The sequence below is a fragment of the Rhodococcus sp. NPDC003383 genome (assembly GCF_053589115.1).
This window is the reverse complement of sequence record NZ_JBSFRG010000019.1, coordinates 1-57,417: the sequence shown is the minus strand read 5'-3', so window position 1 is coordinate 57,417 and position 57,417 is coordinate 1. Positions and strand designations below refer to the sequence as shown.

General features: G+C 69.4%; 55 protein-coding genes (1 of these 55 only partly in view). 17 read left to right on the top strand and 38 right to left on the bottom strand.

What is annotated here, in order from left to right; all coding sequences use genetic code 11:
• Positions 1-339, top strand: the 3' portion of a protein-coding gene (locus ACWDTS_RS17475) for a (2Fe-2S)-binding protein (protein WP_248674681.1). Its footprint begins 303 nt before the window's first position; only the last 339 of its 642 coding nucleotides appear in the window; its start codon lies off the left edge, out of view; its stop codon occupies positions 337-339.
• A gap of 27 nt (positions 340-366) precedes the next feature.
• On the opposite strand, the gene ACWDTS_RS17470 is transcribed toward ACWDTS_RS17475, so the two are convergent.
• The 11 genes from ACWDTS_RS17470 to ACWDTS_RS17420 all read right to left on the bottom strand — a co-directional run bounded on the left by ACWDTS_RS17470 (position 367) and on the right by ACWDTS_RS17420 (position 12,603).
• Positions 367-1,047, bottom strand: coding sequence for a response regulator (locus tag ACWDTS_RS17470; protein ID WP_248674682.1), 681 nt, complete (start codon positions 1,045-1,047; stop codon positions 367-369).
• Positions 1,044-3,569 (bottom strand): sensor histidine kinase, encoded by a 2,526-nt coding sequence (locus ACWDTS_RS17465; RefSeq protein ID WP_248674684.1) that lies wholly within the window; start codon positions 3,567-3,569, stop codon positions 1,044-1,046. The genes ACWDTS_RS17470 and ACWDTS_RS17465 overlap by 4 nt, the downstream gene beginning before the upstream one ends.
• Positions 3,570-3,577: 8 nt before the next feature.
• Positions 3,578-4,234 carry a potassium-transporting ATPase subunit C gene (locus ACWDTS_RS17460; protein WP_248674686.1) on the bottom strand — a complete coding sequence of 219 codons (657 nt, stop codon included), beginning with the start codon at positions 4,232-4,234 and terminating at the stop codon, positions 3,578-3,580.
• A gap of 6 nt (positions 4,235-4,240) precedes the next feature.
• Complete coding sequence (gene kdpB / locus ACWDTS_RS17455) at positions 4,241-6,286, bottom strand: potassium-transporting ATPase subunit KdpB (protein WP_248674726.1); 2,046 nt, start codon at positions 6,284-6,286, stop codon at positions 4,241-4,243.
• Between the two features lie 50 nt (positions 6,287-6,336).
• On the bottom strand, positions 6,337-8,037 hold the full coding sequence (gene kdpA, locus ACWDTS_RS17450; protein WP_248674687.1) for a potassium-transporting ATPase subunit KdpA: 1,701 nt from the start codon (positions 8,035-8,037) through the stop codon (positions 6,337-6,339).
• 7 nt (positions 8,038-8,044) lie between these two features.
• Entirely contained in the window at positions 8,045-8,143 is a 99-nt protein-coding gene (gene kdpF / locus ACWDTS_RS17445) for a K(+)-transporting ATPase subunit F (RefSeq protein ID WP_248674688.1), read from the bottom strand.
• Between the two features lie 244 nt (positions 8,144-8,387).
• Positions 8,388-8,675, bottom strand: a complete 288-nt coding sequence (locus ACWDTS_RS17440; RefSeq protein ID WP_248674689.1) for a hypothetical protein — start codon at positions 8,673-8,675, stop codon at positions 8,388-8,390.
• Positions 8,676-8,759: 84 nt separating this feature from the next.
• The gene (locus ACWDTS_RS17435) at positions 8,760-10,355 is read right to left on the bottom strand and encodes a phytoene desaturase family protein (RefSeq protein ID WP_248674691.1); all 1,596 of its coding nucleotides are present in this window, start codon (positions 10,353-10,355) and stop codon (positions 8,760-8,762) included.
• Complete coding sequence (locus ACWDTS_RS17430) at positions 10,352-10,819, bottom strand: SRPBCC family protein (protein WP_248674693.1); 468 nt, start codon at positions 10,817-10,819, stop codon at positions 10,352-10,354. Before ACWDTS_RS17430 ends, ACWDTS_RS17435 begins: the two co-directional genes overlap by 4 nt.
• Before the next feature lie 34 nt (positions 10,820-10,853).
• Positions 10,854-11,933: an NAD-dependent epimerase/dehydratase family protein gene (locus ACWDTS_RS17425; RefSeq protein ID WP_248674694.1), complete on the bottom strand. Its 1,080-nt coding sequence runs from the start codon at positions 11,931-11,933 to the stop codon at positions 10,854-10,856.
• A gap of 103 nt (positions 11,934-12,036) precedes the next feature.
• The gene (locus ACWDTS_RS17420) at positions 12,037-12,603 is read right to left on the bottom strand and encodes a helix-turn-helix domain-containing protein (protein WP_197252700.1); all 567 of its coding nucleotides are present in this window, start codon (positions 12,601-12,603) and stop codon (positions 12,037-12,039) included.
• Positions 12,604-12,669: 66 nt separating this feature from the next.
• On the opposite strand from ACWDTS_RS17420, the gene ACWDTS_RS17415 reads away from it, so the two are divergent.
• The gene (locus ACWDTS_RS17415) at positions 12,670-13,023 is read left to right on the top strand and encodes a hypothetical protein (protein ID WP_197252701.1); all 354 of its coding nucleotides are present in this window, start codon (positions 12,670-12,672) and stop codon (positions 13,021-13,023) included.
• 101 nt (positions 13,024-13,124) lie between these two features.
• On the top strand, positions 13,125-14,147 hold the full coding sequence (locus tag ACWDTS_RS17410) for an alpha/beta hydrolase (RefSeq protein ID WP_450118724.1): 1,023 nt from the start codon (positions 13,125-13,127) through the stop codon (positions 14,145-14,147).
• Positions 14,148-14,225: 78 nt separating this feature from the next.
• On the opposite strand, the gene dmpG is transcribed toward ACWDTS_RS17410, so the two are convergent.
• The 3 genes from dmpG to ACWDTS_RS17395 are packed head-to-tail and all read right to left on the bottom strand — an operon-like array spanning position 14,226 to position 17,040.
• Positions 14,226-15,260 carry a 4-hydroxy-2-oxovalerate aldolase gene (gene dmpG, locus ACWDTS_RS17405; RefSeq protein WP_197252702.1) on the bottom strand — a complete coding sequence of 345 codons (1,035 nt, stop codon included), beginning with the start codon at positions 15,258-15,260 and terminating at the stop codon, positions 14,226-14,228.
• The gene (locus tag ACWDTS_RS17400) at positions 15,257-16,231 is read right to left on the bottom strand and encodes an acetaldehyde dehydrogenase (acetylating) (RefSeq protein WP_450118693.1); all 975 of its coding nucleotides are present in this window, start codon (positions 16,229-16,231) and stop codon (positions 15,257-15,259) included. The genes dmpG and ACWDTS_RS17400 overlap by 4 nt, the downstream gene beginning before the upstream one ends.
• The gene (locus ACWDTS_RS17395; protein ID WP_197252704.1) at positions 16,228-17,040 is read right to left on the bottom strand and encodes a 2-keto-4-pentenoate hydratase; all 813 of its coding nucleotides are present in this window, start codon (positions 17,038-17,040) and stop codon (positions 16,228-16,230) included. The genes ACWDTS_RS17400 and ACWDTS_RS17395 overlap by 4 nt, the downstream gene beginning before the upstream one ends.
• 175 nt (positions 17,041-17,215) lie before the next feature.
• Between ACWDTS_RS17395 and ACWDTS_RS17390 the strand changes: the two genes are divergently transcribed.
• Positions 17,216-17,665: a DoxX family protein gene (locus ACWDTS_RS17390; RefSeq protein ID WP_450108923.1), complete on the top strand. Its 450-nt coding sequence runs from the start codon at positions 17,216-17,218 to the stop codon at positions 17,663-17,665.
• 79 nt (positions 17,666-17,744) lie between these two features.
• Entirely contained in the window at positions 17,745-18,155 is a 411-nt protein-coding gene (locus ACWDTS_RS17385) for a hypothetical protein (protein WP_450108924.1), read from the top strand.
• 7 nt (positions 18,156-18,162) lie between these two features.
• Here the strand turns inward: ACWDTS_RS17385 and ACWDTS_RS17380 are convergent, their stop codons facing one another.
• From ACWDTS_RS17380 to ACWDTS_RS17340, 9 genes are all read right to left on the bottom strand, one after another.
• Complete coding sequence (locus ACWDTS_RS17380; protein ID WP_450118723.1) at positions 18,163-19,320, bottom strand: FAD-binding oxidoreductase; 1,158 nt, start codon at positions 19,318-19,320, stop codon at positions 18,163-18,165.
• 262 nt (positions 19,321-19,582) lie between these two features.
• Positions 19,583-19,954, bottom strand: a complete 372-nt coding sequence (locus ACWDTS_RS17375; protein WP_248674701.1) for a hypothetical protein — start codon at positions 19,952-19,954, stop codon at positions 19,583-19,585.
• A gap of 159 nt (positions 19,955-20,113) precedes the next feature.
• The gene (locus ACWDTS_RS17370; protein ID WP_248674702.1) at positions 20,114-20,776 is read right to left on the bottom strand and encodes an ABC transporter permease; all 663 of its coding nucleotides are present in this window, start codon (positions 20,774-20,776) and stop codon (positions 20,114-20,116) included.
• 65 nt (positions 20,777-20,841) lie between these two features.
• Positions 20,842-21,522 carry an ABC transporter permease gene (locus ACWDTS_RS17365; protein ID WP_248674703.1) on the bottom strand — a complete coding sequence of 227 codons (681 nt, stop codon included), beginning with the start codon at positions 21,520-21,522 and terminating at the stop codon, positions 20,842-20,844.
• On the bottom strand, positions 21,519-22,610 hold the full coding sequence (locus tag ACWDTS_RS17360) for an ABC transporter ATP-binding protein (protein ID WP_450118692.1): 1,092 nt from the start codon (positions 22,608-22,610) through the stop codon (positions 21,519-21,521). Before ACWDTS_RS17360 ends, ACWDTS_RS17365 begins: the two co-directional genes overlap by 4 nt.
• Positions 22,611-22,619: 9 nt before the next feature.
• Entirely contained in the window at positions 22,620-23,528 is a 909-nt protein-coding gene (locus tag ACWDTS_RS17355; protein WP_248674705.1) for an ABC transporter substrate-binding protein, read from the bottom strand.
• Between the two features lie 68 nt (positions 23,529-23,596).
• Positions 23,597-24,094 (bottom strand): cysteine dioxygenase, encoded by a 498-nt coding sequence (locus ACWDTS_RS17350; RefSeq protein WP_450118691.1) that lies wholly within the window; start codon positions 24,092-24,094, stop codon positions 23,597-23,599.
• Positions 24,095-24,288: 194 nt separating this feature from the next.
• Positions 24,289-25,185, bottom strand: coding sequence for an amidohydrolase family protein (locus ACWDTS_RS17345; RefSeq protein ID WP_450118690.1), 897 nt, complete (start codon positions 25,183-25,185; stop codon positions 24,289-24,291).
• 72 nt (positions 25,186-25,257) lie between these two features.
• Positions 25,258-27,363: an ATP-binding protein gene (locus ACWDTS_RS17340; RefSeq protein WP_450118689.1), complete on the bottom strand. Its 2,106-nt coding sequence runs from the start codon at positions 27,361-27,363 to the stop codon at positions 25,258-25,260.
• Positions 27,364-27,614: 251 nt separating this feature from the next.
• Here ACWDTS_RS17340 and ACWDTS_RS17335 point away from each other — a divergent pair, with 251 nt between their 5' ends.
• From ACWDTS_RS17335 to pucL, 4 genes are all read left to right on the top strand, one after another.
• Positions 27,615-28,541, top strand: coding sequence for a LysR family transcriptional regulator (locus ACWDTS_RS17335; RefSeq protein WP_420749691.1), 927 nt, complete (start codon positions 27,615-27,617; stop codon positions 28,539-28,541).
• Positions 28,542-28,683: 142 nt separating this feature from the next.
• Positions 28,684-29,193 (top strand): 2-oxo-4-hydroxy-4-carboxy-5-ureidoimidazoline decarboxylase, encoded by a 510-nt coding sequence (gene uraD / locus ACWDTS_RS17330; protein ID WP_450118688.1) that lies wholly within the window; start codon positions 28,684-28,686, stop codon positions 29,191-29,193.
• On the top strand, positions 29,190-29,513 hold the full coding sequence (gene uraH / locus ACWDTS_RS17325) for a hydroxyisourate hydrolase (protein ID WP_420749693.1): 324 nt from the start codon (positions 29,190-29,192) through the stop codon (positions 29,511-29,513). Before uraD ends, uraH begins: the two co-directional genes overlap by 4 nt.
• Positions 29,514-29,516: 3 nt before the next feature.
• Positions 29,517-30,425 (top strand): factor-independent urate hydroxylase, encoded by a 909-nt coding sequence (pucL, locus tag ACWDTS_RS17320; protein ID WP_420749694.1) that lies wholly within the window; start codon positions 29,517-29,519, stop codon positions 30,423-30,425.
• Between the two features lie 21 nt (positions 30,426-30,446).
• Here pucL and ACWDTS_RS17315 read toward each other — a convergent pair whose 3' ends face one another.
• Positions 30,447-31,940: a PucR family transcriptional regulator gene (locus ACWDTS_RS17315; RefSeq protein ID WP_450118687.1), complete on the bottom strand. Its 1,494-nt coding sequence runs from the start codon at positions 31,938-31,940 to the stop codon at positions 30,447-30,449.
• A 164-nt stretch (positions 31,941-32,104) separates the two neighbouring features.
• Here ACWDTS_RS17315 and ACWDTS_RS17310 point away from each other — a divergent pair, with 164 nt between their 5' ends.
• Genes ACWDTS_RS17310 through ACWDTS_RS17300 form a run of 3 tightly spaced genes read left to right on the top strand, consistent with a single transcriptional unit; the run spans position 32,105 to position 36,992 of the window.
• Positions 32,105-33,478: an 8-oxoguanine deaminase gene (locus tag ACWDTS_RS17310; RefSeq protein WP_450118686.1), complete on the top strand. Its 1,374-nt coding sequence runs from the start codon at positions 32,105-32,107 to the stop codon at positions 33,476-33,478.
• A gap of 5 nt (positions 33,479-33,483) precedes the next feature.
• Positions 33,484-34,293 carry an FAD binding domain-containing protein gene (locus ACWDTS_RS17305; protein ID WP_450118722.1) on the top strand — a complete coding sequence of 270 codons (810 nt, stop codon included), beginning with the start codon at positions 33,484-33,486 and terminating at the stop codon, positions 34,291-34,293.
• Positions 34,290-36,992 (top strand): molybdopterin-dependent oxidoreductase, encoded by a 2,703-nt coding sequence (locus tag ACWDTS_RS17300; RefSeq protein WP_450118685.1) that lies wholly within the window; start codon positions 34,290-34,292, stop codon positions 36,990-36,992. The genes ACWDTS_RS17305 and ACWDTS_RS17300 overlap by 4 nt, the downstream gene beginning before the upstream one ends.
• A gap of 63 nt (positions 36,993-37,055) precedes the next feature.
• On the opposite strand, the gene ACWDTS_RS17295 is transcribed toward ACWDTS_RS17300, so the two are convergent.
• The 7 genes from ACWDTS_RS17295 to ACWDTS_RS17265 form a co-directional block, all read right to left on the bottom strand.
• Complete coding sequence (locus ACWDTS_RS17295; RefSeq protein ID WP_450118684.1) at positions 37,056-37,829, bottom strand: SRPBCC family protein; 774 nt, start codon at positions 37,827-37,829, stop codon at positions 37,056-37,058.
• 18 nt (positions 37,830-37,847) lie between these two features.
• Positions 37,848-38,702: an FAD binding domain-containing protein gene (locus ACWDTS_RS17290; protein WP_450118683.1), complete on the bottom strand. Its 855-nt coding sequence runs from the start codon at positions 38,700-38,702 to the stop codon at positions 37,848-37,850.
• The gene (locus tag ACWDTS_RS17285) at positions 38,699-41,095 is read right to left on the bottom strand and encodes a xanthine dehydrogenase family protein molybdopterin-binding subunit (protein ID WP_450118682.1); all 2,397 of its coding nucleotides are present in this window, start codon (positions 41,093-41,095) and stop codon (positions 38,699-38,701) included. Before ACWDTS_RS17285 ends, ACWDTS_RS17290 begins: the two co-directional genes overlap by 4 nt.
• Positions 41,092-41,583, bottom strand: coding sequence for a (2Fe-2S)-binding protein (locus ACWDTS_RS17280; RefSeq protein ID WP_197252726.1), 492 nt, complete (start codon positions 41,581-41,583; stop codon positions 41,092-41,094). Before ACWDTS_RS17280 ends, ACWDTS_RS17285 begins: the two co-directional genes overlap by 4 nt.
• 154 nt (positions 41,584-41,737) lie before the next feature.
• Positions 41,738-42,880, bottom strand: a complete 1,143-nt coding sequence (locus ACWDTS_RS17275; protein ID WP_197252727.1) for an XdhC family protein — start codon at positions 42,878-42,880, stop codon at positions 41,738-41,740.
• A complete protein-coding gene (locus ACWDTS_RS17270) occupies positions 42,873-43,991 on the bottom strand; it encodes a vWA domain-containing protein (RefSeq protein ID WP_248674720.1) in 1,119 nt (372 codons plus the stop codon). Before ACWDTS_RS17270 ends, ACWDTS_RS17275 begins: the two co-directional genes overlap by 8 nt.
• 7 nt (positions 43,992-43,998) lie before the next feature.
• Complete coding sequence (locus ACWDTS_RS17265) at positions 43,999-44,892, bottom strand: AAA family ATPase (RefSeq protein ID WP_197252729.1); 894 nt, start codon at positions 44,890-44,892, stop codon at positions 43,999-44,001.
• A 256-nt stretch (positions 44,893-45,148) separates the two neighbouring features.
• On the opposite strand from ACWDTS_RS17265, the gene ahpC reads away from it, so the two are divergent.
• Together ahpC and ahpF are read left to right on the top strand one after the other, a co-directional pair.
• Entirely contained in the window at positions 45,149-45,712 is a 564-nt protein-coding gene (ahpC, locus tag ACWDTS_RS17260; RefSeq protein WP_197252747.1) for an alkyl hydroperoxide reductase subunit C, read from the top strand.
• 144 nt (positions 45,713-45,856) lie between these two features.
• Positions 45,857-47,452, top strand: coding sequence for an alkyl hydroperoxide reductase subunit F (gene ahpF, locus ACWDTS_RS17255; protein ID WP_450118681.1), 1,596 nt, complete (start codon positions 45,857-45,859; stop codon positions 47,450-47,452).
• Positions 47,453-47,529: 77 nt separating this feature from the next.
• On the opposite strand, the gene ACWDTS_RS17250 is transcribed toward ahpF, so the two are convergent.
• The 7 genes from ACWDTS_RS17250 to ACWDTS_RS17220 form a co-directional block, all read right to left on the bottom strand.
• Positions 47,530-48,282, bottom strand: a complete 753-nt coding sequence (locus ACWDTS_RS17250; protein ID WP_450118680.1) for an alpha/beta fold hydrolase — start codon at positions 48,280-48,282, stop codon at positions 47,530-47,532.
• The gene (locus ACWDTS_RS17245) at positions 48,279-49,337 is read right to left on the bottom strand and encodes an isopenicillin N synthase family dioxygenase (protein WP_450118679.1); all 1,059 of its coding nucleotides are present in this window, start codon (positions 49,335-49,337) and stop codon (positions 48,279-48,281) included. The genes ACWDTS_RS17250 and ACWDTS_RS17245 overlap by 4 nt, the downstream gene beginning before the upstream one ends.
• Complete coding sequence (locus ACWDTS_RS17240; RefSeq protein ID WP_450118678.1) at positions 49,324-50,733, bottom strand: uracil-xanthine permease family protein; 1,410 nt, start codon at positions 50,731-50,733, stop codon at positions 49,324-49,326. Before ACWDTS_RS17240 ends, ACWDTS_RS17245 begins: the two co-directional genes overlap by 14 nt.
• Positions 50,734-50,844: 111 nt before the next feature.
• Entirely contained in the window at positions 50,845-51,813 is a 969-nt protein-coding gene (gene alc, locus ACWDTS_RS17235; protein WP_450108944.1) for an allantoicase, read from the bottom strand.
• Positions 51,800-53,176, bottom strand: coding sequence for an allantoinase AllB (gene allB, locus ACWDTS_RS17230; protein WP_450118677.1), 1,377 nt, complete (start codon positions 53,174-53,176; stop codon positions 51,800-51,802). The genes alc and allB overlap by 14 nt, the downstream gene beginning before the upstream one ends.
• Positions 53,173-54,453: a DUF6986 family protein gene (locus ACWDTS_RS17225; RefSeq protein ID WP_450118676.1), complete on the bottom strand. Its 1,281-nt coding sequence runs from the start codon at positions 54,451-54,453 to the stop codon at positions 53,173-53,175. Before ACWDTS_RS17225 ends, allB begins: the two co-directional genes overlap by 4 nt.
• 119 nt (positions 54,454-54,572) lie before the next feature.
• Positions 54,573-55,346, bottom strand: a complete 774-nt coding sequence (locus ACWDTS_RS17220; protein ID WP_450108946.1) for an IclR family transcriptional regulator — start codon at positions 55,344-55,346, stop codon at positions 54,573-54,575.
• A 205-nt stretch (positions 55,347-55,551) separates the two neighbouring features.
• On the opposite strand from ACWDTS_RS17220, the gene ACWDTS_RS17215 reads away from it, so the two are divergent.
• The 3 genes from ACWDTS_RS17215 to ACWDTS_RS17205 all read left to right on the top strand — a co-directional run.
• Positions 55,552-56,319, top strand: coding sequence for a CoA transferase subunit A (locus ACWDTS_RS17215; RefSeq protein ID WP_197252737.1), 768 nt, complete (start codon positions 55,552-55,554; stop codon positions 56,317-56,319).
• Positions 56,316-57,008, top strand: coding sequence for a 3-oxoacid CoA-transferase subunit B (locus tag ACWDTS_RS17210; protein ID WP_450118675.1), 693 nt, complete (start codon positions 56,316-56,318; stop codon positions 57,006-57,008). The genes ACWDTS_RS17215 and ACWDTS_RS17210 overlap by 4 nt, the downstream gene beginning before the upstream one ends.
• A 47-nt stretch (positions 57,009-57,055) precedes the next feature.
• Positions 57,056-57,417 (top strand): thiolase family protein (locus tag ACWDTS_RS17205; protein WP_450118674.1); only part of this gene is annotated, 362 nt, incomplete at its 3' end.

Sequence of the window (57,417 nt, the reverse complement as noted above, 5' to 3'; positions counted from 1 at the left end):
GAATCCGGATCCTTCCGCCTGCATATCCGGCAACCGCGTTTCGGCGGACCGGCAGAGTTGGAGGTCCTCGACGGTCAGCTCGCGCCGTTGATCGACGCGTGGAGAGACATCGTCGCCCCGGGACTGTTGTGGGGCAATGCCGCATCCGCTCTGCGCGGCACCGGTGAGGTTCTCGATGCGGAAGCCGATGCGATCACCGCCCCGCTGTTCTGCGATCCGCGGCTCGGGGCCGCGCTGGATCCGGAATCGGGTCGCCGCCGCAGTTGCTGCCTGTTCTACCGCACCCCGTCCGGTGGGGTATGCGGCGATTGTCCTTTTCCCGCATCCCCTCTCGCGTAGGAATGCGCCCCGGTCCGAACTTCGACGCTAGGCCTCGAACCGGTACCCGCGTCCCGATTCGGTGATCAAGTGTCGAGGGTGCGCGGGATCGGGTTCGAGTTTGTGGCGTAGCTGAGCGAGATACACACGGAGGTAATGTGTTTGATCAAGATAGGTCGGACCCCACAACTCGGTGAGCAACTCGCGCTGACCGACCAGCTTGCCGCGATTGCGCACGAGCATCTCGAGCATGCCCCACTCCGTAGGCGTCAGATGCACCTGTACACCGTCGCGTGTCACCTTCTTGGCTGCAAGATCGACGGTGAAATCCCCTGTCTCGACGGTCGGTTCGTTCGCGTCCGGAGCCGCGGCCCCGCGGCGTGCCGCGGCGCGGATACGGGCGAGGAACTCCTCCATCCCGAACGGCTTCGTCACGTAGTCGTCGGCGCCGGTGTCGAGAGCGGCGACCTTGTCGGCCGAGTCGGTGCGAGCGGACAGCACGATCACCGGCGCGGTGCACCATCCCCTCAACCCGGCGAGTACCTCGATACCGTCGAGGTCCGGCAGTCCCAGATCGAGCACAATGACATCGGGATGCCGTTGCGCGGCCGCGCGTAGTGCCCCGGCGCCGTCGGCGGCGGTGACGACCTCGTAACCGCGGGCGGTGAGGTTGATACGCAACGCCCGCAGGATCTGGGGTTCATCGTCGACGACGAGAATGCGGGTCACGGGTGTTCCTTCGCGGGCGCGGCGAGTTCGACGATCACGGTGGTCCCGCCGCCGGGAGTATCGGTGGTGGTGATGCTACCGCCCATCGCCTCGACGAATCCGCGGGCGACGGTCAACCCGAGACCCGCCCCGCCCCTGCTGTGCTGGTCGCCTGCCCGCGGAAACCGGGTGAAGACGTCGCCGGATCCGTCGCGGAGGGTGAGTCCCGGTCCATGGTCGGCGACAGTGATCGTGATCCGGTCACCGGATGGGCCGGCGCCGACGCGGACCGGTCCGGAGGGGGCGTAGCGCAAGGCATTGTCGAGCAGATTCGCGAGGACTCGTTCGAGCAGCGCAGCGTCGGCCTCGACGACGGTGTCGTCGATGTCGATGTCGATTCGCTCCCGGACGCCGGTGTCCGGCCCGCCGCCGGTCAGCGTCGTCACCGCACCGTGCACCACCTCGTCGAGGTAGACCGGCGCGAGGATCGGGGAGACGACGCCGGCGGCGAGCCGGGAGGAGTCGAGCAGGTTCGTCACCAGGCGGGTGAGCTGATCGGTGGATTCCTCGATCGTGGCGAGCAGCTCGGCGGTGTCCTCCGGGGAGAACTCGACGTCGGTGCTCCGCAGGCTCGACACGGCGGCCTTGACCGCGGCGAGCGGGGTACGCAGGTCGTGGCTGACGGCGGAGAGCAGCAGCCGCCGCATGCGGTCGGTCTCCGCCAGCGCCGACGCCCGTGCGGCTTCGGCGGCGAGTTCCTGCTGCCGGATCAGGGCAGCGGCCTGCCCGGCCACCGCCGTGAGGATCCGGCGGTCCCGCGCGCGCAGCCGAGGTCCGCCGAGGAGAAGCGCGTAGGGACTGTCCTCCACCACGCAGACGGTGTCCGCGGTCTCGACCGTCGCCGGGGGTGTCGATCCGGCCGATCCGAGTACCGGTGGCGGATCGCTGTCCGTGCGGATCAGGCTCACCCCGTGCTGCGCGTACGTCTCCCGGACCTTCTCGAGCAGACGGGGCACATCGGCGCCGCGGAGGACCGCGCCGGCGAACACCGCGAGCAGTTCGGCTTCCTGGGAGGCCAGCCGCGCTTCGCGGGTGCGCGCGGCGGCGGCATCGACGAGCGCGGCAACCGCCACGGCGACGACGAGCAGCACGACGGTGGTGACGAAGTTGTCGGGTTCGGCGATGGTGAAGCTGTAGAGGGGCTCGGTGAAGAAGAAGTTGAGCAGCAGTCCGGACAACAGCGCCGCGACGATCGCCGGGCCGATGCCGCCGAACAGCGCGACGGCCAGGACGACGATGAAGTACAGGGCGTTCTGCCCGGCGATGCCGGTGAACCGGTCGACACCGGCCAGCAGTCCGGTGACGCCCAGGGGGATGGCGAATGCAGCGATCCAGGATTGCAACCGCCGGCCGCGGCGGCCGGTGAACGCCACCCGCGCGATGGGGGCGGTGTGCTCGTGGGTGACCATGTGCACGTCGATCTTCCCGGATCGGCGCACCACCGCCGCACCGATTCCCTCGTCGACGATGCGCGCCCATCGCGAGTGCCGGGACGTGCCGATCACCAGTTGTGTCGCGTTGACCTCGCGTGCGAAGTCGAGCAGCGCGCCCGGCACGTCGTCGCCGACCACGCTGTGCACGCTCGCCCCCAGGCTCGTTGCCAGCCTTCGCACCGCTCCCATTCGCGGCGCGGCCACTCCGGCGAGCCCGTCACCGCGCACCACGTGCACCACCATCAGTTCCGCGCTGGCCTTGGACGCGATCCGGCTCGCCCGCCGCACCAGGGTTTCCGATTCCGGACCGCCGGTCACCGCGACCACCACCCGTTCGCGGGCCTCCCACGTCGCGGTGATCGCATGCTCGCCGCGATACTTGGCCAGCGCCACGTCGACCTGGTCGGCGAGCCACAGCAGAGCGATCTCCCGCAGCGCGGTCAGGTTCCCTTCCCGGAAGTAGTTGCGCAGCGCGGCGTCGACCTTGTCGAGGGCGTAGACGTTGCCGTGCGCGAGGCGACGCTGCAGGGCCTGTGGAGTGATGTCGACGAGTTCGACCTGTTCGGCGCGGCGCACCACCTCGTCCGGGATGGTTTCGCGTTGCACGATCCCGGTGATCTGTTCGACGACGTCGTTGAGCGACTCCAGGTGCTGGATGTTGACGGTGGTGAGCACATCGATACCGGCGTCGAGCAGGTCCTCGACGTCCTGCCACCGCTTCTCGTGCCGGCTGCCCGGAACATTGGTGTGAGCGAGTTCGTCGACCAGTGCCACCGCCGGCCGACGCTCCAGCACCGCCTCGGGATCCAGTTCCTCGAACACCGTACCGTGGTATTCGATCCGTTGCGGCGGAACGATTTCCAGTCCTTCCAGTTGCTGAGCAGTTCGTGCGCGCCCGTGTGTGTCGACGATCGCGACCACGACGTCGGCGCCGCGTGCGATGCGCCGGTGGGCTTCTCCGAGCATCGCGTAGGTCTTTCCGGCGCCGGGGGCGGCACCGAGGTAGATCCGCAGCGTTCCGCGCCGGGACGGCGAGCCGGTGGCGCCCATCTGTCTCCTCACGAGCCGGTCGGCCCGGCTGCGTCGCCCGAGCAACCGGGTGCTGTCAAGCCTAGTGCCACATTCAGTTCCGGCACGTCCACTCGCGCAGCGCCGAGGAAACCGAGCTGCCGTCCCTCGGTGTGCTCGGCAACCAGTTCCCGAACCCGGTACTCGCTCAGCCCGGTTTCGCGTGCGACCCGCGGCACCTGCAACTCCGCGTAGGCGGGGGAGATCTGCGGATCGATCCCCGAGCCGGAGCCGGTGACGGCATCGGCGGGTACCCGGTCCGGTGGGACCTGCTCGCGGGATGCGATCGCCGCCCGGCGCGCATCGACGAATCCGGCGAGCACGTCGCTGCTCGGCCCCAGGTTGGACGGCACAGCCGCCGCCGGATCACCCGGTGTGAACGGGTCGCCGTCGGCGACGGACCCCACCACGCGCGGATGGAAGTAGGGATCGGGCTGCCCCGGCGCGACCTGGGGGTCCACCCCGATCCAGCGGCTGCCGACGACGCAACCGTGTGCGTCCGAGAGCACCGAACCCTCGGCGCTCGGGGTGACGACCCGGCTCACCGCCCACACCGCCGCCGGATACACACCGCCGACGGCGATGGTGAGCGCGATCAGCACCAGGGCTCCCGCACGGAACTGGCGGAGGAAGTGCATCGAATACATTGTGTGTCACCCCATTCCAGGAACGATCCGGACGACGAGGTCGATCAGCCAGATGCCGACGAATGGCGTGACGACACCGCCGAGTCCGTACACGAGCAGGTTGCGTCCCAGCAGCGCCGACGCACCGGACGGGCGGTAGCGGACACCCTTCAGCGACAACGGGATCAGCGCCACGATCACCAGGGCGTTGAAGATCACCGCCGACAGGATCGCGGACTGCGGGGTCGCCAGCCCCATGATGTTCAGCCTCGCGAGTTGCGGATAGATGCCGCTGAAGAGGGCAGGCAGGATCGCGAAGTACTTGGCCAGGTCGTTCGCGAGCGAGAACGTGGTCAGTGCACCGCGAGTGATCAGCAGTTGTTTGCCGATCTCGACGATCTCGATCAGCTTCGTCGGGTCGGAATCGAGGTCGACCATGTTGCCGGCCTCCTTCGCCGCGGAGGTGCCGGTGTTCATCGCCACGCCGACGTCGGCCTGCGCGAGCGCGGGCGCGTCGTTGGTGCCGTCGCCGGTCATCGCGACCAGTCGCCCGCCCTGCTGTTCGGAGCGGATCAGCGCCAGCTTGTCCTCCGGGGTGGCCTCGGCGAGGAAGTCGTCCACCCCGGCCTCGCCTGCGATCGCCTTCGCTGTCAGCGGGTTGTCACCGGTGATCATCACCGTACGGATGCCCATCGCCCGCAGCTGCGCGAACCGTTCTGCCATGCCGGGTTTGACGACATCGGAGAGTTCCACGACACCGAGAACGGTCATGGCACCGCCCGCACTGCGAGCGACCACGAGGGGAGTCCCGCCGCGCTGGGCGATATCGGTGACGAGATCGGTTACGGCGAAGGGAATCTCGGCGTCGTGCTCGTGCATCCAGCGGGCCACCGCATCGCCGGCACCCTTGCGGATCCGGATCGGTGTGCCGTCGGCGGGATTGGTGGTGTCGAGGCCGCTCATCCTGGTGTGTGCCGTGAACGCGACGAACTCGGCGCCACGCTCGTCGTCGGACGGCACCGGATCGAGGTGATGGTGCTCGGCGCACAGGTCGACGATGCTGCGACCCTCAGGGGTGTGGTCGGCGAGACTCGACAGGCGTGCGGACGCCGCGAGTTCGTCGTCGGCGATGCCCGGGGCCGGATGCAGGGCGGTGGCACGACGATTCCCGAACGTGATGGTGCCGGTCTTGTCGAGCAGCAGGGTGTCGATGTCACCTGCGGCTTCGACGGCCCGCCCGGACTTCGCCAGCACATTGCGTTGAACCAGGCGGTCCATGCCGGCGATGCCGATCGCCGACAGCAGAGCGCCGATCGTCGTGGGGATCAGGCACACCAGCAGCGCGATCAGTTCCACCGGACGCTGTTCGGCACCGGCGTACGCGCTCATGGGCGCGATCGCGACCACCGCGAGCACGAAGACGATCGTGAGCGCGGCGAGCAGGATGTTCAAGGCTATCTCGTTGGGGGTCTTGCGGCGGGCCGCGCCTTCGACGAGTGCGATCATCCTGTCCACGAACGTCTTTCCGGGTGGCGCGGTGATGCGCACGATGATCCGGTCGGAGAGCACTGTGGTGCCGCCGGTCACCGCGCAACGATCGCCGCCCGATTCGCGGATCACGGGCGCGGATTCGCCGGTGATGGCGGATTCGTCGATCGTCGCGACTCCGTCGACCACGTCGCCGTCGCCGGGAACGATCTGCCCGGCCTCGACGACCACGAGATCACCGACCCGCAGTTCCGTTGCCGGAACCAGATTTTCGAACCCGGACTCGGTCGTTCGGCGGGCGACAGCGTCTTGCTTGGCCTGCCGCAGGCTCGCCGCCTGCGCCTTGCCTCGACCTTCGGCGACGGATTCGGCGAGATTGGCGAACAACACCGTGAACCACAGCCACACCGCGATCGACCAGGCGAAGAGGGTGGGTTCGACGATCGCCGCGACGGTGGCGATCACCGACCCGACGAGCACGACGAACATCACCGGGTTCCGCGCCACGTGCCGCGGGTCGAGTTTGCGGAGCGCGTCGGGCAGCGCGCCCACGAGCTGGCGAGTGCCGAACGCTCCTCCCTGGATCCGCTCGAGACGGGTGGGCGTGACCTCGCGGTCGCGTCGAAGTTCGAGGGTCACTGCAGTGCCTCCGCGATCGGTCCCAGCGCCAGTGCCGGGAAGAAGGTCAGTGCCGCCACGAGAACGGTGGTGCCGATCAGCAGACCGGCGAACGCGAATCCCGTGGTGGGCAGTGTTCCCGCACCGGTCGGGGTGCGGCGTTGGGTGGCGAGCGACCCGGCGAGCGCCAGGACGAACACGATGGGCAGGAAGCGGCCCAGGAGCATGCAGATGCCGAGCGACGCCTGGAACCAGTTGCCGGTGGCGGTCAGCCCGCCGAATGCGCTGCCGTTGTTGTTGGATGCCGACGCGAACGCATACAGCATCTCGGTGAAGCCGTGGATCGCTTCCGGCGTTCCCGGATCGCCGGAACTACCCAGATATGTGGTGATCGACGGCAGGATCACCGTGATCGCGGTACCGATCAACACGAGCGCAGGCATCACCAACACGGTGAGGGCCGCGAGGGTGATCTCCCGTCTGCGGAGCTTCTTGCCCAGGAACTCGGGGGTACGTCCGACGAGGAGACCGCCGACGAACACCGCGATCATCGCGAGCACGAGCATCCCGTACAGGCCGGTACCCACCCCGCCCGGCGCGATCTCGCCGAGCAGCATGTTCAGCAGGACGGCGCCGCCGCCCAGCGGGGACATGCTGTCGTGTGCGGCGTTCACAGCGCCGGTGCTCGTGCCCGTGGTCGCGACGGCGAACAGGGCCGAACCCGGGATCCCGAACCGGACCTCCTTGCCTTCCATCATCGCGCCGGCGGCGGTCGCCGCGACGCCCCGGGTTCTCGACTCGGCGGCCAGCGTCACCGCCAGCACGGTGCCGAAGAGGAAGGTCATCACGGCAAGAACAGTCAGGCCCTGCCTGCGGTTCCCGATCATGGTGCCGAACGTGCGGGTGAGCGCGACCGGGATGAGCAGGATCGCGATGACCTCGACGATGTTGCTGATCGGGGTGGGGTTCTCGAACGGGTGCGCGGAGTTCGCGGCGAGGATGCCGCCACCGTTGGTACCGAGTTCCTTGATCGCCTCCTGCGACGCGACCGGAGCCAGCGCCGTCGTGAAGACGTGCCCGTCGAGCCCGGTGGCGGTGAAGCCGCTGTGGTACGACTGGATCACGCCCTGGCTGAGCAGGATCAGCGCGATGAGGAAGGCCAGGGGAAGCAGGATGCGCAGTGTGCCGCGGATGAGATCGACCCAGAAGTTGCCGAGTTCTCCACCCCGGCCGATCCGCACCAGGCCGCGGATCAGGGCCACCGCCACCGCCATGCCGACCGCGGCGGACGCGAAGTTCTGCACCGCAAGCCCCGCCGACTGGGTGAGGTGGCCCATCGTCGTCTCCGGGATGTAGGACTGCCAGTCGGTGTTGGAGACGAACGAGATCGCGGTGTTGAACGCGACCGCCGGGCTGACCGCTCCGAGGCCGTTGCCGAGGGGGAGCACACCCTGGATGCGTTGCAGCCCGTACAGGAACAGCGCGCCGGCCAGCGAGAAGCCGAGCACACTCGCGGCGTACCCGAACCAGGTCTGCTCGGCCAGGGGATCGATCCGGCACACCCGGTAGATCAGCGACTCGAGCCGCAGATCCTTCCACCGCGTGTCCGAGTCGTTGGTGTACACCCGCGCCATGTAGTCGCCGAGTGGTACGTATGTCAACGCGAGGACCGCAACGACCAGAACGATCTGCAGACCTGCGGCAACAGCAGGATTCATTCGACCCTCAGAACCTCTCCGGATCGAGCAGGGCGACCAGCAGGTACGCCACCAGCCCGACTGCGATCACCACGAGCGCGACGCTCGTACCCCCGGCCCACGTCATCGCTGTTCACCTCCGGAGTGCAGCGCGCGCAAGGTCAGCATGCACAGTCCGAACCCCGCGAGGATCAGCAACACGAATGCGGTGTCCGCCATCTCGTATTCCCTTGCCGTAGAAACGAAACGGCGCCGGTCGACACCGTCACCACACGGTGGCACCGTTCAGGGCACGGACCCTCGATCCATGCGAAATCTTGACGCCCGGGACCGAGGTCTTTACGGATTCCTTGCGCGTGCGGATCCGCCGGTCACCCGCCGGGACTGTGCGTCGCGACGAAGACGAGGAAGACGACGAACAGCGCCGCGGTGCCCAGGGCGATACCGGTCAGCGCCTCGCGGTGGTTCGACGCCAGCCCCTTCTCGACGCGGGTGAACCCGAACCAACCGCATATCACCGCCACGATCCCCGTGGGAATCGTCACGAGATCCCCGACGATCGGCACGAACGCGAACACGAGCGCGACGATGCCCGTGACCAGGGCGACGCTGCCGACGCCGTTGCGGTACGACGACTGCGGGGGATGCTTCGGTGGCATCGGGGCTCCCGGGTGCGGACGGATACGCGTATCCGTCCATGGTGCCCTGCTGCGGTGGTGATGTCGCCCGAGCGCTCGAACCCGCTAGTCGGCGAGCGCGTGCGCGATCATGCCCCGAACCCGTCCGCGCAGACGTCCCGTGATGCCGTGGTCGGCCAGCGCTGCCGCGGCGGCATGCGCGCCGCACATGCCGTGCACACCGCCACCGGGGTGCGCGGCCGCGCCGGCGAGATAGACCCGGTCGACCGTCGTGCGGGGCCCGGCCAGACCGGGGATCGGCCGGAACACCAGCTGCTGGTGCAGCTGTGCCGTGCCCCCGTTGACCGCGCCACCGACGAGATTGGCGTCGGCGAGTTCGAGGTCGCAGGGTAGCTGCACACTGCGATGGACGACGTTGGCGAGCGCGCCGGGGGCGTACTCCTCGAGTGTCTCGTCCATGCGCTGCGCGAGTAGGGTGCCGGCCTCGTCGTCCGACATTCCACGCGGGAGATGACTGTACGCCCAAGCGCTTTCGGTGCCCACGGGTGATCTGGTGGGATCTGCGGTGGTCATCTGACCGATGATCACGAACGGTGAGCGCGGCACCGTGCCCGTGCTGAGATCCGCACCCCAGCGGACCAGCCCGTTGCTGTCGGCGCCGATGTGCACGGTGCCGGCGCTGCGCAGACTCGGCGACCGCCACGGAATAGGTTGGGACATTGCGTAGTTCACCTTCACCACGGGGGTGTCCCATTCGAACCGCAGCACGTCGTGCCGTACGCGGTCCGGAAGAGATTCCTGCGGCAGCAGCTTCCCGTACAGCGAGGTCGCCGAGACGTCGGCCAGCACGGCCCGCCGCGCGGTGATGCGCTCGCCGCCGGTGGTGTGCACGATCGTCGCATCGCCCGTCGGTTCGATACGCTCCACCTCACGGGCGCAACGTAATTGGGCTCCGGCGCTCGTCGCGCGTCGTACGAGTGCGGTTGTCAGTTCGCCCGCGCCGCCTCGCGGAACGGGATACCCGACGTCCTGGCCGATCATGGTGAGCAGATAGCCCATCAGGCCGCTGCCGGCGGCGTCGACGGGAATGTCCGCGTGCGCGGCATTGCCGTGGAAGAGCAGCCCCGCACTCTCGCCCTCGAATAGCTCCTGTGCCATCCGGCGCACCGGCAACGCCAGCATTCGGGCGAAGCGGAGCGTCTCGCCGGCGCCGAGGCGGCGCAGGGCCGTGAGTGGGCTCCGGATCGGCGGGAACGGACCGAGCAGGGTGCGCAGGAAGGGCTCGCGGACCATCGTCCACTGCTCGTACAGGCGCATCCACGCGTCCCCGTCACCGGCGCACCGCCGCTCGAGGTCCTCCGCCGTTTCCTGCGCCGTGGGCCGTAGCGTCACCGCGTCCTCGTCTTCCGGCGCACGCGGATGTCCGAACGCCGCGGGCGCCCTGGACCACGCCAGTCCGTGGGCGGGCAGGTCGAGTTCGGTGAAGACGGGGGAGACGGCAGCCAGCGGGTAGAACGCGCTGAAGAGGTCGGCGCGGTAGCCCGGGTGCAGTTCGGCGGTACGGACCGCTCCGCCGGGCTCGGGCTGGGCTTCGAGGATCAGCACGTCCCATCCCGCGTCGGCGAGCAGCGCGGCGGCGGTCAGTCCGTTCGGGCCTGCTCCGACGACGACCGCGTCGACCTGTTCGGCGATCGCACTCACACCTCACCTGCCGTACCCGCCGTCGGATCGGTCGCGTGCTCGGCGATCAACGACAGTCGGCGCAGGCATTCCCGGTTACGCGGGTATACGGACCAATCCTGGACGAGGTCGGGAAGCCACTTCCACGGCGGGGTGATCGCGTGCTCGCGCATCTCGATCTCGCATCCACCGTCGCGTTCGGTGAGGCGCAGCAGGATCTCGGCGACACCGAACGGCCAGGCACGCGCGTGCAGGACCAGTTCGGACCGCGGGACGGATCGGACGACTTCGGTCGAGTCGTGCAGGAGCCCCGGCCACAACCCCACCGAATGGTGGATGCGTGTACCCGGGTCCGGCCAGTCGGCGTCGACCGCCCGCACCCGCGCGGCGCCCACCACCCAACCGGGGAAGGTCCACCCGTCGGAGAGCACCTCCCACACCCGGTCACAGTCCGCCCGGGTCTTCCACACCGCTGCTCGTGCCACCGTCCCACCTCTTCCGACGATTGCTCTGCCCTGGTCACGGCACCCGTCGTATGCCGACCGTACCGCCGGCGACCAGGTCGGCGACCATCTCTCGTGGGCTTCGGGCCCCGAGGACCGGTCCCGTTCCGCTCGCACCCGAGCGCATACCCGCGATCGTCTCCCGCCACACCTCCCGGCCGGAGACGGCCGGGGACCAGCCGAGCACGCGTTGCGCGCGGCTGCAGTCGAGCAGGGGAGTGTCGTATGCGAGATCGATCCAGCCGCCGTGCACCGGTTGCAGATGTGCCCGCCAGGTGACCTGTGCGAGGGTGCGCAGGGTCCGACGCGAGACTCGCCACGGCCGGACCCCGAGAGATTCGACGACGTCCTCCGTGCGGACCGGGTCGGCGGCGGACAGGTTCACCACTCCGGCGCCGGGCGCGGCGAGGGCGAGTTCGACGGCCGCGGCCACGTCCGCCGCGTGCACGGCGGGGAGTGCGACGGACGGGTCGAGCGGCAGGACCGGGAGTGCGCGCATGGCCACTGCCGGCATCCAAGCGGGCATCGCGTACCGGCGCAGCGCCGCTCCGGCAGCGGCCTGACCGATCAGCCCCGGCCTCAGCACCGTGACCTCGGGTGCCCCCGTCTTTCGTGCGGCTTCGGCGACGATCTTTTCCGCTTCGACCTTGTCGGTGCTGTACTGCGATGTGGGAATGCCTGTCGCCGGCCATGATTCGTCGACCGTCCGGCCGTATGCGCCGGGGGCATAGGCGGCAGCGGACGACATGTGCACCACCTGGGCGACACTTGCCCTGGCCGCGGCTGCCATGACCGCGCGGGTGCCGTCGACCGCAGTGCGCCGCAAGAGGTCCGGACGATGCGAGGGCTGGAATGACCACGCGAGGTGGACGACGGCGTCGGCGCCGTCGAAGGCTCGGCACAACATTTCCTCCGCATCCGGGTCGCCGACGTCGATCGCGTGCCAGCACGCGTGTCGATACGGCCCGATCGCGGGCGGGACCCGACGCGCAACGGCGACGACCTCGTACGCGTCCGACTGCGCCGACAGGCGTGCGAGGAGGGCGGTCCCGACGTTGCCGGTGGCGCCGGTGACGACGATTCGGAGCGGTGGCATTGCACAGAGGTACCCGTGACGGCGTCGGCCCACACCCGATTTCGTATCCGGACCGGTGGGAACTCGTCCGCAATCATCAAGAGCGGGAAGGTCGTCAGGAAATCTATTCTCCCGCTGCCGAATCGGCGTCTCCGCCTTCGAGCCCACCGACCGGCATGATGATCCGGCTGAACAGTCGACGGCGACGCCCTTCCCCGGGACCGAGTTCCTGATAGCGCGTCAGCAGTTGCGCCATCTCCGTGACAAGGGACAACGCCTCGTCGTCGGTCAGGTCGAGAGCCACCTGCCGGTAGCCGACGACGTCCTCGGCCAGTCCTCGGCGGTGAGGGTCGTCGAGGTAGGCATCGAAGTCCGCGAGCAGTTGCGCGACGAAGACGAGGAATGCGCGCCGGTGGTCGTCGCTGCTCATCGCCTCGGCTTCGTCCCGGGTCACCTGCGCGCGTTCGACGACGAGACGGAAAGTGCGTTCGACCGTTCCCCGGACGCGACGCTCGGACACGACCTCGAGCACTCCCGCGTCGGCGAGTGTCGAGATCTGCCGGTACAGGGTTGCGGGGGAGACGTCGTCGAGAAGGGTGCGCAGCTGGGCGGTGGTCGCGGTGCGGCCGTCGAGCAGCGCCTGGACGATCCGCAGCCGTATCGGATGCAACAGCAGTTCTGCGGTGCTCATGTATTCCCTCCGGCGACGATCTTCTCACGGTTGACATTGTTCTCAACAATGAGAATAATACCGGGTATGACAACAATGACGATCGCAAACGGAACCCTGCAGGTGCGCTTCACGACCCTCGAGAAGATCGCCGGTCTCATCGGCGACGTCGACGTGCCACTGAGCGCGATCCGCAACGTCGAGGTCCACGCCGACGGTCTCGCCGCGGCCCGGGGAGTTCGCGCCCCCGGACTCGGACTGCCGGGAATGCGCAAGATCGGTACCTGGCGGGCTCCCGGGCGCAACACGCTCGTCTCCGTCCGGCGGGATCAGCCCGCCGTGCGCATCGAACTCGCAGGTCACAAGCGCGATGCCCTCGTCCTCGGCGTGGACGACGCCGAGCAATGGGCGCAGCGACTGGGTACCGTGGAGCGTTCCTGACCGACCGGGCACTGTTTCTGTCCGGACACGAGTGACACGAACGGAGTCTTCCCTTGGCTCGGCTCATGAGAAACGCGCGACGGTGGATCGGCGCCGCAGCTGTGCCCGTGATGGTGCTCGGCGGAGGAGTACTCCTCGCCGGAACGGCGACGGCACTGCCGGTCACAGGGTCGGTTGTCGAAGCTGCCGGCATCGACAGCCCGCTGACCTTCGAGGCCGACGGGACCGTCTTCCACGGCAGTCTCCGCACTCCTGACGGCGCGACCGCCGGGGCCGCGCTGCTACTGCCCGGAAGCGGCCCCACCGATCGCAACGGCAACCAGCCCGGCGCCGCGTCCGGCACGCTGACCCGCACCGCGGATGTCCTTGCCGCCCATGGCATCACCAGCTACCGATTCGACAAGATCGGTAGTGGGGAGACAGGTCTCGGGGCCTACACTCTCGAAACCGTCGGCGAGTACGGCTTCACCGAACAGGTCGATCACGCCGAGGCGGCGGCCCGCGCGCTCGCGGATCGCACCGGGATCCCCACCGACGAGATCCTCGTGGTCGGGCACAGCGAAGGTGCGCTGACGGCCCTCGCCCTCGCCGACCGCGGCATCGGCAACGGTTTCGCTCTGCTGCAGCCCCTGCCGATGCGCTACCTGGACCTGCTGACCGCGCAGATCACCGCCGTCGCCGACTCCGGACAGCTCGGTGCCGACGGTGACGCGGTCCGCGCCGGCCTCCCCCGCACCGTCGAATCGCTGCGGACCACAGGGACCGTCCCCGCCGACCAGCACCCGCTCCTGGCTCAGCTCGGCCTCAACCCGGCCAACGCCAAGTTCCTCGCCGAGGCGGACGCATTCGATCCGCCCGTACTCGCAGCGCAACTCGCCACCGGCACCCCGGTGCTGCTCACCTGCTCGGACAAGGACACGAACGTCAGCTGCGCGCAGGTCGAGCCGCTCCGGTCGGCTCTCGCGCACACCGACCTGCAGTTCGAGCACTTCGCCACCGCGAACCACGGTCTCGAGGAACTCGGCCCGCTGCCGCCCGGTCCGGCGGATCTGGTGGCGCTCCTGCCCGTCTCCGGGGAGTTCGTCGCCGCGATGGACGGATGGGCCGCCGCGCGCGGTCGCTGACCGACCCCCGACAGAAACGGGTGATCCCCGGCCGGACATCCGGCCGGGGATCACCCGTGTTTCGACGCGATCGAGCGCTCAGCTCGCGGCGCCGACCGTCTCTGCCTTGCCGGCGGCGACGATGTCGAGCGCGATGTCGACGATCATGTCCTCCTGACCGCCGACGAGCTGGCGGCGGCCGACCTCGAGCAGAATCGTGCGGACGTCCACGCCGTACTGCTTGGACGCGGCCTCGGCGTGACGCAGGAAGCTCGAGTACACACCGGCGTAGCCGAGCGTGAGCGTCTCGCGGTCCACGCGGACCGGGCGGTCCTGCAGCGGACGGACGATGTCGTCGGCGGCGTCCTGCAGCGCGAACAGGTCGGCGCCGTGCTCCCAGCCGTTGATGTTCGCGACCGCGATGAACGGTTCGATCGGGCAGTTGCCTGCTCCCGCACCGTGTCCCGCGAGGGACGCGTCCACGCGGTAGACGCCCTCCTCGACGGCGACGACCGAGTTGGCCACCGACAGCGACAGGTTCTCGTGGGCGTGGATGCCGATCTCGGTGCCCTCGTCGAGAACGTCCTTGTAGGCGCGGATGCGGTCGCGGACACCGTTCATGGTGAGCCGGCCGCCCGAGTCGGTGACGTAGACACAGTGTGCGCCATAGGATTCCATGAGCTTGGCCTGCTCCGCGAGCTTCGCCGGCTCGGCGAGGTGGCTCATCATGAGGAAGCCGGAGACGTCCATGCCCAGTTCACGCGCGGTCGCGATGTGCTGGGCGGAGACGTCGGCCTCGGTGCAGTGCGTCGCGATACGGACGGACCGGACACCCAGGTCGTAGGCCTTCCGCAGTTCGGCGATCGTGCCGACGCCCGGCAGCAGCAGGGTCGTCAGGCGCGCGTTCTCGATGTGCGCTGCCGCGGCCTCGATCCACTCCCAGTCGGTGTTGCTGCCCGGGCCGTAGTTCACCGAACCGCCGGCGAGACCGTCGCCGTGGGCGACCTCGATGGCGTCGACACCGGCCGCATCGAGGGCGGCGACGATCCGTCCGACATCCTCGGGGGAGATGCGGTGACGGATGGCGTGCATACCGTCACGGAGGGTGACGTCCTGGACGAAGATCTTGGTCATGCGGACACCTCCGAGGTGGTACGGATTGCCATGCGCTCGGCGGCGCGCAGTGCCGCCGACGTCATGATGTCGAGATTGCCTGCGTACGCGGGCAGGTAGTGGGCCGCGCCCTCGACCTCCAGGAACACCGAAACCTGGTGCGTCACAGCGGCATCGCCGACGAGGGTGTGCACCGGCCGGTCCTCGGGAACCGGGGTGATCTGCACTTCCTGCTTGAGGCGGTAGCCCGGGACGTAGGTCGCGACCTCGGCGACCATGTCCTTCACGGAGGCGCGGATGCGCTCGTGCGTCTCCTCGGACGGATCGCCGATGAGGCAGAACACGGTGTCGCGCATGATCAGCGGCGGCTCGGCCGGGTTGAGGATGATGATCGCCTTGCCGCGTCCGGCGCCGCCGACCTTCTCGATCGCGTGGGACGTGGTCTCGGTGAACTCGTCGATGTTCGCGCGCGTGCCCGGGCCGGCCGACTTCGACGAGATCGACGCGACGATCTCGGCGTACGGGACCGGGGTGACACTCGAAACCGCGGAGACGATCGGGATGGTGGCCTGGCCGCCGCACGTGACCATGTTGATGTTGTGCGCCGACAGGTGCTCGTCGAGGTTCACCGCGGGCACCACGAACGGGCCGATGGCGGCGGGGGTCAGGTCGACGAGGAGCTTGCCGAGCGGAGCGAGCTTCTCGGCGTTCGCGATGTGTGCCTTGGCGCTCGTGGCGTCGAAGACGATGTCGATCTCGTCGAAGTTGTCCATGGCGATGAGGCCGTCGACGCCCTCGTGGGTGGTGGGCACGCCGAGGCGCTTCGCGCGGGCGAGGCCGTCGGATTCGGGGTCGATGCCGACCATCGCGCCCATCTCCAGGACGTTGCTCAGGCGGATCACCTTGATCATCAGGTCGGTGCCGATGTTGCCCGAGCCGATGATGGCGACCTTGGTCTTCTTGCCGGCGGGTGCCGGAGTCGTGTCTGTCACTGTTCCTCCTTCGAGAACGTCGCGGTCACCGAGCCGAGGCCGGTGATGTCGGCGCGGACGACGTCGCCTCCGGTGAGCGGCGCCATCGGGCCGAGAGCACCGGAGAGGACGACCTGTCCGGCGCGCAGGGGTTCGCCGAACTCGCGTGCGGTGCGCGCGAGCCAGGACAGGGCGTTGAGGGGGTCGCCGAGGCATGCCGCGCCGTTGCCGGTGGACACGGTCTCGCCGTTGATCGACATGGTCATCTCGGCGGCGATGGGTTCGAACTCGTCGAGCGTGACCTGCCGGCCGCCGAGAACGTACACGCCGCTCGACGCGTTGTCGGCGACGGTGTCGGCGAACTTGATGTCCCAGTCGGCGACGCGGCTGTCGACGATCTCGAGGGCGGCGACCGCGTAGGCGACCGCGCCGCGGACCTGCTCGACGTCGAGGGGACCGTCGGCCAGATCCTCGGCGAGCACGAACGCGACCTCGGCCTCGGCCTTCGGCTGCAGCAGCCGCGAGATCGGAATGACGGTGTCCTCGTCGTAGACCATGTCGTCGAACAGCACACCGAAGTCGGGGCGGTCGACACCCAGCTGTGCCTGTACTGCGGGCGACGTCAGGCCGATCTTGCGGCCGACGATCGTCGCGCCCGCGGCGAGCTTCGCCTCGGTGAGGTGTTTCTGCACTTCGTAGGCGACCGCGATGTCGGTCGCTCCGATGAGGTCACGGATGGGTGCGCACGGCACTCCGCTGGCCGCGGCGGTGAGCAGGCGCTCCGCGGCCTCGCCGATCGCGGCGGTGTCGGTATCGATTTTCTGCGACATGTCTCTCAGCCTGAGGGGTGTACGGGCTGGGGAACAGCGCGGCGTACCGCTGAGTGGAACGGTCCGGTGAACTTGGTTGACACGTCAACTTCAGCTCCGTACCTTCTAGTTGAAGCATCAACCATCAAGGGTGTCTGCGCGAGCGCCGGCGTCCGTCCGTCTCGAAGGGTTCGCAATGAACAATCCCGCTGTCCGCAACACCGGAATCCTCCTCGCCCGCATCGCGCTGGGCGTCATCTTCCTCGCGCACGGCCTGCAGAAGGTCAACTCCTGGGGCTTCGAAGGCACCAAGGCCGGATTCGAAGCCATGGGCGCCCCGGTGCCCGCGGTGTCCGCCTTCCTCGCGACCTGGATCGAGGTCCTTGGCGGCCTCGCGCTGATCGTCGGCGTGCTCACCCCGATCGTCGGCGGCCTCCTGTTCCTCAACATGATCGGCGCGCTGTTCATCACCCACATCGGCAACGGCCTGTGGGTGTCCGACGGCGGATACGAACTGGTCCTCGCGCTCGGCGCGGGTGCGCTGCTGCTCGCGGTCGTCGGTGCCGGCAAGTTCAGCGTCGACGCACTGCTCGCCGGCAAGCTGCCCTGGCTCGCCACCGAATCGGAGCCCGCACTCACCCGATAGATCGCACGAGTTCGCTCGTCACCGTTAAGGTGATGCGACAGTTCGCAATCCGAGGTCGGGGAGAAAAGTGGGCACGAACATGCGCAGAGTTGCTCGACGTGCTGCCCGTCTCGTCGCGATCGTGGTGGGCGCCGGCCTCGTCGGCGTCGGTGGTGCGGGCATCGCTGCCGCCGACGAATGGCCGCCGGTGCCCGACGAACCCAGCGCCATCGGTCCGTACGAGACGAGCGGATTCCTCACCCCGGACAACCCCGACTTCTGGAACCCGCTCGTCGCCCGGGATCGGCTGACCTCCCCGTTCGGCACCAGCACCCGCATCGTGTGCACCGCCTTCCACGGCGTGCTGATGGACTGCTGGCAGGCCGATCGGGACGGCAACCCGCACAAGCTCGTGAGGTTGCCGTTCAACTTCCCGGCCGTCACCGGGTCGACGCTGCCGGGTGGCGGTCCCGGACACTACGTCTACCCGGGATTCATCCCCGGCATCTGAGCGGGCGTCAGGGCTGCGGGTCGTGGTGGATGCGCGCGACCGGCACGCCCGCGGCGCGCAGGCGGAACGTGGTGGCCCGCACCATCGACGGTGATCCGCAGATCTGCACGTCGTGGTCGGTCCACGTGGCGTGCTCCGCGACGACCTGTCCCACGACGCCCTCGCGCACAGCAGCGCCGGGGCCGGACGAACCGGTGTGCCAGAGCGGGGTCTCCGTGTTCTCGACGACCGGGACCACCGTGAGCCACGGGGAGATCCGGGCCAGGGACTCGAGCGTCGGCAGGTCGTAGAGGTCGTAGGGGAAACGCCCGGAGTAGAAAACGTGCGTGGGCAGGTTGTCGGTCCGTTGCGCCATCGCCATGAGTTGCGCGCGGATCGGTGCGATACCGGTGCCGGACGCGATCATCAGGCGGGGGCGGCCCGCGCGGTCGCCGTCGTCGCGAGCGCCGAGGGAGCCCAGGGGTGAACCGAGCACCCACGTTTCCCCGACCTGGGTGTGCCGGACGACGGACGGGCTGACCCAGCCGCCGGACACGCGCCGGACGTGGAACTCGATCAGCCCCGTACGGTCGGCCGGTATCGCCGGGGACAGGTACCGCCACATACGCAGCCGCCCCGGCACCTGGACACTGACGTACTGCCCGGCGGCGTAATCCATGGGCTTGTCGAGCTGCAATCGGATCACGGCGATGTCGTCGGTGACCAGGCGATGCTCGATGACGGTGCCGACCCACGCGGCCGGCCCCTCGTCGGCCTCGGCCGCCTCCGCCATCGCGGTGGTGATGAGATCGAGTGCAGTACACCATGATTCGGCGAGATCGCGCGTCCAGTTCTCGCCGTTCGCCTGTTCGACCGCGAGTGCGAGTGCCTCGGTGAGACAGGCGAATCGGGAGGGGTCGAGACCGTGCTTGCGGTGCTCGCGCCCGAGCTGCCGGACGAGCGGCAGGACCGATTCCGGCCGGTCCAGCCCGTCGACGATGTGTGCCAGGCCGCGCACGATCCGATCACGCTGACCGGCCATCGTCGCGGGAAAGAACTCGCGTGTCTCGGGATGGCGCGCGAAGAGGATCGAGTAGAACGAGTTGGACAGGGCGTGTGTTCGGTCGGGGCTGTCGGTCAGCGACTCGAAGTTGGTCCGGATCAGCGAGCACTGCCTCGAATCCACTGCGTTCGTCACCTCCGTCGCGTGTCCTCTCCCGATCGGTACGGGGGGACGACCGGGATTCGACTCTAGGCGTCACGCGTGATGCGGCGACGGCCTCCGGCTTTCGGAAACGGCTCGGCTGCAACCTGTTCCAGGACCATGGATACAGGTCCGAGGTCCCGGGCCGTTGGGGCCTCCCGGCCATCGTTCGACGTAGGCACCACCGACGTCGACGCCTCCCGATCGTGACGAACGTCTCGCGCGTGGTCCGCGCCGCGGCGGGTCACGCGGCGGCCACCGAACACCAGTCGACGGTGACCGACCGCGCGCCGGAAAAACACAGCAGGCACCGCAACGGCCCGTCGCAGCACAGCTGCCGGTCCAGTTCGCGCTGCTCGGCGGCCTCGTCGAGGTCGCCGGTGCCGACGAGGATCTCCGCGGGCAGTCCGCTGCGCCCACCTTCCAGCAGCAGGCGTTCCTCGCCGACCGCGCGGACCGGCACGTCCTCGCCGCCCTCCACGTCCCCGACCATCAGGGCCACGTAGTCGTGATCCTCTTCGGCGTCGTGGTACGCGACCAGACGTCCCCGCACCGTCTCCGTGACCACCCGCCGGTCCATCGTCAGCCCCGACTGCGACGCGGGGTCCGTGACCACCGCCGTCAGTGTCCGCGGAAGCATCACCCGTCGCGATGTCCAACTGAAGTACGTCCCGCGCCCGGTGTTCATGGCGCTCGCCTCCTGTGTCGAACCATCAGGTGTCGAACCATCTCTTCGAACACCAGTGTGAACCGGGGGTACGACACGTTTGCCGGCTCAGCGCAGGCCCGGGGACACCAGCAGCCGCCGCAGCCCCGCGAAGATCGCAAGTACCACGAGCGAGCACACCGCGGCCAGCGCCGCCCCACCCACGACGAGCGTGTAGTCGTTGCGGGCGAGCCCGTCGACGATCGGGCGGCCCACCCCGCCGAAGCTGACGGCCGCGGCGATGGTCGCGGTCGCGACGATCTGCACCGCCGCGGTCCGCGTTCCCACCAGGATCAGCGGCAGTGCGACGGGCAGCTGCGCCCCGAACAGCACCTGCCGTCGCGTCATCCCCATCCCGCGCGCGGCGTCGGTGAGGGCGGGATCGACACCGCGGATCCCCTCGTACGTGTTGAGCAGGATCGGCGGGATCGCGAGCGCGAGCAGCGGGATCAGCACCGGCACCAGACCGATCCCGGACAGCACGACGAGCAGCACGAGCAGACCGTAGGTGGGCAGGGCGCGCGCCGAGTTCGCGATCAGCGTGACCACGGCACCGCCCCGGCCGGTGTGTCCCGTCCACAGGCCGAGGGGGAACGCGATCCCGAACGCGAGACCCAGCGCGAGCAGCGTGTACCCGAAGTGCTCGCGCAGCCGGGTCGGGATGCCGCCCGGTCCGGTCCAGTTCGCGGACGTGCCGAAGTACTCGCCCAGGTAGTGCAGCAGTGTGTTCATGGCGCACCGCTCCGTGTATTCATGGCGCACCGCTCCGTGTGTTCATGGCGCACCGCTCCGTGTGTTCATCGGGCACTCCTGCGCGTCCGCCCCCGTGTCCGTGTTCGCCCCTGCGTCCGTGTTCGCCGCAACCACGGCGTCGCGAGCCACTGCACCCCCAGCAGCGCGGCGTCCACGACGAGCGCCATGACCACGGTGACCACGATGCCGGTGATCGCCAGACCCAGCCGGTCGAGCTGGACCGCGGCCGTGAACAGCGACCCGAACGCCCCCATCCCGATGAGCGCGCCGACGCTGACCATGCTGATGTTCGCGACCGTCGCGACCCGCAGGCCCGCCAGCACCGTGGGCAACGCGATCGGCAGATCCACCGTCAGCAGCCGGCGGGTCTCCGAGTAGCCCATCGCGGTGGCCGACTGGCGCACGCTCTCGGGCACCGCCCGCAGACCGTCGACCACGTTGGGGATCAGCACGGCGAGCGTGTAGACGGCGAGGGGGATCACCACGGTCGTGCGGCTGATCCCGGTGAACGCGATGAGCAGCACGAAGAACGCAAGGGACGGAATCGAATACAGCACGCTCGCGCCCGCCAGCACTGGGGGATACCACCGCGGACGGCGCACACACAGCAACCCCAGCGGCAGCGCGACGACCAGCCCCAGCAGCGACGCCCCCAGCGCCATCGCCAGGTGGTCGACGAGCAGTTCCGTGAAACTGCCCAGATACGACGGTATTCCGAGGTTCACGCGTCGGTCCGTTCGGTGACGTCGACGGAGCGGGCGGCATGGTGCGCGCGGATCGTCGCGGCCAGTTCCTCCTGGCTGATCACCCCGAGCACTCGGCCGTCCGAATCGACGGCCACGGCGTGCCCGGAGGGCGACAGCACCGCCGCGTCCAGCGCGACCCGCACCGAATCCCGGCCGGGGACGAATCCGCGGCCCGCGGGGACCGGTCCACCGGTGGCGTCGCGCCAGCCGACCGGACGCCGGTCGTCGTCGACGACCAGCAGCCACTGTTCGCCGCCGGGGATGCGGTCGTCTCCGGCGGTGACGACCGGGTCGGTGCGCAGCGGCAGGTCGTCGGACGGGAAGAACGACAGCAGCCGGACGCCGCGGTCCGTGCCGAGGAAGTCGGCGACGAAGTCGTCGGCCGGTGCGGTCAGCAGATCCTCCGGCGGTCCGTAGTGCGCGAGGGTCCCGCCCGGCCGCATCACCGCGACCCGGTCGCCGAGGGTGATCGCCTCGTCGATGTCGTGGGTTACGAGCACGATCGTCTTGGCGAGTACCGACTGCAGGCGCAACAGTTCCTGCTGAAGTTCCTTGCGCACCACCGGGTCGACGGCCGAGAACGGCTCGTCCATCAGCAGCACCGGGGGATCGGCGGCGAGCGCACGGGCCACGCCGACGCGCTGCTGCTGGCCGCCGGACAGCTGGGCCGGATGGCGCCGCGCGAACTCGGCTCCGAGCCCGACCCGTTCGAGCACCTCGAGGGCGGTCGCCCGGGCCTGCCTGCGGGTCGCCCCGAGCAGCCGCGGCACCGTCGCCACGTTGTCGACGACGGTGCGGTGCGGGAACAGGCCGGCGTGCTGGATGACGTATCCGATGCCGCGCCGCAGCGTCTGCGGGTCCTGTTCGCGAACGTCCTTGCCGTCGAGCAGCACCCGCCCGGCGGTCGGATCGACCATCCGGTTGATCATGCGCAGCGACGTCGTCTTCCCGCAGCCGGACGGTCCGACGAGGACCGTGAGGGTGCCGGTCGGCACCTCCAGGCTCAGTCCGTCGACCGCGACCGTGCCGTCCGGATAGCGCTTCTCGACGTTGTCGAACGTGATCACCGTCGTGTCCTACCCGATGCCGGCGGACTGCAACCATTCCGCGGCGACCACGTCGATGTCGCCGCCCTCGGTCACGACCTGCCCGACCAGGACGATCAGATCCTCGGTGCTCAACTGCGCGGACACCTTGTTCAGGGTCTCGACGGCCTCGTCGGACAGGTCGGCGCGGTGCACGAGCGGAGTGACGTTCTGTGCTCCGAACAGGGTCTGCGGATCATCGAGCGCGACAAACGGTTTCGTCGACAGCGACGGATCCGTGGTGTAGATGTTCGCGGCCTGGACGGTGCCGTCCTCGAGCGCGGCGATCGTGATCGGCCCGCCGGTGTCGGTGGGGACGAACTGCCGGAACTCGACGCCGTACACGTCCTTCAGCCCGACCAGACCCTGCTGCCGCGTCTCGAATTCCGGGGCCGCGCCGATCGCGAGTTCGCCGGCGACCGGTGCCAGATCGGCGATGCTCTCCAGGTTGTAGCGGTCCGCCGTCTCCCGCGTGACGACCACCGCGTCCTTGTTCTCGGCGCTCGCCGAGTCCAGGATCTCCACGCCGTCCGGAAGGGACTCGCGCAGTGCGGCATTCACGTCGTCGGTGGTGGTCGCGGTGCTGTCCGGGTTCACGCGGGCGAGCAGCGCACCGTTGTACTCGGGCAGCACGGTGATACCGCCGGAAACGACCTGGTCGTAGTAGATCTCGCGGCTTCCGATGTTGAACCGGCGCGTGACGTCGGCGCCGGTGCTCTCGAGGGCCTGCGCGTAGATCTCGGCGAGCAGGACGTTCTCGGGGAAGTTGGCGGATCCGACGACGACGCTGCCGTTCCCGTCTCCGGATGCCAGCGGATCGTCGGTGTCCCCGCCGGAACACGCGGTGAGGACCACGGCTGCGGCGGCCACGGCGGCGAACGTACGCACGAGACTCTTCATCGAGGGATCTCCAATGCAGTCGGCGACCGACCGACTCTAACCCGACACCCCGACTCGTGCCGGATTTGTCACCAATCGGCCCCGGCGCGTTCGGAACTCGTCAGATGCAGGATCCCGTCCTCGATCCGGTAGCGGTGCATGCTGCTCAGGGCCGGGGCATAGACGTGCACGGACACGGCGGGACGGTCGCCGGCGTTGACGATCTCGTGGACGTGATGACTGTCGAACTCGCGGGCCTGCCCCGCGTCGTACTCCGCGGTGGACAGGGTCGGCTCCAACCCCTCGAGCAGGCCGTCGCGCGGATTTTCGACGACGATCTCGCGCAGCGAGCCGTCCGCGACCGCGAACACTCCGGCGCTACCGCCGTGGTCGTGGACGCCGGTTCGCTGCCCGGGCAGCCAGCTGAGCAACCACACCTCGTACTCGTCGGTGAACGTGAGCCGCGTGTACCAGCGTTCCTGCGTGTCGTACCGGACGATCGGCAGCCACCGGTCCGGGTCGTCGGCGATGGAGCGGGCGACGGCGGCGAGATCGACGGACGTGCGGGAGAGAACGGAGGTAGGCATCGTGGTTCCTCGAAGAACTGCGGGCGCGTTCGCACCCGAAAGGCAGGCAGGGTTGCTGGGTCAGTCGTGACAACAACAGCAACAACAGCCACAGGAACCACCGGCGACGTGGACGAGGTCCACATGATGCCCGCGAAGTCGCGGGGTCGCCGAAGGATGCATGCCGACCATGTCATCTGTGATCGTTCGCTTTGTCAAGGGTTTTGTGTGAGGGATCTCGGCCACAGCAGCCTCGCAGGATTGTCGATCCGCAGCCGCCGGTCCCCGGCGCCGACGCTCAACGGCGGCGCGTAGGGGCGGTCCGAGCCGAGCACGATCCGGTCGGCACCGAGCTGCGCGGCCACCGCGTCGACGGTCCCGGACCCGTACGACGACGTCTCCACGAACACGCCGGCCCCCGGGTGTCCGTCCGGCCCGCCACGCGCGGCGATCCGGTCGGTGTGCAACGGCGCGAGCCCGGCGAGCATCGCGAACACCACCCGCAGCCGCGGGTACCGGGGCGCGCCGTACTCGTGCCACGCGAACCAGGCCGCGTGCATCTGCCCGACGTACCCGACGATCGCGGCCCACCACGCAGGCCCGCCCGGGGCGACCGGGCCCGGGTGCACGAACAGCGGCTTGTCCTGCCGTTCGAGTTCGGCCAGCAGCGGGCCGCACCGGTCGTACCCGGCCTCGTCGGCGATCGCATTCGCGGGAAGTTGCAGACCCACACACCCGGCGCCGAGGACGTCACGCAGCGTCGTCGGGTCGGGGTCGTCGAGTCCGGCTGCCGCCCATGCCCCGAACGGGCGGGGCAGCGCCAGCACCCCTTCGTGATAGGCGTCGAGCAGCGGGCGGGCCTGATCCGCGGGCAGCGACTCGATACCGAGCGGACTCGACAACGACACCAGCGCAAGATCGATTCCGTCGGCGGCGGCGAGTTCGGCACGCGCCGAGACGGAATGGTCGCCGAGCTGCACCCGGTAGGGCGGCTCCCCGACGGTGTGCAGGGTCCAGCCGTCGAGCCGCGGCGCGGCCTCACGGGCCCGCAGGGCGGCCAGGAACGGTTCCGGCCACACGTGCTGGTGGACATCGATCCGCGGGGCGCTCATGGCTCCACGGTCGCAGACGTGTCAACGAGACGGTGTCACCGAGGCCTGCGAGGCAGTGTCACCGAGGCAGTGTCACCGCGGCGGTGTCCACGGCTGGGTGTCGGGACCTTGCGCCTGCCACGGCTCCGCCGGCCACTGGTCGGACGGAGCGCGGTACTGCGCACCGGTTGCCGCACCGACGGTCTGCCACTGCTGCGTGGTCGCCGACGAATCCACGTCCGGCGCCTGCATCACCCCCTGGTAAGGCTCGACAGCACCGGCGTAGGACTCGGGGTCGTAGCCCTCGCCCGGCAGCCTCCGCGGCTCGACGTGATAGGGGTCGACGAAATGGCTTGTGCCGCTGAGGATCTTCGTCGGCAGGTACACGCTGGCCGTGATGCCACCGTTCGTTGCCGAATCGAAGGTCGGGCGCAGCCGGACGGTGATGCCGTGGCGCTCGGCGAGCCGGCCCACCACGAACAGACCCATGCGCCGGGTCGCGCCGGTGGCGTGCTCACTGCTGGAGGCGAGTCGTGCGTTGATCTCCGCGAGGTCGTCCGGCGGAATCCCGATGCCCTGGTCGGCGATCTCGAGCAGCATCCCGCCGTCGACGGCGCCGGAGAACGCGAACCTGACCGTGCTGTTCGGCGGGGAGGCGCGCAGCGCGTTGTCGAGCAGCTCGGCGACGAGATGGACGACGTCGGCGACGGCGCTGCCGACGAGATTCCCGGCCGACACCGACCCGATGTGCACGCGCTCGTAGTTCTCGACCTGGGAGGCGGCGCCGCGCAGCACATCGCCGAGCGGGGTGTCGGGCATGCGCCCGAGACGCTGCCGGGTTCCGGCGAGCACGAGCAGGGAATCACCCGTGCGCCGCATGCGTGCGGCGAGGTGGTCCAGGGTGAACAGGCTGTGCAACCGATTCGGGTCCTTCTCCTCGAACTCGAGAGACTCGATCAGCGAAAGCTGTTGTTCGACGAGCGTCTTGTTGCGGCGAGCGAGAGTTTCGAGCATCTCGTTGACCTGCCGCCGCAGCTGCGCCTGCTCGCCGGCGAGGCGCAGGGCCTCGGACTTCATGGAGTCGACGGCGCGGGCCACCTGACCGACCTCTTCGCGGGTGTGCACCCCGACGGGCGGCAGGTCGACGGTCTCGATGTCGGCTCCGTCGCGGATGCCGGCGATCGCTTCGGGGAGATCGTGTTCGGCAGCGCGGAGCGTGTCGTCGCGCAGACGCCGCAGCGGCCGGACCAGTGAGATCGACATGGCGATGGCGAGGACGACAGCGAGGACGAGCACCGTCCCGACGGCGATGCCGTCACGCCACGATTCGGTGCGGGTGCTCGACGCGAGCTCGTCGAGCGTGGTGACGATCTTCTGGGCGGAGGAGTCGACGAACTCGTTGTACGACATCAGTGCACCGAACAGGGAGTTGCGCAGCGCGCCGACATCGGCGGTCTCGTCGTCGAGGTTCGCGGTGAGTGCACGCCGGTTCTCGACCTCGGCGATCAGCGCGTCGACGGGTGCGCGGTCGGGAACCGTGTCGGCGAGCACCCGCAGCTGGGCGAGCTCCGTGCCCATCGCGTTGTTCCACATGAGCAGCGCCGAGCCGGGTTCGTCACGCATCGACGAGAACGCCACGACCTGATCGAGCAGCACCCACTGGATCGTCCAGCTGTCGAGGAGGATGTCGCCTTCGGTCAGCACCGTGGGGTTCGCCGACGAGTTGATGATCGTGCGGTACGCGTGGGTCATTCGGGAGACGAATTCACGGACGCGTTCACTCGCCTCGAGCGGAGCCATCTGCCGCGACATTGCGCTGCCCAGCAGCTGTTTACCGTCTTCGAGGACCCGCGCCAGCGGTGCCGCGATCGCGGGATCGAGGTCGCCGCTGCGCAGCAACTCGATGATCGCGTCGTCGGCCTCGTCGGCGATCTGTGCGCCGTTCTCCGGTGGCAGGCCCAGGATCGTCGCGGCCCCGGCACCCGCGATGGCGGTGCCGTACTCGGTCAGGGCGGGGAGGACGGCCACCTGCTCGGACTGCGTCGAGTAGTGCGAGGACTCCTCCACCAGCCGGTTGACGCGGGACGCGCCGAACAGGCTTGCCGCGATCACCGGCAGGCACAGCACCACCGTAACTTTGCGCCACAGGCGCCAGTTCTGCGGTGAATAGGACGGGAACGGTCGCGATGCGCGGCTCATGGAAGGACCGTTCCTTTCGAGCTTCTGGCACCGCCGAGCCGGCCGAATCGGCGGTATACACGAAAATGGCGATGTCGAAACAGTTTTCGGGGGGATTCAGGCTGTCAGAGTAGGAACGGTGCAGGCCGTGCACAAGGTCGCGGGCACATTCGAATAGCACCTATATTGCTGGGCATATGAGTTCGAGTCGGATCGGACCGAGTGCGGGTTAGGATCCGGTGGAATTTCACAGTGGGGCGTGCGGGGGAGGCATGGTGGATTTGCGGCGGGTCGATCTCAACTTGCTCGTTGTACTCGACGCGTTGCTCGCCGAGTGCAACGTGACCCGGGCCGCGCAGCGACTGCACATGTCCCAACCGGCTACGAGCACCGCCTTGGCGCGGCTGCGCAAGCAACTCGAAGACCCGATCCTCGTCAAGGACGGTCGCTCCCTGCGCCCGACGCCGCGCGCGCTGGCGTTGGTCGAGCCGCTGCGCAGTGTGCTGGCCACCGTCGAACGCTCGATTCTCAGCCCCCCGGACTTCGACCCGGCCCGCGACTCGCGTGTGTTCACCGTGCTGGCAGGGGATTACGCCGAAGTCGCGTTGCTCCGCGTCCTGATGAGGTCGGACCGGTATCGAACGACCGCGGTGCAGTTCGACCTGCGGCCGGTCACCGGACGGAGCCTCGCCGCATTCCACCGGCACGACGTGGACCTGGCCATCCTGCCCGACCATCTGCTCGAACAACCGCAGTTCGACCGCTGCGGCCGCGCACTCGTCCTCACCGACCGGTTCGTCGGCGCGGTGTGGACCGGGCATCCGCACCGGGGAACCGAGCTCACCCCGGAAGTGCTGGCCCGCTACCCGATGTTGTCGTATGCCGCCCACGACGGCAGTAGTCAGATCGACCGGTCGCTCGCGCGCGTCGGTGTGTACGCCCGGGTGGGCGCGACTACCGCGAACGTCGCGGTGATGCCGTACGCCCTGGAGGAAACCCACCTGGTCACCCTGATCCCGGAGCGGTTGGCGTCCCGCCTCGTCGGCAGCGCGGACATCCGGATCCTCGAACCGACGTTTCCGCTGGCCGAGGTGCGGCAGTACGCGGTGTGGCACGAGGTGCACGAGTCCGACCCCGCGCACACCTGGCTGCGCGGGCAGATCATGGAGATGTCCGCTCGCGTGGCCCGCGTCGGCTGATCCGCTCCGGTCCTGCTCGATCCTCGCTGTGTTGGTCGATCCTCCAAAGCGTGGCGCGCGCAGCCGATGAACGTTGTCGCGATGTTCCCGGCGCCGCGAGCGCCGATCCGTCAAGGTGGAGACGGAACAGATCGGAGGAATCGTGGACTGTGCGACATTCGATGCGCTGCCCGACGCCGACGCCGTCGCGCTGTTGCAGACCTGCTGCAGCAGTCCGGCGTGGGCACGCCGGGTGGCCGCCGCCCGTCCGTTCGGCAATCGAGACGCTCTGTTGCGGAACGCAACTGAAATGTCGCTGGCGCTGAGCGACGACGAACTCGGCGATGCCCTCGCCGAGCATCCGCGGATCGGGGAGCGCAGCGAAAGCGCGGCGTCACAGCGGGAGCAGTCGTCGGTGGCGACCGCGACAGACGAGGTGCGCGCGGCGCTCGCCGCCGGAAACCGCGCCTACGAGGAGAAGTTCGGGCACGTGTATCTCGTACGGGCAGCCGGCCGTTCGGCCGATGAGCTGCTCGAGATCCTGAACCGGCGGCTCGCCAACGACGCCGCGACCGAACGCGGTGAGGTCCGCGCCGCGCTCGCCGACATCAACCGCCTCCGGCTGGAACTGCTGATCGACGATACAGTCGCTGTCACAGGAGGTACCGAGTGAACACTGTGAGCACGCACATCCTCGACGCCACCGCCGGCGCCCCCGCAACCGGTGTGGCGGTGACCCTCTCGGTCGACGGCACCCCCCTCGCGTCCGGGGTCACCGACGCCGACGGCCGCATCGGATCGTTCGGCGACGAACCGCTCGAGCCCGGTACCTACACGCTGACGTTCGCCACCGGCGAGTACTTCGACGCGCGCGGTGTCGAGTCGTTCTATCCGGAGGTGGTCGTGACCTTCCGCGTTCCGGACGGCGACAGGCACTTCCACGTTCCGTTGCTGCTGTCGCCGTACGCGTACTCCACCTATCGAGGGAGCTGACCCATGGACCCGCTCACCGGCCGGATCGTCCTCGGTTCCAATCGCTACGGCAAGGCCGAGAACCGGGTCGTACGCATCTTTCGCGACACCGTCCGGCACGAGATCCGCGACCTGAACGTCACGTCGAGTCTGCGCGGAGACTTCGATGCGGCTCATGTGACGGGCGACCAGCACAACGTCCTGCCCACCGACAGTCAGAAGCAGACGATCTTCGCCTACGCCGCGACGCACTCGAACGGGTCCGTGGAGGACTACGGGCTCGCGCTGGCCCGGCACTTCGTCGACGACATCGGCCCGGTGTCCTCCGCGCGCATCGAGATCGAGGACTTCCCGTGGGAGCGGGTGGGCGATCACCCGCACACGTGGACCCGGAAGGGTTCGGAGGTGCGCACCGCCGCGATCACCGTCAGCGGTTCCGGTGACACCCGCCGGGAATGGGTCGTCGCGGGGCTGAAGGATCTGGTGGTCCTCAAATCCACCGGTTCCGGGTTCGCCGGTTTCCTCGAAGATTCGTTCACGGTGCTCGAACCCACCGACGACCGGGTTCTCGCGACCAGCCTCGTCGTGCGGTGGCGATACGCGGACCTCGCCGTCGACTGGGACCGCACCTACGCGGGAGTGCGCGCGGTGATGCTCGACCGGTTCGCGAACCTGCAGTCGAAAGCCCTGCAGCAGACGCTGTTCGAGATGGGCCGCGCGGTGCTCGAGGCGTTCCCCTATCTCGCGGAGATCCGTCTGCAGGCACCGAACAAGCACCACTTCCTGTACGACCTCGACCGCTTCGGCATCGCGAACCGCGGCGAGGTGTTCCACGCCGACGACCGCCCCTACGGACTCATGCACGTGACCGTGCAGCGCGAGGACGCCCCCGACGCCGGCAGCGCCTGGGACGAGTACACCGGACGTGCGTGAATCCTCGGCCGGGACAGTCGGTCAGGCCAGAGCCCGCACCGCCAGGAACACGTCGAGACGGTCGCCGATGTGCGCGAGATTGCGCCCGGTGAGCGCCTCGACCCGCCCGATCCGGTAGCGCACGGTGTTGGGATGCAGGTGCAGCCGATCGGCGGTGCGCCGCCAGGAGCCGTCGCAGTCCAGGAACGCCTCCAGCGTCGTCATCAGGCCGGCCCGGGTCCGCCGGTCGTAGTCGAGGACCTGCCCCAGGGTGCGATCGACGAAGGCGCGGCGCACCCGGTCCGGCACCGCGGACAGCAGGCCCACCGCCGAATCCAGGTCCGCGGCGCGCACCGACACCGGTCCCGTGTCCCCACGGGCGATGGCCGCGGCCGACTCGGCCGAGCGGATGCCGCCGTCGATCGACTCTCCGGCACACGTGCCGGAGACCCCCACCGCGATCCGGGCACCGGCCAGGACCGGGGCGAGACGCCCGAGCCGGCGCTGCAGCACGGCGACGACGTCGGATTCGTTGCCCGCCACCACCGCGACCGTGCGCCCGGCTGCGTCGATACCGGTCACACACGACGGCAACGCGTCGCTCACCACCGCGCGCAGGGCGACGTGCTGCTCGGGCGTCGCGGCGGGTGTCCGCTCGACGACGACCGCGACGAGCGGTGTGCCCGCCGGGTGGGCCGCACCCGCGGTGTCCGCGACGCCTCGCGCGTCGGCCGTGTCCCACGCCGCGCGCAGCCGGTCCTCGCGCCGCACACGCTCGAGCGCGGCGACGGTGGCGAGTTCGGTGAACGCGTCGAGGCAGTCCTCGCTGCGTGCGGCGGCCGGTCCGAGCACGAGGAACCAGGCGGTCGTGCGGTCGCGCAACGCCGAGCCGACCGGCAGCACCGTGTAGCCGTCCGGGGTCTCGGCGGGGAAACGCGGCGCGGTCAGCGCGACATCGCAGCACGCGTCGATTACGGATTCCCCGAGCTCGTCTGGGCCGGCGACGAGCGTGCCGGTAGCACTGAACACCCATGCCGGAACGTCGAATTCGCGACACACCCGGGCGAGCAGCTCGCCGAGCGCGTGCCCGTCGGCGAACGCGGCGAGCAACCTGCGCTGGCGGGCCAGGCCGGTCTGCAGCCGGTCCATGCGCGCGCTGGACCACTGCCGGGTGAGGTGTTCGAGGACGGTGCTGAACGGCACGTCGTCGGGCACCGCGAGCAGCGGCAGCCCGTGCCGGGCGCAGGCGTCGACGACATCCGCGGGCACCTCGCCGAGCAGGGCCTCGCCGGCGGCGACGGCCGCGACCCCGGCGCGCGCGAGGTGTGCGACGAACACCTCCGAGTCCTCCGGCGCGCGGCGCCACACCAGACCCGTGAACACCAGTGATCCGGCGCTGACGTAGCGGGTCGGGTCGGGCATGTCGGTGGTGCACGCGCGGTGCACCGGACGGGCGAGCGCGGCCCCGCCGCCGTGGAGCAGCCGGATGCCGAGTCCGGGTGTGTCGAGGACGTCCTGCAGCAGCACGATCGTCACCCCTTCCGGGCGAGATCCGGCGGGGCACCGCCACCGGATCCACGGGTTTGGACGATCGCACAATAGGAAACCGCCGTTTCGATTCGGTTTCGTCGATGGTGCCCGGGATATTGCGACGAATCGGGAGTTCACTGGAACTGTTCACGAGGTGAGGAGCAGCGCCCATGGATCCGCAACAGCCGACGGCACCGATCGTGATCCGTGATGCCTACCTGGTCACGATGGATTCCGCCCGCACCGAGCACCCGCGCGGATATGTCGTCGTGGAAGGCAACCGCATCACCGGGATCGGTGCGGGTGAACCGGCCGGATACGACCGCGCCACGATCGTCGATGGCAGCGGGTGCGTGCTGACGCCCGGCCTCGTCAACACCCACCACCACCTGTACCAGTGGATCACCCGCGGGCTCGCCGTGGACCACACCCTGTTCGAATGGCTCACCACGCTCTATCCGGTGTGGGCGGGGATCGACGCCGACGCCGTCCACGTCGCCGCGAAGGGCGCGCTCGCGCATCTGGCGAAGACCGGGTGCACCACCAGCACCGACCACCACTACGTCGTGCCGCGCGACGGCGGTGACGTGTTCGGTGCGGAGATCGCTGCGGCCGCCGAGGTGGGCATCCGCTTCCATCCGTGCCGTGGCTCGATGGACCTGGGCACCAGCGCCGGCGGGCTGCCGCCGGATCACATCGTCGAGGATCTCGATGCGATCCTCGAGGGCAGCCGGAGCGCCGTCGAGCAGTGGCACGATCCGTCGTTCGATTCGATGCTGCGGATCGCGCTGGCGCCGTGTTCACCGTTCTCCGTCACCACCGAGCTGCTGCGGCAGTCCGCGGTGCTCGCTCGCGACCTGGGGGTGCGGCTCCACACGCACCTCGCCGAGACCCTCGACGAGCAGGACTTCTGCCTCGAGCGATTCGGATGCAATCCCGTGCAGTACATGGAGTCGCTCGGCTGGACCGGCCCGGACGTCTGGTACGCGCACGCGGTGCACCTCGACGACCGCGACATCGGGGTGCTCGCCGCGTCCGGCACCGGCGCCGCACACTGCCCGACGTCGAACGGCCGGCTCGGCGCGGGCATCGCGCGTGCCGCCGACCTGTATGCCGCCGGGGTCCCGCTCGGTCTCGGTGTCGACGGGGCCGCGAGCAACGAATCGTGCTGCATGCTCGAGGAAGCCCACCACGCGGCGCTGTTCGCTCGGGCCCGCAGCGGTCCCCGCGCGATGACGGTGCGCCAGAGCCTCGAACTCGCCACGATCGGCGGCGCCCGGGTGCTGGGTCGCGAGGACGAGATCGGGTCCCTCGAGGTCGGCAAGCTCGCCGATCTCGCACTGTGGCGGATCGACACCCTCGCCCATTCCGGGATCACCGATCCGGTCGCGGCGATTGTGCTGGGTTCGCAGCCGCCGCTCGAACTGCTGCTCGTCAACGGCCGTGAAGTGGTGCGCCGCGACGAGGTTCTCACCGTGGACGAGGACGTCGTCGCGGGCGAGGTCGCCGCCGCTCACCGGGCGCTGGTCGCGAAGGCGGGGTGAGCACCGTGGATCTGCACACCGTCACCGACTACCGGGTGGCCCGCGATCGAGCGGATCTCGTGGCCGGTCCGGGCACCGCCTACGTCGGCGGCGGCACGTGGTTGTTCTCCGAGCCTCAGCCCCACCTGAACCGCCTGGTGGACCTCACCGGACTGGAATGGCCGGCGCTCACCGTCACCGAGGACGGCCTCGAGATCGCCGCGACCTGCACGGTGGAACAGATCGCCAACCTGTCCGGATCCGAAACATGGCCTGCCGCACCACTGTTCCGGCAGTGCGCCTCCGCGCTGCTGGCGTCGTGGAAGATCTGGAAACGTGCGACCGTCGGCGGCAACCTGTGCCTGTCGTTCCCCGCGGGCGCGATGATCTCCCTCGTCTCCGCCCTGGACGGGACGGTGCTGATCTGGTCGGCGGACGGCTCCGATCGACGGATCCCGGTGGTGGACTTCGTGACCGGAATCGCCACCAACGTCCTCGGCGCCGGAGACGTGGTACGAAGTATCCACATCCCTGCACCGATGTTGCAGGCGCGCACCGCGTTCCGGAAGATCGCATTGTCCCCGCTCGGTCGCTCGGGTGCGGTCGTGATCGGACGGCGGGACCCGGACGGGGCGGTCGCGCTGTCCGTGACCGCAGCCACCGAACGGCCGTACGTGCTGACCTTCGACCGGGTCCCGGACGCGCGCGAGCTGGAAGAATCTCTGGCAGAGCGTATTCCCGTCTCGGCCTACTACACCGATGCCCACGGGGCCGCGGACTGGCGGCGCGCGGTCACCGCCGTGCTCGCCGGGGAGATCTGTGAGGAGCTGTCGTGAAGTTCACCGTGAACGGCCGCGAGATCGACACCCCGGCACGGCCCGGGCAGTGCCTGCGCACCCTGCTGCGCGAGAACACCCACTTCGAGGTGAAGAAGGGGTGCGACGCCGGCGACTGCGGCGCGTGTTCGGTCCTCGTCGACGGGGAAGCGGTGCACTCGTGCCTCTACCCCGCGCAGCGAATCGAAGGCCACGAGGTCACCACCGTCTCCGGGCTCGGCACCCCCGAGGACCTGCACCCGCTGCAGCGCCGGTTCGTGGACGCCGCGGGATTCCAGTGCGGGTTCTGCACCGCCGGGATGATCGTCACCGCTTCGACATTCACCGACGACGACCTCGACGACCTGCCGAACCGGCTCAAGGGCAACCTGTGCCGGTGCACCGGGTACCGGTCCATCGACGATTCCCTGCGCGGCGTCACCAACGTCGAATGTGCCGGGTCCGAGCCGTCGTTGGGGCGGTCGCAGGCCGCCCCGGCCGGTCCGCGCGTGGTCACCGGAACCGAGCCGTACACATTCGACACCGTCGTGGAGGGCACCCTGCACATCGCGGTGCTCGGCAGCCCGCACGCGCACGCCCGCATCACGGCGATCGACACCTCGGCGGCCGAAGCGCTGCCGGGAGTGCACGCGGTGCTGTGCTACCGGGACGCCCCGGACGTCGCGTATTCCACTGCCCGCCACGAGAACCGGGAGGAAGATCCCGACGACACCCTACTGTTCGACCGGGTGCTGCGCTTCCACGGGCAGCGCGTCGCCGCGGTCGTCGCCGAGTCCCCGACGATCGCGCAGAAGGGCTGCCGCCTGATCGAGGTCGAGTACGAGGTGCTGCCCTTCGTCCTCGACCCGGACGAGGCACGGTCTCCCGGGGCGCCGCTGCTGCACGCCGGCAAGGGACCCGAGTCGCGCATCGCCGACGCTTCCCGCAACATCATCGGCGAGGTGCACGGCGGGGTCGGCGACATCGACGCCGGGATCGCCGCGGCCGCCGCGGTCGTGCGCGGCCGGTGGCAGACCCAGCGCGTGCAGCACACGCACCTCGAAACCCACGGGGCCATCGGCTGGATCGACGACGACGGACGCCTGGTGATCCGCAGTTCCACGCAGGTGCCGTTCCTCGTCCGCGACGAACTGTGCCACGTGTTCGGGCTCGAGCGCGACCGGGTGCGGGTGTTCACGGCCCGGCTCGGCGGCGGGTTCGGCGGGAAGCAGGAGATGCTGGTCGAGGACGTCGTCGCCGCGGCCGTGCTGCGGACCGGACGTCCGGTGCAGTGGGAGTTCACCCGCAGCGACCAGTTGACGGTCGCACCGTGCCGGCATCCGATGCGGGTCGACGTCACCGTCGCCGCGGACGCCGACGGGATCCTCACCACGCTGGCCATCGACGTGCTCAACGACGGTGGCGCGTACGGAAACCATTCGGCGAGCGTCATGTTCCACGGCTGCGGCGAATCGATCGAGGTGTACCGCTGCCCGAACAAGCGCGTCGACGCCCAGTCGGTGTATACGAACAACCGGCCGTCCGGGGCGTTCCGCGGCTACGGCCTCGGGCAGGTGATCTTCGCCGTCGAATCCGCGATGGACGAGCTGGCATTGGAACTCGGGATCGACCCCTTCGAGCTGCGTCGGCGCAACGTGGTGGTGCCGGGCGACGATCTGATCGGAGCACACCCGGAGGGTGCCGACCTCGTGTTCGGCAGTTACGGCCTGGACCAGTGCCTCGACGTCGTGCAGGAAGCCCTGTCGCGGGGCAACGACGTGGTGCCGCCGGTGGGGGAGCAGTGGCGCATCGGCGAGGGCATGGCGCTGTCGATGATCGCGTCCAACCCGCCCGGCGGCCACTACGCCGACACGTCGATCGAATTGCAGCCCGACGGAACGTATCTGGCCCGGGTCGGCACCGCCGAGTTCGGGAACGGCACGACCACGGTGCACACCCAGATCGCCGCGACCGAACTGGGCACCAGTCCCGACCGGATCCAGGTCCGGCAATCCGACACCGACGTCACCACCCACGACACCGGTGCCTACGGATCCTCCGGCACGGTGGTCGCGGCCAAAGCCCTGCTGGCGGCGGCGCGGGAACTGCACGGCCGCATCCGCAAACTCGCCGCCGAACTGACCGGCACCGACGCCGACGCGGTCGTCCTCGAACCGGACGGTGCCCGGGCCGGGGATGTGCTGGTCACCCCCGCGGAACTGCTCGAGGCGGCCGGTGAGCCCTTGCGCGCCGAGGGCAACCACGGTGGTCTGCCACGGTCGCTGTCGTTCAACGTGCACGGCTTCCGGGTCGCGGTGGACGTGCGGACCGGTGAGGTCCGGATTCTGCAGTCGGTGCAGGCCGCCGACGCCGGCACGGTCGTCAACCCCGAACAGTGCCGCGGCCAGGTGGAAGGCGGCGTCGCACAGGGCATCGGCACGGCCCTCTACGAGGAACTGATCACCGACGACCTCGGCCGGGTGACGACGAATGTGCTGCGCAACTACCACATTCCGCAGTACGCGGACGTGCCGCGCACGGAGGTGCACTTCGTCGACACGTTCGACACCATCGGTCCGATGGGTGCGAAGTCGATGAGCGAGGCACCGTACAACCCCGTCGCGCCCGCACTGGCGAACGCGGTACGTCGCGCGATCGGGGTGCGGCCGTACGAACTGCCGATCTCCCGCGACCGGGTCTGGAGGGCGCTCGGGCGCTGACGCGCCCGTGTGCCTTTGTGACGGCAGGAGCCGCCACAAAGGCACACGGGGGCGAAGCCCCACTCAGTCGCGCGAACCGAGCAGGCGGCGCAGCACCAAGAGCACGATCACCAGCAGCGCCGCCGCACCCACGGCGGGTCCGATGCGTTTGATCGCCGAGCCCCGCGCGTACTGCATGAGGTCGAGCGGCTCGGCCTCGGCAACCGGCGCCACCGGGGCCTGGGTGGCCGCGGGTGCGGGTGCGGCGGCCTCGGGCGTGGCCACCGGTGCCGCGGCCTCGGACGCGGCGGTCTCGGCCGCCGCGGCCGCGGCGGCGGTGCTTCCCGGCACGGCTGCCTCGGGGGCGGTGGTTTCGGGAGAAGGGGCCTCGGCTGCGGGAGCCGGTTCCTCGGCGGCCGGGCCGAGCTTCTTCGACAGGCACTCCGCGAACTGCTCGATGATCTTGCCGCCGACGTCGGAGATCATGCCCCGCCCGAACTGGGCCGGCTTACCGGTGATGGACAGATCCGTGTTCACGGTGCCGTCGGTCTTCTCGCCGTTCTCGGTGAGGGTGATGGTGATGGTCGCGTCCACCGTGCCGTTGCCGCGGGAGTCCTTCGCCTTGGCCAGCAGCACCACCTTCCGCGCGGCCTCGTCCTTCTCCACGAACTCGCCGGTGCCCTTGTAGGTCAGGGCCACGGGCCCGATCTTCACCTTCACGGTGCCGGTGAAGGTGTCACCGTCGACGCCGGTCAGGGTCGCGCCCGGCATGCACGGCGCGACCTTCTCCGGATCGAGCACCGCCGACCACACCTCGTCGATCGGGGCGGGCACGGACAGTTGATGTTCCAGTTGCATGGTCGATCCCCTCAGATGTCAGAGCCCGGCTGCCGTCGTCACGGCTCGGCGCGTGAGGACCCGGGCGAGATGCGTGCGGTACTCGACGTCCGCGTTGCCGTCACCGATGGGACTGGTGCCCTCGGCGGCGCGCTCGGCGGCCTCCCGGATCGTATCCGCGTTCGCCGGCCGACCGGTGAGTAGCTCCTCGACTCCGCGCGCCCGGACCGGGACCGACGCCATGTTCGTCAACGCGACCCGCGCCTGCGCGATCGTGTCGTTCTCGACGGCGACGGTCGCCGCGACACCGACGATCGACCACGCATGCGCGACCCGGTTGAACTTCTCGTAGTGCGCCGCCCAGCCGCTGTGCTTCGGGATCCGGATCTCGGCGAGGATCTCGTCGGCGCCGAGCGCCGTGGTGAAGTAGTCCTCGAAGAAATCGGCGGCCGGGATGTTGCGCCGCCCGGCCGGACCGACGGCGACGAACGTGCCGTCCAGTGCCATCACCGGCGCGCCCATGTCCCCGGCCGGATCGGCATGCGCGAGAGCGCCGCCCAGCGTGCCACGATGCCGGATCTGTGGATCGGCGACCGTGCTCGCGGCTTCGGCGAGCAGGCGGGCGTGCTCGCGGACCAACGGGTCGTGCGCCACGTCGTGGTGGGTGGTCATCGCACCGATCACGAGTTCGTCGCCGTCCTCGCGCACCCCGCGCAGCTCGGGGACACGACCGATGTCGACGAGCACCGTCGGTGCGGCCATCCGCAGCCGCAGCACCGGCATCAGGCTCTGGCCACCGGCGATGACCTTCGCATCCTCACCGGCGGAGACCAGCGCGTCGACGGCCTCGTCGAGACTCGTCGGGGCGACGTAGTCGAACGCGGACGGAATCATCGGGCCCCTCCCTGAGCGGATTCGATCGCGTGCCACACCCGCATCGGCGTGCACGGCATTTCGATGTCGCGGACACCGAAGTGGCGCACCGCGTCGAGCACCGAGTTGACCACCGCCGGCGTCGAGGCGATCGTGCCGGCCTCGCCGACGCCCTTGACGCCCAGCGGGTTCCCCGTCGCGGGGGTTTCGGTGCGGTCGGTGGTGAAGTCCGGCAGATCCGCCGACGACGGCAGCAGGTACTCGGCGAACGATCCGCTCAACAGCGTGCCCGACTCGTCGTGCACCGCCTCCTCGTACAGTGCCTGCGCGATGCCCTGCGCGAGCCCGCCGTGCACCTGACCGTCGACGATCAGCGGATTCACCACGTGCCCGATGTCGTCGACGCACACGTACTTCCGGATATTCACCCAGCCGGTCTCGGTGTCGACCTCGACCGCGCACAGATGCGTGCCGTGGGGATACGAGAAGTTGTCCGGGTCGTAGGTGGCCTCCGAATCCAGGTTCGGTTCGATCCCGTCGGGCAGGTTGTGCGCGGCGAACACCGCCAGCGCCACGTCGGTCAACGCGACCGCCTTCTGCGTGCCCGCCACCTGGAACCGGCCGCCGGTGAATTCGAGGTCCTCCTCGGCACATTCGAGCAGGTGCGCGGCGATGGGCCGGGCCTTGGCGACGACCTTCTCGGCGGCCGCGACGATCGCGATACCGCCCACCGCCAGCGACCGCGACCCGTAGGTGTCCAGGCCGCGCGGCGACGTCTGGGTGTCGCCGTGCAGCACCTCGATGTCCTCGAACGGGATGCCGAGCCGGTCCGCGACGATCTGAGAGAACGCCGTCTCGTGCCCCTGACCGTGCGCGGACGCCCCGGTGACCACCTCGACCTTGCCGGTCGGCAGCATCCGGATCGACGCGTGCTCCCAGCCGCCCGCACCGTAGGCGAGGGACCCGAGCACCCGCGACGGTGCGAGCCCGCACATCTCGGTGAATGTCGACACCCCGATCCCGAGCTGCACCGGATCGTTGCGTTCGCGTCGCTCCGCCTGTTCGCGCCGCAACCCGTCGTAGTCGAACAACTCCTTCGCCCGGGCGGTCGCGGCTTCGTAGTTCCCCGAGTCGTACGTCAAACCGGCGATCGTCGCGAACGGGAACTCCTCGTGGCGGATCCAGTTCTTCTCGCGCAGCTCGAGCGGATCCATGGACAGTTCGGCGGCCAGCTCGTCCATCATCCGTTCGATCGCGAAGGTCGCCTCCGGTCGGCCCGCACCGCGATAGGCGTCGGTCGGCACCTTGTTGGTGAACACGTTGGTGCACGAGAAGTGGTACGCGCCGAACTTGTAGATCCCGTTGAACATGAACGCGCCCAGGATCGGCACACCCGAGGTCACCAGGCGCAGGTAGGCGCCCATGTCGGCGAGCAGTTCCACCTTCAGCCCGGTGACGGTGCCGTCGCGGCGCGCGGCGAGGGTGAGCTTCTGGATCTGGTCGCGACCGTGATGCGCGGCCGCCATCGACTCGCTGCGCGTCTCGGTGTACTTGGCGGGCTTGCCGAGCCGCCGCGCCACCAGCAGGGTCACGACCTCCTCCGGGGTGACCTGCAGCTTGCCGCCGAACCCGCCGCCCACGTCCGGTGCGATCACCCGCAGCTTGTGTTCGGGGATGCCCAGACTCATCGCGAGCATCAGCTTGAGCACGTGCGGCACCTGGGTCGCCGACCACATGGTGATCTGCGGGCCCGTCGGATCCACCACCGTCGAGCGCGGTTCCATGAACGCGGGGATGAGCCGTTGCTGCCGGAAGGTGCGCTCGACGACGACCTCGGCGTCGCGGATCGCGTCCTCCACGTTGCCGCCGGTGCCGGCCTCGGCCGAATCGAAGATCCACGTGGCACTGACGTTCGTGCCCAGATCCGGATGCACGAGGTCGCTGCCCTCGCGCGCGGCCGCGGCCAGATCGAGCACCACGGGCAGTTCGTCGTAGTCGACGTCGATGCCCTCGAGCGCGTCGTGCGCCTCGTACGCGCTGCGCGCGGCGACCACCGCGACCGCTTCGCCCGCGAAGTTCACCGTGTCCACCGCCAGCGCCGGTGCGGGGGGCGCCTTCATGTCCGGGGTGATCTGCCAGGCGCACGGCAGGCTGCCCTGTTCCTCGGCCAGGTCGGCGCCGGTGTAGACGGCGATCACGCCGGGCATCTTCCGGGCCTCGGTGACGTCGATGTTGGTGATGCGGGCGTGTGCGAGCGGGCTGCGCAGAATCGCCAGGTGCACCATGCCGGGCAGCACCAGGTTGTCGGTCCACTTGGTGCGGCCGGTGAGCAGGTGCTCGTCCTCCTTGCGGACCCGGGCCTTGCCGATCTCCGGTTCCGGAGTGGTGGTGCCGGCGTCGACGGTGCTGGTCATCGGGCGCCTCCCGTGGTCGCGTCGGCCTCACGCAGGCGCCGCGCGGCGTCCTGCGCGGCGGCGACGATGTTCTGATATCCCGTGCAGCGGCACAGGTTTCCCTCGAGCCCGAGCCGGACCTGCCGGTCGTCGGGGTCCGGGTTCTCGCTGAGCAGGTCGAGTGTCGACATGATCATGCCGGGCGTGCAGTAGCCGCACTGCAGGGCGTGGTTGTCGTGGAACGCCTGCTGCACGGGGTGCAGCGCGCCGTCGGTCGCGAGACCTTCGACGGTGGTGACCTCGGCGCCGTCGGCCTGCACCGCCAGCACCGAGCAGGATTTGACGCTGCGGCCGTTCAGGTGAACGGTGCAGGCGCCGCAGTTGCTGGTGTCGCAACCGACGACCGTGCCGACCTTGCCGAGGCGGTCGCGGAGATAGTGGACGAGCAACAGACGCGGTTCGACATCGTCCGTGTAGCTGGTGCCGTCGACGGTGACAGTTATGCGCATCGAGCCTCCCGTGCCGTGCATCCGAATCCGGATGACTTCAGATGACTGACACTGTGCCCTCCGAGGGCTGTCCGAACGGCCGGAATCGCAGAAACGGCAGTTGTCTTTCCGACGGTTCTGCCCGTTTCCGACGGTTCCTCCGCGCGGCGGATCCTCAGTCGTGGTGGCCGGCCGGCGCGCCCTCGTGACCGTGGATCGGGCCCTCGGTCCGGGTGAGGCGTTCTCCGCGGCCTCCCCACCGCAGCGCGATGATCTCCGCGGCGATGGACACCGCCGTCTCCTCGGGGGTGCGGGCCCCCAGATCCAGGCCGATCGGCGACGAGAGACGAGCGATTTCGTCGTCGCCGACCCCCGCCTCCCGCAGCCGGGCGAGCCGGTCGTCGTGGGTGCGACGCGACCCCATCGCCCCGACGTACGCCAGGTCCATGCGCAACGCGACCTCGAGCAGCGGCACGTCGAACTTCGGATCGTGGGTGAGCACCGCGACGACCGTGCGGCTGTCGACCCGTCCGGCCTCGGCTTCGGCGGCGAGATAGCGGTGCGGCCAGTCCACGACCACCTCGTCGGCGGCGGGGAAGCGGGCGGTGGTCGCGAACACGCCGCGGGCGTCGCACACCGTCACCCGGTATCCGAGGAACGACCCGAGCTTCGCCATCGCCGCGGCGAAGTCGATCGCGCCGAACACCAGCATCCTCGGGGGCGGCTGGAAGACGTTGACGAACACCGACATTCCCTCACCGCGACGTTGCCCGTCCGGCCCGTAGTGCAGGGTGCCGGAGCGCCCTACGTCGAGCAGGCCGCGGGCGTCGTCGGTGACGGCCTCGTTCATGCGGTCGGATCCGAGCTCTCCGTCGGCGCGGTCCGGCCACACGACCAGGCGGCGGCCGACGGTCGCGGCGTCGGGATGCTCGGTGACGGTCGCGACGGCGACCGGTTCCCCCGCGCGCACCGAGTCCACGAGCGCGGGGAACGCGGGGAAGCTCGGTTCGTCGATGCGCTCGACGAACACGTCGATGATGCCGCCGCAGGTCAGCCCGACGGAGAACGCGTCGTCGTCGGACACCCCGTACCGCTGCAGCACCGGGACACCGTCGCCGATGACGTCCTGCGCCAGTTCGTACACGGCTCCCTCGACGCACCCACCGGACACGCTGCCGGTGACGGTGCCGTCCGCGGCCACCAGCATCGACGCTCCCGGCCCACGTGGCGCCGACCGGAACGTCGACACCACGGTACCGAGCGCCACGGGCTCCCCGTCCCGGTAGCGGCGGTCGAGCTCGTCGAGAACCTCACGCACGGTGAACCTCCTCCAGCAGTGCCTGCAGCGTGGCCAGGCTGTGGCCCGCGAGCAGACGGTCGATGTGGGGCAGCGCCGCCGAGATGCCCGACTGCACGGGCTGATAGCCGTCGACGCCTGCATGCGGATTAACCCACAGTACGGCGTGGGCGAGGCGCCGCAGCTGCGCCATCTGTTCGGCCAGCAGCGACGGGTCGCCGCGCTCCCAGCCGTCCGAGAACACCACGACGACGGCGCCGCGCGCCAGACCGCGCCGGCCCCACCGGTCCAGGAATGCGCGCAGCGTTTCGCCGAGCCGGGTGCCGCCGGCCCAGTCGGGGACGGCGCGACCGGCCCCGGCGAGGGCGATCTCGGGGTCGCGTGCCCGCAGCGCGCGCGAGAGCCGCGTGAGCCGGGTGCCGAGGGAGAACACCTCGGTGCCGGACGGGTTCGCGCGGGTGACGACGTGCGCGAACCGCAGCAGCGCATCGGCGTACGGGCTCATCGATCCGGACACGTCGACGAGCAGGACGACGCGGCGCGGGCGGGTGGCCTTGCGGTGGTGGCTCGGCCGCACCGGTTCCCCGCCGGCGGAGAGCATCGCCCGGAGGGTGCGGCGCGGATCGACGGGTCCGCGCCGCGACGGGCGTACCCGCAGTGCCGCGCGCATCGGCGGCCGCGGACGCAGCGTGGCGATGAGCTCGTCGAGGTGAGCCCGTTCGGCGGGGGTGAGTTCGGCGATGTCGCGGTGCCGCAGCACCTCGGTCTCGTCGGCGGCGACCTGCAGGTCGGGTGCGGCTTCGTCCGAGCCCGCGGTCGCGGCTTCGGCGAGGGCGGCGATGTGCGAGAGCTTCGGTTGCGGTTCCGCCGTCACTGCGGGATGGGTGGGAACCGTTCCACCGAACCAGCTTTCGAAGGCCAGGTCGTAGCGGGCGAGGTCGTCGGGGTTGTGGCACAGGGTCGCGCGGCCCGCCCAGTACAGGTGGCCGGGGTCGGCGAGATCGAGTTCGGTCACGGCTGTGACGAACGCGGCGGTGGCGTCCGGTGCGACGGGCAGGCCCGCCGCGGCGAGCGCGCGGGTGAATCCGATGAGCCCGACGAGAGCACCGCCGGAGGGTGATGCGGTGTGCACGGCCCGGTCACCCCGCTACCAGCCGGTCCAGACCGGCGCGGGCGACGCGCGCGAGGTCCTCCCGGTACTTGAGCACGGCGCCGAGCGTCGCCGACGCGGTCGCCGCGTCCAGCACGGTGCGGTCGAGTTCGAGCAGGGCCCGCGCCCAGTCGAGGGTTTCGGCGACGCCCGGCGGTTTGAGCAGTTCCATCTCGCGCAGGACGTGCACAGCGCGGGTGACCTGCCGGGCGAGGGTCTCGTCGATGCCCGGGAGGCGCCGGCGCAGGATCGCGACCTCGCGTTCCAGGTCCGGGTGGTCGACCCACAGGTACAGACAGCGTCGTTTCAGGGCGTCGTGGACCTCGCGGGTCCGGTTGGACGTGAGCACCACGAGAGGGGGCACGGCCGCGCGGATCTCGCCGAGTTCGGGGATCGTGACGGCGTTCTCGTCGAGCAGCTGCAGCAGGAACGCCTCGAACTCGTCGTCGGCGCGGTCGATCTCGTCGACGAGGAGCACGCACGGGGATTCGGTGAGGGCCCGCAGCAGCGGTCGGGTGAGCAGGAACCGTTCGGTGTAGAGCGAGCGTTCCGCGGCGTCCGGGTCGAGGGTGCCGGCCGACGCCGCCTCGAGGGTGCGCAGGTGCAGGAGCTGGCGCGGGAAGTCCCAGTCGTAGAGGGCCTGCGCGGCGTCGATGCCTTCGTGGCACTGCAGCCGGACCAGGGGCAGGTCGAGCGCTTCGGCGAGCGCGACGGCGAGGGACGTCTTGCCGGTGCCGGGTTCACCCTCGCAGAACAGCGGCCGACCCATCCGCAGCGCGAGGTACGCCGAGACGGCGAGCCCCTCGTCGGCGAGGTAGCCGGTGCTGTCCAGCTGCCGTGCGAGGTCCTCGGGGGAGGCGACTTTCTCTGCCGGTGCGCGCATGTCGCGAGCCTAGGTGCGGCTCCGCCGCCGGTGTGCCTTTCTGGCGTCCCCAGCCGCCAGAAAGGCACACGAGCGGCGCAGCCGCACTTTGTGTGTTCTGTCACATCGGATAAATCGGACAATGCTCCTACCTGCGATGATCCCTTGTTGATAGCCATCCTTTATCGAACTTCTAAGAACAATCGATTGGCACAATCAATAGGTGGACGTTAACGTCGATAACCGTCAACCCCATCGAGACCGAGTGAGGCTCTACATGTCGCTGATCAACAAGCAGATCAAGCCCTTCAAGGCGGAGGCCTTCAAGGACGGTGCCTTCGTGACCGTGTCCGACGAGGACATCAAGGGCAAGTGGGCGATCTTCTTCTTCTACCCCGCCGACTTCACGTTCGTCTGCCCGACCGAGCTCGGTGACCTGGCGGATCACTACGAGGAGCTGCAGGGTCTCGGCGTCGAGGTCTTCTCCGTTTCCACCGACACGCACTTCACGCACAAGGCGTGGCACAGCTCGTCCGAGACCATCGGCAAGATCAAGTACGCGATGATCGGCGACCCGACCCTGCAGATCAGCACCGACTTCGAGGTCCTCCGCGAGAACCAGGGCCTGGCCGACCGCGGCACCTTCCTGGTCGACCCGGACGGCGTCGTCCAGTTCACCGAGGTCACCGCCGAGGGCATCGGCCGCAACGCTGCCGAGCTCGTCCGCAAGGTCAAGGCTGCGCAGTACGTCCGCAACCACCCGGGCGAGGTCTGCCCGGCCAAGTGGGAAGAGGGCGACGCCACCCTCGCCCCGTCGCTGGAGCTCGTCGGCAAGATCTGATTTCCCGACGGAATCCGTTCCGGTGGCGCGGGCCTCGTCCCGCGCCACCGGGCGCCGTCCGGATCTCCTCGGCTCGAGCTGAGAAGTTCGCCGACTCCCCATTCCCTACCGGTCACAGTTCTTCCACTTCTGGAGTTGATCCTCATGCTCGATGCCTCCCTCGCCGCCCAGCTCAAGTCGCTCCTCGAAAAGGTCACCCAGCCGATCGAGCTCGTGTCGTCCCTCGACGACCGGCCGAAGTCGAAGGAACTCGCCGACCTCCTCGACCAGATCGCCGGCATGTCCGACCTGGTCACCCACGTGCGCGACGGTGAAGCCACCCGTCGCCCCTCATTCCTGATCCGCCGGGTCGGCACCGACATCGAGGTCGAGTTCGCCGGTATCCCGCTCGGCCACGAGTTCACCTCCCTCGTGCTCGCCCTGCTGCAGGTCGGCGGCCACCCCTCGAAGGAAGCCGCGGAACTGCTCGAGCAGGTTCGCGATCTCGACGGCGACTACCACTTCGAGACCTACTTCTCGCTGTCGTGCCAGAACTGCCCCGACGTGGTGCAGGCACTCAACACCATGTGCGTGATCAACCCGCGCATCAAGCACACCGCGATCGAAGGCTCCCTCTTCCAGGACGAGGTCGACGCCCGTCAGGTCATGGCCGTTCCCACCGTCTTCCTCAACGGTGAACTGTTCGGCTCCGGACGCATGAACCTCGAGCAGATCGTCGGCAAGCTCGACAGCGGATCCGCCGAGCGCACCGCCGCCGCGATCAGCGAGAAGGACCCCTTCGACGTCCTCGTCGTCGGTGGTGGCCCGGCCGGTGCGACCGCCGCGATCTACGCCTCCCGCAAGGGAATCCGCACCGGCGTTCTTGCCGAGCGGTTCGGCGGCCAGGTGCTCGACACCATGGCCATCGAGAACTTCTCGTCGGTCCCCTACACCGAGGGCCCGAAGTTCGCCGCCGAGCTCGAGAACCACGTGCGCCAGTACGACGTCGACATCATGAACGTGCAGAAGGCCGCGAAGCTGACGCCCGCCGCCACCGAGGGCGGTCTGGTCGAGGTCGAACTCGAGAACGGCGCCCGGTTGCTCTCGCGCAGCGTCGTTCTCGCGACCGGCGCCCGCTGGCGCGCGATGAACGTGCCCGGCGAGCAGGAGTACCGCAACAAGGGCGTCACCTACTGCCCGCACTGCGACGGCCCGCTGTTCAAGGGCAAGCGCGTCGCGGTGATCGGCGGCGGCAACTCCGGCGTCGAAGCGGCCATCGACCTCGCCGGCGTCGTCGCCCACGTGACGCTCATCGAGTTCGACTCGGTGCTGCGCGCCGACGAGGTGCTGCAGCGCAAGCTCCGCAGCCTGCCCAACGTCGATATCGTCACCAGCGCGCTGACCACCGAGGTTCTCGGCGACGGTTCCAAGGTCACCGGCCTGGTCTACACCGACCGCACCACCGACGAGTCGAAGACCGTCGACCTGGACGGCGTGTTCGTGCAGATCGGCCTGCTGCCCAACACCGACTGGCTCTCCGGCACCGTCGATCTCAGCCCGCGCGGCGAGATCGCCGTCGACGCCCACGGCCGCACCTCGGTGCCGGGCGTGTTCGCCGCCGGTGACTGCACGACCGTCCCGTTCAAGCAGATCATCGTCGCCGCCGGGGCGGGTGCGACCGCCGCGCTCAGCGCGTTCGACCACCTGATCCGCACGAGCTCCCCGGCCGAGGCCGAAGAGACCGTCGCGGCGACCGTCTGACGGTAACCAGCACAGACCCACAGTGGCCGTTGCCCTCACGGGGTGGCGGCCACTGTGCTGTCCGGCAAGCGATCTCGCTACAGAGCCGCCCCGGTCTCGGCGGCCACCCGGGTGGCGAACTCGGCGAGCACCGACGCGAGCTCGTCGCGCGCCGACAACTGCGGCGCATGATCGCTGTCCAGCGTGACGACCCGCGCGCCCGGCACCAGCCGCTGCATCTCGCGTTGCGTCACGATCGGCACCGAACGGTCCAGTGTCGCTTCGACATACAGGCGTGGAACGGACCCGAAGCGCTCGGGGGTCCACGTCGGGGCCATGAGCCGCGCCGTCTCGAGTTGCGGCACGAGGCGGCGCGCGGCGCCGATCGCATCGGCGACCGCGGCCTCGTGAAAGAACACCGCCGCGCCCGCTTCCGGCGGCACCACCGTGCCGCGACCGTCCGCGGTCGGCTGCAGCCATGCCGAGATCCCGACCGGTGGTACGAGATCGAGACTGTCGCACAGCATCCCGAAGTCCATGCCGGAGGGCAGCATCATGCCCGCGACGTAGGCGACGCCCGCGACCCTTTCGGGCAGCATCTCGGCGACCTGGGTGACGACGATGCCGCCACCGGAATGCCCGACGAGCACGACCGGCTCGTCGATTCCACGAACCCGGTCGGCGACGTGGGCCGCGACGTCGTCGAGCGTGACGTCGTCGTCGCCCCAGGCACCGACGCCGGGCAGCGCGAGCGGGTGCGGAGTGTGCCCGGCTGCCCGCAGCGGCCCGAGCATCGTGTCCCACACCCACGGCCCGGCCCAGGCGCCGTGCACCAGGACGACATGGCTCACGGCGTCGCCGTGTTTCCTGCGGCGGCCAGCACGCGCGCGGCCTCGCGGACCGCGGCGGTGTTCGGCTTGCCGTGCCGGGAGCCGGCCAGCTTCGCCTTGATGTGGTCGCGGACGACGATGGGCTCGTAGGGTTCCTCGCCCTCGTCCACGAAGCCGGGGAGGGTCGCGATCACCGCGTCGACGTTGCCGTCGTGGAAGAACGCGGCCGAGCGGCGGCGCGTGATGGTGCCGTCGACGATCGGCGGCTTGACGCGGTGCAGGGTCGAGCGCCACCGGTCGTTGGTGAGACGGGCGGTGAGGTCGCCGAGGTTGATCAGGAGCGCACCGTCGCGCGGTGCCACGTCGTGCCACACCCCGTCGCTGCCGAGTACCTGCAGCCCGGCGACGTTGTCGGCCCACAGCACCGTGACGATGCCGAAGTCGGTGTGCTCGCCCATGCCGGTGAGGTCGCCGTCGAGGGTGACGGTGCCTTCCGGCAGCGCGTAGTTGTTCATGCGCAGCACGTCGATGGAGTGGTCGGTGAGGGCGTCGAAGAAGCCCGGGCCCTGGCCGAGGGCGTCGGCGAAGATGCGGGTGAGCGTGCGCGCGACGCGGGACGCCTCCCCGAAGTACCGCTGCACGCGGGGCTCGAAACCGTCGATGTCGGGCCAGAGATTGATGCCGTAGTCGGATTCGGACAACCCCAGTCCGGGGAACGAACGGGCTTCGACACCGATGTTGTAGGCCTCGAAGAAGTCGTTCATGCGGCCGGCGGATTCGACACCGAGGCTCAGGGACAGCGATTCGCTCTTCGGCGGGCTGTAGCCGCGGTTCGCTCCCTCCACCCGGTAGGCCTTCTTGTCGTCGAGCGGAAGCCCGAAGAACTCGTCCATGGCACCGGTGAGTCCGTCGACGACGTCATCGGGAATCCCGTGCCCCACGATCTGGACGAAACCGACACTGCTGCAGGCTTCGTCGATCAGGCGGGCCACCCGGGCGCGTTCGTTGTCCGGGCCCGCGGTCACGTAGGGGGAGATGTCGATGGTCGGGACCTCGAACGGGTCAGACGGTTGCATGAACGGCTCCTGGGGTGGAAGGGGTACCGGCCGAGGTGACGGGGGCCGGCGTGCCGGGCTCGGGAGCGTCGGGGCCGGCGACGGCCGCGCGGGCCATGCTCCCGAGCCGAGTGTGGTTGAACAGCAGGTTGAGTCCGAACGCGGTGAGGGCGGCGAGGGTGATGCCGCTGCCGAGCAGGATCTGCGCGGAGGACGGGAACTTCTCGAACATCCCCTCGGCGAGTTCCGGCACGAGGCCCACCCCGACGGCGACCGCGGCGATCGTGGTGTTGATGCGGTCGGACAGGTCCACCCGGCGCAGGGTGTTGATCCCGACGACCGCGACGGTGGCGAACAGGATCAGGCCGACACCGCCGACCACCGGTTTCGGCAGGCCCGCCACGACCGCCCCGACCTTGGGGAGAGCGCCGAGCAGCACCAGGATCACGCCGCTGGTCGCGGTGACGTAGCGGCTGTACACGCGGGTGGTCGCGACCGCGCCGACGTTCTGGGTGAAGACGGTGTCGACGAACGCGTTGAAGATGCCACCGAGGACGGCGGACAGGCCGTCGCCGGCGAGACCACGCGCGATGTCGCCCTTGCCGACCGGCTTGCCGGTGATCTCGCTGACCGCCAGCATGCTCGCGGTGGATTCGGCGAACACGACCGCGATGACGATGCTCATGGCCACCACCGCGGTGATCGGGAACTCGGGGGCGCCGAAGTGGAACGGGGTGGGGATTCCCACCCAGGCGCTTCCGGCGACGCCGCCGAGATCGATCAGGCCCATGGGCAGCGCGATGATCGTGCCGACGACCAGCGCGAGGAGCACACCGAGCTGCGACCAGATTCCGCGGCCGAGGCAGATGAAGCCGATCGCGACGGCCATGACGGCGACGGCGAGCGCGATGTGCGACGGCGACGCGTAGCTGGGGGAGGTGGGGTCGTTGCCGATGATCAGGCCACCTGCGACGCCGATCAGCGAGATGCCGACGACGGTGAGGACCGCGCCGGTGACGAGCGGCGGGAAGAACCGGATGACCTTGGCGAACGGATAGGCCAGGGCCAGGCCGACGATGCCGCCGACGAGCATCGAGCCGTACACGGCCTGCAGCCCGTATTCGTTGGCGATGAGGATCATCGGCGTCAGGCCGGCGAAGGTCGCACCGCACACGATCGGAAGCCGCACACCGGCGAGCTTGCCGACACCGAGGCTCTGGACGATCGTGATCACGCCGGCGATCAGCAGGTCCGCGCTGATGAGCATGGCGATGGTGTCACGGTCGAGACCGACTGCGGCGCCGAACACCAGGGGCACGGTGATGCACCCGGTGTACATGATCAGGACGTGCTGGATGCCGAACGCGAGCTGCCGGACGAACGGCAACCGGGTGTCGACCGGATGTGCAGTGGCCATGCGCAACTCCAACCGGGTGGGAATCCATGTCCCTGCAGTTCTATCCCCACCCGGTTACCGCCGCGCGACCGAATGTTTCGTCCGGGTAATCGATGTCCCGATTGCGAAAATTCAGACGAGCGTGCCGTGCACCCGCAGCCGCGCGATGCCACCGTCCGGGTAGACGTCCAGCCGGACGTACCGCAACGGACGGTCCGCGTCGACCCGGAACCGGTGCCGGCAGTCCGGCAGCAACTCGACGCGCGGAACCAGCGTCACCCACGCGGACTCGTCGGAAAGCGATGCCTCGTCGGCTGTTCCGCTCAACCGTGCCCAACCGGGCGCGTTGCCGACGAAGTACGACGTGTCGATCTCGACGTGTTCGACCAGCCCTTCACCGGCCAGCCGCACGACGACGTGGTCGTTCCCGTCGTCGCGGCGGCGGGCGTTCTCCCATCCCTCACCCATGTGCCGGGCGCGGCCGAGACCGAGGATGTTGCGCGGCGACGAGTAGAAGCGGTTCGAGCAGTCCACGACATCCCCGCCGTTCTCGAGCGCGGCGAGATCGATGGTGCCGCGCAGGAACGCCGGATCCGGTCGCGGTTCCCCGTGGATCCGCAGCCGAGCCACCCCACCGTCGGGAAAGATGTTGAGCCGCACATGGGTCCACCGCTTCTCGCTCTGCACCGGGAAACTGTTCGCGGTATCACCCTGCAACTCGACCTTGTCGAGGATCGGTTCCCACTCGGCTTCCTGCAACTGCGCCGCGTTCGGATATCCCTCGACGCAGATTCCGTCGATCGAGGCGAACGGCGGATAGTTGCCGGTGAACCACGCGGTGTCGATCACGACGCCGCGCACCACGCCGGGCACCCCGAGTCGCACGATCGCGAAGTCGTGCCCGGGTTCGCGCCGGCGTCGCGTCTCCCACCCGTCGTACACCTTGCCCTTGTGCCCGAAGTCGCTCGTGTCGTGCGCCGCGGGTTCGGGATCGACGAGATTCTCGCGCTCTGCGAACAATTCGTCGTTCGCGTACATCACCGATCCGGCCAAGGCGCGTGACGCGAGATCGGGCAGTTGCAGGAAATCAGGCGAGCTCATGGGTTCCTTCCGAGGTGGGGACACGGGTGAGCAGGCGTCCGCGCGGGGCGGGATCCCGATCCGGGTCGAGGGTGACGGTGAGCGGGGCGCCGGACAGCCACGTCTGCCGGACCACCCCGGCCAGAGCGCGCTCAGCGTACGGCGTGACGGCATTGCGGTGGTGCAGACGCTCGGGGAACACCACGAACGCATCGTCGGGGGCGAACACGCACAGGTCGGCGGAATTGCCGACGGCGATCTCGCCGCGATCGACGAGACCCACCAGATCCCGTGTGTTGCGGCCCATCCAGCGGACCACGTCGACGAGGGTGTGCCCGCGCCGCCGTGCCTCCGACCATACGATCGGCAATCCCAGTTGCAGCGAGGAGATGCCTCCCCACGCCTCCCCGAAATCGCCGCTGGTGAACTTCTTCAGTTCCGGTGTGCACGGCGAATGGTCGGACACGACGCAGTCGATCGTGCCGTCCGCCAGCCCGCGCCACAGCGCTTCCCGGTTCCCTGCCTCACGGATCGGCGGGCAGCACTTGAAATGTGTTGATCCGTCGAGGATCTCCTCGCTGAACAACGACAGGTAGTGGGGGCAGGTCTCCGCGGTGATGCGCACCCCGGCGGCTTTCGCCTCGGCCAGCAGCGGCAGGCTCCCGGCGTCGGACAGGTGCAGAATGTGCACCCGGCAACCGGTTTCACGGGCGCCGTCGATCACCTGCGCGATCGCCCGCGACTCGGCGACGGGCGGTCGCGAATGCAGGAAGTCCGCGTACCGACGACCCGCGGCCGGGGGCTGTGCGTCGAGTGTCGGGCCGTCCTCGGCGTGGACGATGAGCAACCCGTCGAACGAGGCGATCTCGCGCATCGCCGCGACCATCTGTTCGCGGTTCAGCGGCGGGTACTCGTCGAGACCCGAGTACGCGAGGAAGCACTTGAACCCGTACACGCCCGCGTCCCACAGCGGCCGCAGATCGGCGAGATTGCCGGGGACGGCGCCGCCCCAGAATCCGACGTCCACGGTGGTCTGCCCGGTTGCGGTCGCGCGCTTGACGTCCAGTGCAGCCACATCGATCGTCGAGGGAATCGAATTGAGCGGCATGTCGATCACGGTGGTGACCCCGCCGGCCGCCGCGGCACGTGTGGCGCTGGCGAAGCCCTCCCATTCGGTGCGGCCGGGATCGTTGATGTGCACGTGCGTGTCGACGAGGCCGGGCAGCAGCACCTCGTCGCCGGCGAGGACGACCTCGTCGGCCCCGGTTGAGAGCGGGGCGTCGTAGTCGTCGACGGCGACGATGCGGCCGTCGCGCAGCGTCACGGCGCAGGCGCGTTCGCGGTCGCCGACGACCACGCGTCGGGCCCGGATCACGGTGGTCATCGGGTGGAGTGTCCTTTCTCTGTCCGGAAGCCCGCAAGGCGTTGCAGGTCCTCCGGGCCGGCGCCGGTGTGTTCGTGCACCTCGGCGGCGGACAGGGCACCGCAGCTGAGGCCGCGGTACACGAACGACGCCAGCGCTCGCGCGGTGGCGGGTTCGTCGAGATAGCCGGATTCGGCGCGCCCGAGGTACGCGGCGATGCGTGCCGCGGCGGCCGGGAACGAGCGGCGGTAGAACGCGAAGGTCGCGGCGTACCGGGTGGGCAGTTGCGCCGGGTGCAGGTCCCAGCCCTGGTAGAAGCCGCGGCGCAGCGAACGGTCGACGAGCCGGGCGTGCAGCGCCCACGCGCTGCGGATCTCGTCGGCGGTGCCCACCGGGATGCGGTTGGTGGAGCCGTCCGACAGGAACACACCGGTGCCGGCGGCCGCGACCTGCATCGTGGCTTTGGCGTGGTCGGCGACCGGATGGTCCATCGCCTGGTACTCGGCGGCGATTCCGCACGCCGCCGAATAGTCGTAGGTGCCGTAGTGCAGACCCGAGCACCGGCCGGCGGCGGCGTGGATCATCGCCGCGACCTGTGCGCTGCCGTCCGGTCCGCAGATCGCCTGGGGTGTCTCGATCTGGATCTCGAAACTCAGTGTTTCCGTGAGCGAATAGGCGGACTCCAGGTACTCGCACGCCCTTACCATCGCCGAAACCTGTTCGGGGGACGTCACCTTCGGTAGGGTGACGACGAATCCTTCAGGAAGTGAACCGTTCTCGGCGATCGCACCCACGAACGCGTCCAGCGTCCGGATCCCGCGGCGACGGGTCGGTGCCTCGAGGCACTTGAACCGGATACCGCTGAACGGTGTGGCCGCGGTGTTCGCTCGCAGTGCCGCTGCGGCTCGTGCGACGTGTGCGTCCTCGTCGGCGTCCCGGTCGGCGAGGGGAACTCCGGCCTGGGGGAACCCGTCCTCGAAGTCGATGCGCAGATCCTCGATCGGTTCCGCCGCGAGTTTGGCCTGCACGAGCGGCAGGACCTCGTCGGCGAGTTCCGGTTCCATCCCGGTGACCGCGGCGAGATCACCGGCGTCGGCGATGTTCTCCGCTAGCACCTGCCGGGCCTGCTCGCCCCACGACCGCACGGTGTCCGCGTCGTACCGGTCGGCGGGCACGTAGACGGTGTGCACCGGCTGCCGGCCGGCGGACGGGCCCGGATAGGCCGCGGCGTACGCGTCGTCGACGGGACGCAGCATCTCGTCGAGTGCCGTGTACAACCGTTCGAGCCCGTCCGCCATGCAGCCTCCAGCAGTGCGATCCACCATCGATGTAACCATTTCGACAGCAGACGGTAACGGCGACTTGTCAATCGACTGATTACCTAGCGTAACGGCCGTGTTACGTCGACGGCGGTGGCTCAGCGGCGATGGCCGCGCAGCAACTGGGTGAGGCGGTGCGCCTCGCGCAGCAGCAGCTCCCCGAGTTCCGGGCGCCGATCCTCCCGGAACCGGCTCTCCACACCGGTCACGCTCAGTGCCCATGCCGGTGAATTCCGGTGATCGAACACCGCCGCGCCCATGCCCCAGCTTCCCTCGACGAGCAGGGCCGGATTGGTCGCGTATCCGGTCAGCCGGGTCTGCTCGATGCGTTCCTCGACGGCGGCGCGGCTGTGGGCCGGTCCCCACTCCGCGGTCAGGTCGGTCCGGGACAGGTATTCGTCGATGTCGTGGTCCGGCAGGTGGGAGAGGATCACCAGCCCCGCGGAGGCGACGCCCAGCGGCAGTCGCCTGCCCGCGTACAGCACGTGCGAACGCAGCGGGAAACTGCCCTCCTCGCTCGTCAGGCACACGGTGCCGTCGCCCCGGCGCGCGGACAGGTGCGCGGTTTCGCCGGTCTCGCGCGCGATGCCGCGCAGGATCTCACCGGCGAGATCGGTGATGTCGTAGCGCTCGGCCGCGAGCGAGCCCAGCAGATACAGCTCCGGCCCCAGCGACCACCGCCCGGACTTGGGGTCGCGGTCGACGAGGCCTTCCTCGGCCAGCGACGTCAAGAGCCGATGCGCGGTGGGTCGGGCCAGCCCGGTCGCCCGGGCCAGCTCGGTCGTCGAGGACCCGTGCGGCTCGTACCCGGCGACCGCCCGCAGCAGGGCGCTCACGCGGCCGATCACCTGCGGTCTCTGCTCGGTCTCCACCCGGACAGCATACGTTCATTGAGTGAACGCGGTCGCGAGACGCGTTCCGGCGAGCGAGCAATCTCTGTACAGTTGACGGACACCCCTTGAAATGCGGGTCTTTGCCCTCTGTAGTGGGTAACGACCGATGCGAGCTCGTCCACCCAGTGAACGCATCCGAAGGGCCGGCACCACACGGCCGAGGTTTTCCGAGAGAGGTCATGCAATGGCAACGAAAGTGTTCGACACGGCCGCGGCGGCCGTCGCGGACGTAACCGACGGCGCGTCGCTCGCCGTCGGCGGATTCGGTCTGTGCGGCATCCCCGACGTCTTGATCCAGGCGCTCGTCGACTCCGGTGTCGGCGATCTCGAGGTGTTCTCCAACAACTGCGGCGTCGACGACCACGGCCTCGGTCTGCTGCTGAACGAACACCGCGTCCGCCGCGTCGTCGCCTCGTACGTGGGTGAGAACAAGGAATTCGCGCGGCAGTACCTCGCCGGTGAGCTCGAGGTCGAGCTGACCCCGCAGGGCACCCTCGCCGAGCGGCTGCGCGCCGGCGGTGCCGGTATCCCCGCCTTCTTCACCCCGGCCGGTGTCGGAACGCCCGTCTCGGACGGCGGCCTGCCCTGGCGCTACGCGTCCGACGGCTCGGTCGCGGTCGCGTCTCCGCCGAAGGAGATCCGTGTCTTCGGCGGCAAGCGGTACGTGATGGAACTCGGGATCCACGCCGACTTCGCGCTCGTGCACGCCGTCAAGGGCGACACCGCGGGCAACCTGATCTTCGACAAGACCGCGATGAACTTCAATCCACTGGCCGCCATGGCCGGGAAGATCACGATCGCCCAGGTCGAAGAGCTCGTCGAGCCCGGCGAGATCGACCCCGCGCAGGTGCACCTGCCCGGCATCTTCGTCAAGCGGATCGTCCACACCGGCCCCCAGAAGAAGCGCATCGAGAAGCGCACCGTGACGGTATCGGAAGGAGCGGCACAGTGACCGCAGGTAACGCGACCGCAGACAAGACCACCGAGAAGAAGGGCTGGACCCGCAACGAGATGGCGGCCCGCGCCGCCGCCGAGATGGTCGACGGCGAATACGTCAACCTCGGCATCGGCCTGCCCACCCTCATCCCCGGCTTCCTGCCCTCCGATGTGCACGTCACGCTGCACTCCGAGAACGGCATCCTCGGCACCGGTCCGTACCCGACCGAGGACAAGATCGACCCCGATCTGATCAACGCGGGCAAGGAGACCGTCACCGTCAACCCGGGCGCCGCGTTCTTCGATTCGGCACTGTCGTTCGGGATGATCCGCGGCGGGCACATCGACACCGCGGTGCTCGGCGGCATGCAGGTCTCCCGCAACGGCGACCTCGCCAACTGGATGGTCCCCGGCAAGATGGTCAAGGGCATGGGCGGCGCCATGGACCTGGTGCACGGCGCGAGCCGGGTCATCGTGGTCATGGAGCACACCGATCGCGACGGCAATCCGAAGGTCGTCGATACCTGCACCCTGCCGCTCACCGGGCAGGCCGTCGTCAACCGCATCATCACCGACCTGGCGGTCATCGACGTCGTCGACGGCGGCAAGCTGGTGCTGCGTGAACTCGCTCCCGGCGTCACCGTCGACGACGTGGTCGCCGCCACGGGCGCTCCGCTCGAGATCGCAGTCGGCGAACCCGCCTGATCAGCGTTTCGAAAATTATTTCCCCACAACATAATCGGAGTCCAGCCATGTCTACCTCGTCAGTCATCGTTGCCGGTGCCCGTACCCCGATGGGCCGTTTGCAGGGCGCGTTGAGGGATTTCTCGGGGTCGGATCTGGGTGGGGTCGCGATCAAGGGGGCACTGGCCAGGGCCGGGGTCGCCCCGGAGCAGGTGGAGTACGTGATCATGGGTCAGGTGCTCACCGCCGGCGCCGGGCAGATCCCGGCCCGGCAGGCCGCGGTCGCGGCGGGCATCCCGATGGATGTGCCGGCGTTGACGGTCAACAAGGTGTGCCTGTCCGGGATCGACGCGATCGCGCTGGCCGATCAGCTGATCCGGGCCGGGGAGTTCGAGATCGTCGTCGCCGGTGGTCAGGAGTCGATGTCGCA

Excerpts from the sequence above, each read along its gene's own strand:
- ACWDTS_RS17420 (WP_197252700.1), bottom strand. The coding sequence starts at position 12,603 with ATGAGCACCGCAGAACTGCTGTTGCATCCGATACGGCTGCGGATCGTC.
- ACWDTS_RS17425 (WP_248674694.1), bottom strand. The coding sequence starts at position 11,933 with ATGCCACCGCTCCGAATCGTCGTCACCGGCGCCACCGGCAACGTCGGG.
- ACWDTS_RS17245 (WP_450118679.1), bottom strand. The coding sequence starts at position 49,337 with ATGCAACCGTCTGACCCGTTCGAGGTCCCGACCATCGACATCTCCCCC.
- ahpF (WP_450118681.1), top strand. The coding sequence starts at position 45,857 with ATGCTCGATGCCTCCCTCGCCGCCCAGCTCAAGTCGCTCCTCGAAAAG.
- ACWDTS_RS17350 (WP_450118691.1), bottom strand. The coding sequence starts at position 24,094 with ATGCCTACCTCCGTTCTCTCCCGCACGTCCGTCGATCTCGCCGCCGTC.
- kdpF (WP_248674688.1), bottom strand. The coding sequence starts at position 8,143 with ATGACGTGGGCCGGGGGTACGAGCGTCGCGCTCGTGGTGATCGCAGTC.
- ACWDTS_RS17415 (WP_197252701.1), top strand. The coding sequence starts at position 12,670 with ATGACAACAATGACGATCGCAAACGGAACCCTGCAGGTGCGCTTCACG.
- ACWDTS_RS17225 (WP_450118676.1), bottom strand. The coding sequence starts at position 54,453 with ATGGCGGACGGGCTCGAACGGTTGTACACGGCACTCGACGAGATGCTG.
- ACWDTS_RS17440 (WP_248674689.1), bottom strand. The coding sequence starts at position 8,675 with ATGCCACCGAAGCATCCCCCGCAGTCGTCGTACCGCAACGGCGTCGGC.
- dmpG (WP_197252702.1), bottom strand. The coding sequence starts at position 15,260 with ATGACCAAGATCTTCGTCCAGGACGTCACCCTCCGTGACGGTATGCAC.
- ACWDTS_RS17240 (WP_450118678.1), bottom strand. The coding sequence starts at position 50,733 with ATGGCCACTGCACATCCGGTCGACACCCGGTTGCCGTTCGTCCGGCAG.
- kdpA (WP_248674687.1), bottom strand. The coding sequence starts at position 8,037 with ATGAATCCTGCTGTTGCCGCAGGTCTGCAGATCGTTCTGGTCGTTGCG.
- alc (WP_450108944.1), bottom strand. The coding sequence starts at position 51,813 with ATGAGCTCGCCTGATTTCCTGCAACTGCCCGATCTCGCGTCACGCGCC.
- ACWDTS_RS17345 (WP_450118690.1), bottom strand. The coding sequence starts at position 25,185 with ATGAGCGCCCCGCGGATCGATGTCCACCAGCACGTGTGGCCGGAACCG.
- ACWDTS_RS17290 (WP_450118683.1), bottom strand. The coding sequence starts at position 38,702 with ATGATTCCGTCCGCGTTCGACTACGTCGCCCCGACGAGTCTCGACGAG.
- ACWDTS_RS17310 (WP_450118686.1), top strand. The coding sequence starts at position 32,105 with ATGGATCCGCAACAGCCGACGGCACCGATCGTGATCCGTGATGCCTAC.
- ACWDTS_RS17465 (WP_248674684.1), bottom strand. The coding sequence starts at position 3,569 with ATGGGCGCCACCGGCTCGCCGTCCCGGCGCGGAACGCTGCGGATCTAC.
- ACWDTS_RS17370 (WP_248674702.1), bottom strand. The coding sequence starts at position 20,776 with ATGAACACACTGCTGCACTACCTGGGCGAGTACTTCGGCACGTCCGCG.
- pucL (WP_420749694.1), top strand. The coding sequence starts at position 29,517 with ATGGACCCGCTCACCGGCCGGATCGTCCTCGGTTCCAATCGCTACGGC.
- allB (WP_450118677.1), bottom strand. The coding sequence starts at position 53,176 with ATGACCACCGTGATCCGGGCCCGACGCGTGGTCGTCGGCGACCGCGAA.
- ACWDTS_RS17385 (WP_450108924.1), top strand. The coding sequence starts at position 17,745 with ATGCGCAGAGTTGCTCGACGTGCTGCCCGTCTCGTCGCGATCGTGGTG.
- ACWDTS_RS17335 (WP_420749691.1), top strand. The coding sequence starts at position 27,615 with ATGGTGGATTTGCGGCGGGTCGATCTCAACTTGCTCGTTGTACTCGAC.
- ahpC (WP_197252747.1), top strand. The coding sequence starts at position 45,149 with ATGTCGCTGATCAACAAGCAGATCAAGCCCTTCAAGGCGGAGGCCTTC.
- ACWDTS_RS17280 (WP_197252726.1), bottom strand. The coding sequence starts at position 41,583 with ATGCGCATAACTGTCACCGTCGACGGCACCAGCTACACGGACGATGTC.
- ACWDTS_RS17395 (WP_197252704.1), bottom strand. The coding sequence starts at position 17,040 with ATGTCGCAGAAAATCGATACCGACACCGCCGCGATCGGCGAGGCCGCG.
- ACWDTS_RS17265 (WP_197252729.1), bottom strand. The coding sequence starts at position 44,892 with ATGCGCGCACCGGCAGAGAAAGTCGCCTCCCCCGAGGACCTCGCACGG.
- ACWDTS_RS17460 (WP_248674686.1), bottom strand. The coding sequence starts at position 4,234 with ATGTATTCGATGCACTTCCTCCGCCAGTTCCGTGCGGGAGCCCTGGTG.
- ACWDTS_RS17390 (WP_450108923.1), top strand. The coding sequence starts at position 17,216 with ATGAACAATCCCGCTGTCCGCAACACCGGAATCCTCCTCGCCCGCATC.
- ACWDTS_RS17295 (WP_450118684.1), bottom strand. The coding sequence starts at position 37,829 with ATGCAACTGGAACATCAACTGTCCGTGCCCGCCCCGATCGACGAGGTG.
- ACWDTS_RS17285 (WP_450118682.1), bottom strand. The coding sequence starts at position 41,095 with ATGACCAGCACCGTCGACGCCGGCACCACCACTCCGGAACCGGAGATC.
- ACWDTS_RS17355 (WP_248674705.1), bottom strand. The coding sequence starts at position 23,528 with ATGAAGAGTCTCGTGCGTACGTTCGCCGCCGTGGCCGCCGCAGCCGTG.
- ACWDTS_RS17215 (WP_197252737.1), top strand. The coding sequence starts at position 55,552 with ATGGCAACGAAAGTGTTCGACACGGCCGCGGCGGCCGTCGCGGACGTA.
- ACWDTS_RS17340 (WP_450118689.1), bottom strand. The coding sequence starts at position 27,363 with ATGAGCCGCGCATCGCGACCGTTCCCGTCCTATTCACCGCAGAACTGG.